The 57197-nt window shown below is 66.9% G+C and carries 51 protein-coding genes (1 of these 51 running past the window's edge); 32 read left to right on the top strand and 19 right to left on the bottom strand.

The window, feature by feature from the left end; all coding sequences use genetic code 11:
• A protein-coding gene (gene smc, locus ARC63_RS11340; RefSeq protein WP_057503337.1) for a chromosome segregation protein SMC crosses the window boundary here: on the top strand, positions 1-2127 show its 3' portion. It extends 1377 nt beyond the left edge of the window; 2127 of the gene's 3504 nt are visible here — the last part of the coding sequence; its start codon lies off the left edge, out of view; the stop codon is at positions 2125-2127.
• 46 nt (positions 2128-2173) lie between these two features.
• Entirely contained in the window at positions 2174-2911 is a 738-nt protein-coding gene (gene zipA, locus ARC63_RS11335; RefSeq protein WP_010480476.1) for a cell division protein ZipA, read from the top strand.
• A gap of 95 nt (positions 2912-3006) precedes the next feature.
• On the opposite strand, the gene ARC63_RS11330 is transcribed toward zipA, so the two are convergent.
• Complete coding sequence (locus ARC63_RS11330; protein ID WP_057503336.1) at positions 3007-4137, bottom strand: pyridoxal phosphate-dependent aminotransferase; 1131 nt, start codon at positions 4135-4137, stop codon at positions 3007-3009.
• Between the two features lie 236 nt (positions 4138-4373).
• Between ARC63_RS11330 and ligA the strand changes: the two genes are divergently transcribed.
• The 7 genes from ligA (at position 4374) to ARC63_RS11295 (ending at position 15947) form a co-directional block, all read left to right on the top strand.
• Positions 4374-6839, top strand: a complete 2466-nt coding sequence (ligA, locus tag ARC63_RS11325) for an NAD-dependent DNA ligase LigA (RefSeq protein ID WP_043398485.1) — start codon at positions 4374-4376, stop codon at positions 6837-6839.
• A 50-nt stretch (positions 6840-6889) separates the two neighbouring features.
• Positions 6890-7375 (top strand): GNAT family N-acetyltransferase, encoded by a 486-nt coding sequence (locus ARC63_RS11320; RefSeq protein WP_057503335.1) that lies wholly within the window; start codon positions 6890-6892, stop codon positions 7373-7375.
• 17 nt (positions 7376-7392) lie between these two features.
• The gene (gene epmA / locus ARC63_RS11315; RefSeq protein WP_231298631.1) at positions 7393-8328 is read left to right on the top strand and encodes an EF-P lysine aminoacylase EpmA; all 936 of its coding nucleotides are present in this window, start codon (positions 7393-7395) and stop codon (positions 8326-8328) included.
• A 142-nt stretch (positions 8329-8470) separates the two neighbouring features.
• Positions 8471-9199, top strand: a complete 729-nt coding sequence (locus ARC63_RS11310; RefSeq protein ID WP_010480486.1) for a DUF3011 domain-containing protein — start codon at positions 8471-8473, stop codon at positions 9197-9199.
• A 47-nt stretch (positions 9200-9246) separates the two neighbouring features.
• Complete coding sequence (mtnA, locus tag ARC63_RS11305) at positions 9247-10311, top strand: S-methyl-5-thioribose-1-phosphate isomerase (protein WP_010480489.1); 1065 nt, start codon at positions 9247-9249, stop codon at positions 10309-10311.
• Between the two features lie 261 nt (positions 10312-10572).
• The gene (gene gyrA, locus ARC63_RS11300) at positions 10573-13287 is read left to right on the top strand and encodes a DNA gyrase subunit A (protein WP_057503333.1); all 2715 of its coding nucleotides are present in this window, start codon (positions 10573-10575) and stop codon (positions 13285-13287) included.
• A gap of 131 nt (positions 13288-13418) precedes the next feature.
• Positions 13419-15947 (top strand): membrane-bound PQQ-dependent dehydrogenase, glucose/quinate/shikimate family, encoded by a 2529-nt coding sequence (locus tag ARC63_RS11295; protein WP_057503332.1) that lies wholly within the window; start codon positions 13419-13421, stop codon positions 15945-15947.
• A gap of 44 nt (positions 15948-15991) precedes the next feature.
• Here the strand turns inward: ARC63_RS11295 and ARC63_RS11290 are convergent, their stop codons facing one another.
• On the bottom strand, positions 15992-16981 hold the full coding sequence (locus ARC63_RS11290) for a zinc-dependent alcohol dehydrogenase family protein (RefSeq protein ID WP_057503331.1): 990 nt from the start codon (positions 16979-16981) through the stop codon (positions 15992-15994).
• 118 nt (positions 16982-17099) lie between these two features.
• Here ARC63_RS11290 and ARC63_RS11285 point away from each other — a divergent pair, with 118 nt between their 5' ends.
• The 4 genes from ARC63_RS11285 (at position 17100) to ARC63_RS11270 (ending at position 20339) form a co-directional block, all read left to right on the top strand.
• On the top strand, positions 17100-18005 hold the full coding sequence (locus ARC63_RS11285; RefSeq protein ID WP_057503330.1) for a LysR family transcriptional regulator: 906 nt from the start codon (positions 17100-17102) through the stop codon (positions 18003-18005).
• 51 nt (positions 18006-18056) lie between these two features.
• Positions 18057-18557, top strand: a complete 501-nt coding sequence (locus ARC63_RS11280) for a DUF4952 domain-containing protein (RefSeq protein ID WP_049455460.1) — start codon at positions 18057-18059, stop codon at positions 18555-18557.
• Positions 18558-18621: 64 nt separating this feature from the next.
• Positions 18622-20052 (top strand): serine hydrolase domain-containing protein, encoded by a 1431-nt coding sequence (locus ARC63_RS11275; RefSeq protein ID WP_057503329.1) that lies wholly within the window; start codon positions 18622-18624, stop codon positions 20050-20052.
• 62 nt (positions 20053-20114) lie between these two features.
• Positions 20115-20339, top strand: a complete 225-nt coding sequence (locus tag ARC63_RS11270) for a hypothetical protein (RefSeq protein WP_138984362.1) — start codon at positions 20115-20117, stop codon at positions 20337-20339.
• Between the two features lie 12 nt (positions 20340-20351).
• Here ARC63_RS11270 and ARC63_RS11265 read toward each other — a convergent pair whose 3' ends face one another.
• A complete protein-coding gene (locus ARC63_RS11265) occupies positions 20352-20744 on the bottom strand; it encodes a DUF3037 domain-containing protein (RefSeq protein WP_019337307.1) in 393 nt (130 codons plus the stop codon).
• Positions 20722-21498, bottom strand: coding sequence for a HipA family kinase (locus ARC63_RS11260; RefSeq protein ID WP_043398508.1), 777 nt, complete (start codon positions 21496-21498; stop codon positions 20722-20724). The genes ARC63_RS11265 and ARC63_RS11260 overlap by 23 nt, the downstream gene beginning before the upstream one ends.
• A 238-nt stretch (positions 21499-21736) precedes the next feature.
• On the opposite strand from ARC63_RS11260, the gene ARC63_RS11255 reads away from it, so the two are divergent.
• The 3 genes from ARC63_RS11255 (at position 21737) to ARC63_RS11245 (ending at position 25237) form a co-directional block, all read left to right on the top strand.
• A complete protein-coding gene (locus ARC63_RS11255; RefSeq protein ID WP_010480503.1) occupies positions 21737-22066 on the top strand; it encodes a hypothetical protein in 330 nt (109 codons plus the stop codon).
• Positions 22067-22233: 167 nt separating this feature from the next.
• Positions 22234-24696 carry a S9 family peptidase gene (locus ARC63_RS11250; RefSeq protein ID WP_057503327.1) on the top strand — a complete coding sequence of 821 codons (2463 nt, stop codon included), beginning with the start codon at positions 22234-22236 and terminating at the stop codon, positions 24694-24696.
• A gap of 220 nt (positions 24697-24916) precedes the next feature.
• On the top strand, positions 24917-25237 hold the full coding sequence (locus ARC63_RS11245; RefSeq protein ID WP_029379698.1) for a hypothetical protein: 321 nt from the start codon (positions 24917-24919) through the stop codon (positions 25235-25237).
• 10 nt (positions 25238-25247) lie between these two features.
• Here ARC63_RS11245 and ARC63_RS11240 read toward each other — a convergent pair whose 3' ends face one another.
• Positions 25248-26231 carry a hypothetical protein gene (locus ARC63_RS11240; RefSeq protein ID WP_010480506.1) on the bottom strand — a complete coding sequence of 328 codons (984 nt, stop codon included), beginning with the start codon at positions 26229-26231 and terminating at the stop codon, positions 25248-25250.
• Positions 26232-26369: 138 nt separating this feature from the next.
• Here ARC63_RS11240 and ARC63_RS11235 point away from each other — a divergent pair, with 138 nt between their 5' ends.
• Both ARC63_RS11235 and ARC63_RS11230 read left to right on the top strand, forming a co-directional pair.
• Complete coding sequence (locus ARC63_RS11235; protein ID WP_049482504.1) at positions 26370-27335, top strand: DUF2268 domain-containing putative Zn-dependent protease; 966 nt, start codon at positions 26370-26372, stop codon at positions 27333-27335.
• Positions 27336-27384: 49 nt separating this feature from the next.
• Complete coding sequence (locus ARC63_RS11230; protein WP_049455456.1) at positions 27385-28173, top strand: SGNH/GDSL hydrolase family protein; 789 nt, start codon at positions 27385-27387, stop codon at positions 28171-28173.
• On the opposite strand, the gene ARC63_RS11225 is transcribed toward ARC63_RS11230, so the two are convergent.
• Positions 28148-29032, bottom strand: a complete 885-nt coding sequence (locus ARC63_RS11225; protein WP_057503326.1) for a LysR family transcriptional regulator — start codon at positions 29030-29032, stop codon at positions 28148-28150. The genes ARC63_RS11230 and ARC63_RS11225 overlap by 26 nt on opposite strands.
• 105 nt (positions 29033-29137) lie before the next feature.
• On the opposite strand from ARC63_RS11225, the gene ARC63_RS11220 reads away from it, so the two are divergent.
• Entirely contained in the window at positions 29138-30271 is a 1134-nt protein-coding gene (locus ARC63_RS11220) for an agmatine deiminase family protein (protein ID WP_057503325.1), read from the top strand.
• Between the two features lie 6 nt (positions 30272-30277).
• Here the strand turns inward: ARC63_RS11220 and ARC63_RS11215 are convergent, their stop codons facing one another.
• Complete coding sequence (locus tag ARC63_RS11215) at positions 30278-30823, bottom strand: thioesterase family protein (protein ID WP_057503324.1); 546 nt, start codon at positions 30821-30823, stop codon at positions 30278-30280.
• A 69-nt stretch (positions 30824-30892) separates the two neighbouring features.
• Between ARC63_RS11215 and ARC63_RS11210 the strand changes: the two genes are divergently transcribed.
• The 6 genes from ARC63_RS11210 (at position 30893) to ARC63_RS11180 (ending at position 35139) form a co-directional block, all read left to right on the top strand.
• On the top strand, positions 30893-31468 hold the full coding sequence (locus ARC63_RS11210) for a TetR/AcrR family transcriptional regulator (RefSeq protein ID WP_043398545.1): 576 nt from the start codon (positions 30893-30895) through the stop codon (positions 31466-31468).
• Between the two features lie 52 nt (positions 31469-31520).
• Positions 31521-32060 (top strand): nuclear transport factor 2 family protein, encoded by a 540-nt coding sequence (locus tag ARC63_RS11205; RefSeq protein ID WP_231298630.1) that lies wholly within the window; start codon positions 31521-31523, stop codon positions 32058-32060.
• The gene (locus tag ARC63_RS11200; protein ID WP_057503352.1) at positions 32057-32836 is read left to right on the top strand and encodes a hypothetical protein; all 780 of its coding nucleotides are present in this window, start codon (positions 32057-32059) and stop codon (positions 32834-32836) included. Before ARC63_RS11205 ends, ARC63_RS11200 begins: the two co-directional genes overlap by 4 nt.
• A gap of 52 nt (positions 32837-32888) precedes the next feature.
• Positions 32889-33734, top strand: coding sequence for a hypothetical protein (locus ARC63_RS11195; RefSeq protein ID WP_057503323.1), 846 nt, complete (start codon positions 32889-32891; stop codon positions 33732-33734).
• 351 nt (positions 33735-34085) lie between these two features.
• The gene (locus ARC63_RS11185; protein ID WP_057503322.1) at positions 34086-34607 is read left to right on the top strand and encodes a hypothetical protein; all 522 of its coding nucleotides are present in this window, start codon (positions 34086-34088) and stop codon (positions 34605-34607) included.
• Between the two features lie 13 nt (positions 34608-34620).
• Complete coding sequence (locus ARC63_RS11180) at positions 34621-35139, top strand: hypothetical protein (RefSeq protein ID WP_057503321.1); 519 nt, start codon at positions 34621-34623, stop codon at positions 35137-35139.
• A gap of 46 nt (positions 35140-35185) precedes the next feature.
• On the opposite strand, the gene ARC63_RS11175 is transcribed toward ARC63_RS11180, so the two are convergent.
• The 6 genes from ARC63_RS11175 to hutI all read right to left on the bottom strand — a co-directional run bounded on the left by ARC63_RS11175 (position 35186) and on the right by hutI (position 44374).
• On the bottom strand, positions 35186-37297 hold the full coding sequence (locus ARC63_RS11175; RefSeq protein ID WP_057503320.1) for a TonB-dependent receptor family protein: 2112 nt from the start codon (positions 37295-37297) through the stop codon (positions 35186-35188).
• 198 nt (positions 37298-37495) lie between these two features.
• Positions 37496-38932 carry a serine hydrolase domain-containing protein gene (locus ARC63_RS11170; protein ID WP_057503319.1) on the bottom strand — a complete coding sequence of 479 codons (1437 nt, stop codon included), beginning with the start codon at positions 38930-38932 and terminating at the stop codon, positions 37496-37498.
• Positions 38933-39097: 165 nt separating this feature from the next.
• Positions 39098-40765 carry a urocanate hydratase gene (gene hutU / locus ARC63_RS11165; RefSeq protein WP_057503318.1) on the bottom strand — a complete coding sequence of 556 codons (1668 nt, stop codon included), beginning with the start codon at positions 40763-40765 and terminating at the stop codon, positions 39098-39100.
• Complete coding sequence (gene hutG / locus ARC63_RS11160) at positions 40762-41616, bottom strand: N-formylglutamate deformylase (protein WP_057503317.1); 855 nt, start codon at positions 41614-41616, stop codon at positions 40762-40764. Before hutG ends, hutU begins: the two co-directional genes overlap by 4 nt.
• On the bottom strand, positions 41613-43154 hold the full coding sequence (hutH, locus tag ARC63_RS11155) for a histidine ammonia-lyase (protein ID WP_057503316.1): 1542 nt from the start codon (positions 43152-43154) through the stop codon (positions 41613-41615). Before hutH ends, hutG begins: the two co-directional genes overlap by 4 nt.
• Entirely contained in the window at positions 43151-44374 is a 1224-nt protein-coding gene (gene hutI / locus ARC63_RS11150; protein WP_057503351.1) for an imidazolonepropionase, read from the bottom strand. The genes hutH and hutI overlap by 4 nt, the downstream gene beginning before the upstream one ends.
• Before the next feature lie 67 nt (positions 44375-44441).
• On the opposite strand from hutI, the gene ARC63_RS11145 reads away from it, so the two are divergent.
• Both ARC63_RS11145 and hutC read left to right on the top strand, forming a co-directional pair.
• A complete protein-coding gene (locus ARC63_RS11145) occupies positions 44442-45812 on the top strand; it encodes a formimidoylglutamate deiminase (RefSeq protein WP_057503315.1) in 1371 nt (456 codons plus the stop codon).
• Between the two features lie 27 nt (positions 45813-45839).
• Positions 45840-46568, top strand: a complete 729-nt coding sequence (hutC, locus tag ARC63_RS11140) for a histidine utilization transcriptional repressor HutC (protein WP_049412977.1) — start codon at positions 45840-45842, stop codon at positions 46566-46568.
• Between the two features lie 101 nt (positions 46569-46669).
• On the opposite strand, the gene ARC63_RS11135 is transcribed toward hutC, so the two are convergent.
• From ARC63_RS11135 to ARC63_RS11125, 3 genes are all read right to left on the bottom strand, one after another.
• A complete protein-coding gene (locus tag ARC63_RS11135) occupies positions 46670-47680 on the bottom strand; it encodes a restriction endonuclease (RefSeq protein ID WP_057503314.1) in 1011 nt (336 codons plus the stop codon).
• Between the two features lie 236 nt (positions 47681-47916).
• Entirely contained in the window at positions 47917-48408 is a 492-nt protein-coding gene (locus tag ARC63_RS11130) for a phasin family protein (protein WP_057503313.1), read from the bottom strand.
• Between the two features lie 81 nt (positions 48409-48489).
• Complete coding sequence (locus tag ARC63_RS11125; RefSeq protein ID WP_005417302.1) at positions 48490-48765, bottom strand: polyhydroxyalkanoic acid system family protein; 276 nt, start codon at positions 48763-48765, stop codon at positions 48490-48492.
• A gap of 125 nt (positions 48766-48890) precedes the next feature.
• Here ARC63_RS11125 and ARC63_RS11120 point away from each other — a divergent pair, with 125 nt between their 5' ends.
• The 4 genes from ARC63_RS11120 to aroA all read left to right on the top strand — a co-directional run bounded on the left by ARC63_RS11120 (position 48891) and on the right by aroA (position 53676).
• Complete coding sequence (locus ARC63_RS11120) at positions 48891-49697, top strand: FHA domain-containing protein (protein WP_010480552.1); 807 nt, start codon at positions 48891-48893, stop codon at positions 49695-49697.
• 252 nt (positions 49698-49949) lie between these two features.
• Complete coding sequence (gene serC / locus ARC63_RS11115; protein WP_057503312.1) at positions 49950-51035, top strand: 3-phosphoserine/phosphohydroxythreonine transaminase; 1086 nt, start codon at positions 49950-49952, stop codon at positions 51033-51035.
• Positions 51036-51086: 51 nt separating this feature from the next.
• Complete coding sequence (gene pheA / locus ARC63_RS11110) at positions 51087-52292, top strand: prephenate dehydratase (RefSeq protein ID WP_057503311.1); 1206 nt, start codon at positions 51087-51089, stop codon at positions 52290-52292.
• Between the two features lie 76 nt (positions 52293-52368).
• On the top strand, positions 52369-53676 hold the full coding sequence (gene aroA / locus ARC63_RS11105) for a 3-phosphoshikimate 1-carboxyvinyltransferase (RefSeq protein ID WP_053443256.1): 1308 nt from the start codon (positions 52369-52371) through the stop codon (positions 53674-53676).
• 174 nt (positions 53677-53850) lie between these two features.
• Here the strand turns inward: aroA and ARC63_RS11100 are convergent, their stop codons facing one another.
• Entirely contained in the window at positions 53851-54423 is a 573-nt protein-coding gene (locus ARC63_RS11100) for an energy transducer TonB (protein ID WP_057503310.1), read from the bottom strand.
• A gap of 119 nt (positions 54424-54542) precedes the next feature.
• Positions 54543-55181: an energy transducer TonB gene (locus tag ARC63_RS11095; protein ID WP_049455436.1), complete on the bottom strand. Its 639-nt coding sequence runs from the start codon at positions 55179-55181 to the stop codon at positions 54543-54545.
• Between the two features lie 113 nt (positions 55182-55294).
• Here ARC63_RS11095 and serS point away from each other — a divergent pair, with 113 nt between their 5' ends.
• Positions 55295-56575, top strand: coding sequence for a serine--tRNA ligase (gene serS / locus ARC63_RS11090; RefSeq protein WP_049436699.1), 1281 nt, complete (start codon positions 55295-55297; stop codon positions 56573-56575).
• A gap of 177 nt (positions 56576-56752) precedes the next feature.
• On the opposite strand, the gene ARC63_RS11085 is transcribed toward serS, so the two are convergent.
• Complete coding sequence (locus ARC63_RS11085) at positions 56753-57103, bottom strand: SH3 domain-containing protein (RefSeq protein WP_019337278.1); 351 nt, start codon at positions 57101-57103, stop codon at positions 56753-56755.
• Positions 57104-57197: the final 94 nt, after the last annotated feature.

The raw sequence follows: 57197 nt of genomic DNA, 5'->3' as shown, positions 1-57197 counted from the left end.
GAGCTGCGCAAGCAGGGCGTGGCGGCCGTGCAGGAACAGCAGCGGAATGGCCAGAACGAACTGGCCGAACTGCGCAAGCAGGCCAACGGCCTGCGTGGCCGCCTGGCCTCGCTGGAAACCCTGCAGCAGGCCGCGCTGGGCCAGGAGCAGGGCGCGGCCGTGGCCTGGCTGAAGGCGCGTGGGCTGGATTCGGCGGCGCGTGTCGGCGAACGCCTGGATGTCGATGCCGGTTGGGAAAACGCGGTGGAAAGCGCGCTGGGCCAGTTGATCGAAGGCGTGCTGGTCGATGACCCGGCCAGCCTGGTCGACGCGCTGGGCGAACTGGGCGAGGGCCACATTGCACTGGTCGCCAACGATGGCGCGGACCTGAAGGTCGCGCCGACCTCGCTGGCTGCACGCGTGCGTGGCCCGGCAGCGATCCGGCGCCTGCTGGCGCACCTGCACGGTGCCAGGGATCTGGCCGAAGCCAAGGCGCTGCAGGCCAGCCTTCCGGAAGGCGATTCGATCATCACCCAAAGTGGCGAGCGCCTGGGTCAGGGCTGGCTGCGCGTATCGCGTTCCGGTGCGGCCCAGCAGGGCGCGCTGCTGCGCGAACGTGAGATCAACGAACTGCGTGAGCAGATCGAGCAGCTGCAGGACCGCGAGGCCGAGCTGGAGGAACAGCTGGCAGGCTTCCGTGAGCAGTTGCAGGCCGCCGAACAGCAGCGCGAAGACGCGCAGCGTGCGCTGTACCAGGCCCATCGCGCGGTCTCTGAACTGGCCGGCCAGCTGCAGGGCCAGCAGGGCAAGGTGGAGGCCGCGCGCACGCGCATCGACCGCATCGAAGGTGAGCTGAAGCAGCTGCAGGACACGCTGGAAGCCAACAACGAGCAGGCGCGTGAGGCGCGCTCGCGGTTGGAGAACGCGGTCAGCAGCATGGGCGACCTGGAATCGACCCGGCAGCGGCTGGAGGGCGAGCGCCGCCAGCTGACCGAGGCCCGCGACCTGGCCCGCGACGCTGCACGTGCGGTGCGCGAGCGGTCGCACTCGCTGGCCCTGACCCTGGAATCGCAGCGGGCACAGCTGGCCTCGTTGAGCCAGGCGTTGGAGCGCATGGGTACCCAGCGCGGGCAGTTGGATTCGCGCTTGGGCGAACTGCATTCGCAGCTGGATGAAGGTGATTCGCCGGTCGAAGCGCTGCAGGCCGAACATCAGAATGCACTGGAAGAGCGCGTGCGCGCCGATCGCGTGCTGACCGAGGCGCGCACGTTGCTGGACGGCATCGATGCCGAACTGCGCAACTACGAACAGACCCGCCACCAGCGCGACGAACAGGCGCTGGCCCAGCGCGAACGCATTTCGCAGCGCAAGCTGGACCAGCAGGCGCTGGTGCTCAGCGCGGAGACCCTGCAGGGGGCGGTGGAGAAGGCCGGTTTCGTACTGCAGGACGTGCTCAATGCGCTGCCCGAGGATGCCCGCCTGGGCGACTGGGAGCAGGCCGTGCACCAGATCGATGGCCGCATGCGCCGGCTGGAGCCGGTCAATCTGGCTGCCATCCACGAGTACGGTGAGGCGTCGCAGCGCTCGGACTACCTGGATTCGCAGCACACCGACCTGACCACGGCGCTGGAAACCCTGGAAGATGCGATCCGCAAGATCGACCGCGAGACCCGTGGCCGCTTCAAGGACACCTTCGACCGCGTCAACGCCGGCGTGCAGGCGCTGTACCCGCGCCTGTTCGGCGGTGGCCACGCCTACCTGGAGCTGACCGGTGAAGACCTGCTCGACACCGGTGTGACCATCATGGCGCGCCCGCCGGGCAAGCGCGTGTCCAGCATCTCGCTGCTGTCCGGCGGCGAAAAGGCGATGACTGCGGTGGCGCTGGTGTTCGCCATCTTCCAGCTGAATCCAGCACCGTTCTGCCTGCTGGACGAGGTGGATGCGCCGCTGGACGAAGCCAACGTCGGCCGCCTGGCCAACATGGTCAAGGAAATGAGCGAGAAGGTGCAGTTCCTGTTCGTCAGCCACAACAAGGCGACGATGGAGGCCGCGCACCAGCTGTCGGGCGTGACCATGCGCGAGCCGGGCGTCAGCCGCCTGGTCAGCGTGGACTTGGAAGAAGCCGCGCGATTGGCGGGCGCGGCCTGACGTGCCATCCTAGTTACCTGAATGAACTAGCCGGAGAACCTATCGAATGTCCGACACGGCACTGTTGCGCATCGGCATCCTGGCCGCCGGCCTGCTGTTGATCGCCGCGATCTTCCTGTTTGGCCGTCCGAAGAAGAAGCCCCAGGGCCGCCGCGTGGAAAGCGCGGAACCGAACAGCGGCGAGCGCCGCGAGCCGGTGCTGGGCGAAGACGGCGTCACCGTGGCCGATGGCCGCGTCGAACCGGGCATGGGCACGGAAGGTGAGCAGGCCGAACTCGGCCTGGGCGAAACCGATCCGGGCGCCAGCGACCTCGGCAAGCGCGCCACCCAGGACTTCGACAAGATCGTCTCGCTGTTCGTGGCCGCTCGGGCCGGCGAACAGCTGCGTGGCGAAGACATCGTGGTGGCGGCCGAAAAGACCGGCCTGGTGTTCGGCCACATGAACGTGTTCCACCGCCTGGTGGAAGGCCACCCCGAGCGCGGCCCGATCTTCTCGATGGCCAGCATCATGAAGCCGGGCAGCTTCGACATGGCCAACATCCGTGCCATGGAGACCCCGGCCATCGCCTTCTTCCTGACCCTGCCGGCGCCGCTGACCGCGCTGGATGCCTGGGAGAAAATGCTGCCGACCGTGCAGCGCATGGCCGAGCTGCTGGATGGCGTTGTGCTGGATGACAGCCGCAACGCCCTGGGGCGCCAGCGCATCGCGCACATCCGTGACGAGCTGCGCGCCTATGACCGTCAGCACCAGGCTCCGCCGTTGACCAAGACCCCGCGCTGGTAAGCGGCATGGCGTGCCGACCAACGGTCGGCACCCACAACAGTAGATCCGCGCCAAGCGTGGATGGGGCGAACCAAGGTTCGCCCCCACCAACAGGGTCAGGCCGGTACGCCGGCCACCTTCGCGAACGCATTGCGGAACGCGGCCATCTCCTCTTCGGTGCCGACGGTCACGCGCACGCGCTGTGGCCAGATCGGCCAGCTTCGCCCGATCACCACGCCGTTGTCGGCCATTGCCTTGGCGAACGCGCTGCCATCGCGCTGGACGTCGACCACGAAGCAGTTCGCTTCCGAGCGCACGCAGCTGAAACCACGCTTGCCCAACCACGCGATGGTGGCCTGCCGCACCTTGGCATTCTGCAGGCGGCGCTGAGGAATCAACTGCGGATCGCGCAGGCTGGCCAGTGCAGCGGCCAGTGCCGGCACGGGCAGCGGGTTGTCGCCCAGGCTGGCCAGTTCGCGCAGGCGGTCGGGATGCGCGGCCGCCACGCCCAGTCGCAGGCCGGCCATGCCATAAAGCTTGGAGAACGTGCGCAACACGATCAGGTCGTCGCGCTGCGCCACCTGCGCGATCAGGCTCGGCTGCTCGCTGTACTGCAGGTAAGCCTCGTCCAGCAGCACGCGGGTGGAGGCGGGCTTGTGGGCCAGCAGCCAGGCAAGCTCATCCGGTGGGCTGATCGAGCCGGTCGGGTTGTTCGGGTTGCACACATACAGCAGTCCGGTCGGGCGTGCATGCGCGGCGGCAACCATTGCACGCAGGTCATGTGCGCCGTCGTCGCGCAGCGGCACTTTCTGCACGTGGGCACCGTGTGCGGCGGCGACCTCGCCCAGCGTCTCGAAGGTCGGGTCGGCGACTACCAGTCCCGCCAGCGGGCCGGTCCATAGCACGGCGGCACGGTTCAGTGGTTCGCTGGAACCCGGATATAACCGCACGTGATCAGCCGGAATGCGTGCCTGTTCGATGAAGGCGTCGCGCACCTGTCCGGCCAGTGCGAAACGGTAGCGGCCGCAACCGGCGATGCTGTCGCGTGCCGCCTGCTGGGCTGCGGGCGAGGGGCCGTAGGGGCATTCGTTGAAATTCAGCAGCACCGCACCTTCGGCGGGGGCGAGGGCGGCGGCGGCGGCTGTCGCGGGTTGGGCATGGCCGAGCTGCGGCAGCCCGCTGCCGGCGACGGCGAGGCCAGCACCGGCCAGTTGCAGGAAGCGTCGACGGGAAGCGGGCAGGGGCACGGGCAGGATTCCGAAGGGCAGACCGTCGCACGCTAGCGCCGGTGAGGGTGGGCGGCAAGCTGCATTTGCAGCGTCGAGCCGTGCTCGACTACAGACGTGCCAACCAAGGTTGGCACCTGCCAGAGCGGAGGGGGGGGCAGTCGAGCATGGCTCGACGCTACAAAAGCGGGGCCGTTACCGGGCCTGACGGCCGGGCGCGGTAGAATTCCCGGCCATCCCAGAACCACCGGATCCCGATGAGCCCCAGCCCAGCCGAACGCGCCGAAGACCTCCGCCGGCAGATCGCCCAGGCCAACCGCGCCTACCACGAGCTGGACGCGCCGGAGATCCCTGACGTCGACTACGACCGGATGGTGCGCGAGCTGGAAGCGCTGGAGCGCGAGCACCCGGAACTGGCCCGTGCCGACAGCCCGACCCAGCAGGTCGGTGCGCGGCCCTCCGGCCGTTTCCCGGAGGTGCGCCACGCGGTACCGATGTTGTCGCTGTCCAATGCCTTCAGCGATGAAGAAGTGGCCGATTTCGTGCGCCGCATCGATGAGCGCCTGGGTCGTCGCAGCCTGCGGTTCTCGGCCGAGCCGAAGATGGACGGCCTGGCGATCAGCCTGCGCTACGAAGAGGGTCATTTCGTGCTCGGCGCGACCCGTGGCGATGGCAGTACCGGCGAGGACGTGACCGCCAACCTGCGCGAGATCGGTGACATTCCCAAGCGCCTGCACGGCAAGGACTGGCCGGATGTGCTGGAGGTACGCGGCGAGGTCTACATGGCGCGCGCCGATTTCGAGGCCTACAACGAACGTGCACGCCAGCACGGTGGCAAGGTGCTGGCCAATCCGCGCAACGCCGCGGCCGGCTCGCTGCGCCAGCTCGATCCGAAGATCAGTGCGCAGCGCAGGCTGAGTTTCTTCGCCTACGGCACCGGCGAAGTGCAGGGCGGCGAACTGCCGGACACCCATTCGGGCACCCTGGCCCAGCTCGGTACCTGGGGCTTCCCGGTCAGTGAGCTGTGCAAGGTGGTGGACGGCACCGACGGCCTGCTCGGCTACTACCGCGACATCGGTGAGCGCCGTGATGGCCTGCCGTTCGATATCGATGGCGTGGTCTACAAGCTCGATGACCGTGCGGGTCAGCAGGCGATGGGCTTCGTCTCTCGCGCGCCACGCTGGGCCATCGCGCACAAATTCCCGGCGCAGGAACAGAGCACCACGGTGGAGGCGATCGAGATCCAGATCGGCCGCACCGGTGCGGCCACACCGGTCGCGCGCCTGGCGCCGGTGGCCGTGGCCGGCGTGATCGTGTCCAACGCCACGCTGCACAACGCCGACCAGATTGCACGCCTGGATGTGCGCGTCGGCGACAGCGTGATCGTGCGGCGTGCTGGCGATGTCATTCCCGAAGTGGTCAGCGTCATCCTCGACCGCCGCCCGCAGGGCACGGCGCCGTGGCAGATGCCGACGCGCTGCCCGGTCTGTGGCTCGGAGATCGTGCGTGAGGAGGGGGCAGCGGCGTGGCGTTGTTCGGGCGAACTGTCCTGCCCGGCGCAGCGCAAGGAAGCCATCGCCCATTTCGCCTCGCGCCGCGCGATGGACATCGATGGCCTGGGTGACAAGTACATCGAAACCCTGGTCGACGCCGGCATCGTCAAGAGCGTGGCCGACCTGTACCGCCTCAGCCGTGACCAGCTGCTGCACCTGAAACTGGTACTGGACGCCGAGGATCCGTCAGCACTGGCCGCTGCGCTGAAGCTGCACCTGCCCGCCGAGGGCAGTGGTGCGGTGCTCAATGCGGTGCTGAAGCTGGACGGCAACGATCCGGGCTGGCGTGCGCGGGCGCTGGTGCAGCCGGCCAGCTTCGAATGGAACACGAAGAAGATCGCCACCAAGTGGGCCGACAACCTGATCGCGGCGATCGACGCCAGTCGTGATGCCACGCTGGAGCGCCTGCTGTTCGCGCTCGGCATCGAGCATGTGGGCGAAAGCACGGCCAAGGCGCTGGCGCAGTGGTTCGGTGACCTGGAGCTGATCCGCCATCTGCCGTGGCCGTTGTTCAAGCGTGTGCCGGACATCGGTGGCGAAGTGGCGCGCTCGCTCGGCCATTTCTTCGAGCAGCAGGGCAACCAGCAGGCCATCGATGACCTGTTGCAGGTTGGCCAGGTGCGCATCAGCGATGTGCACGCGCCCAGTGCCAAGCTGCGCGAGGGCCTGGATCTGGCGCAGCTGCTGGTCGAGTCGGAGATCCCCGGCATTACCCGCCTGCGCGCGGAAAAGCTGGTGGCTGCGCTGCCTGGCGCGCAGGCGGTGCTCGACGCCGAGCATGGCCAGTTCGTCAACGCCGGCCTACCGGACGACACTGCGCGCGGTCTAGCGGAGTGGCTGGACGCCGAAGGCCATGGCGCGATGCTGTTGGCCGCCGAGAAGGCGATGCAGCAGATCCTGGCCAAGGCGCCGGCGCTGGCCGAGATCGTTGCGGGCCCGCTGGACGGGCAGACCGTGGTACTGACCGGCACCCTGGCGCAGCTCACCCGCGATGCCGCCAAGGAGCGCCTGGAGGCGCTGGGCGCCAAGGTCTCCGGCAGCGTCTCGAAGAAGACCAGCTTTGTGGTGGCCGGTACCGAGGCAGGCTCCAAGCTGGACAAGGCACAGTCGCTGGGCGTGCCGGTGTGGGACGAAGACCGCCTGCTGGCCTATCTTGCCGAACACGAATGATGACCCCGCCGGGTGCCCCTGCGCCCGGCATGAAAGACAAAGGAACACCGATGCAGACCGCCCCGCTGGATTTCCGCCTGGCCACCCGAGCTGACGAGGGGCAGTTGATCGCGCTGATGCGCGAGTTCTACGCCGAAGACAGGATCGACTTCGATGACGCGCGCGTGCGTCGCGGTGTGGATGCGCTGCTGGCTGACCCGCGCAATGGCGAAGTACTGCTGTGGCTGGACGAGGCGGGCGAGGTGGTCGGCTACGCAGTGATCGCGATGGGCTTCAGCCTGGAGCAGGGCGGCCACTTCATGCTGCTGGACGAGCTGTACCTGAGCCATCGCGCGCGCGGTCGTGGCCGCGGCAAGCAGGCGCTGGCCATCTGCGAACAGCGCGCACGGGGTCGTGGCGTCAGTCGCCTGCGCCTGGAAGTGAACCACCACAACGAACTGGCCCGGCGCCTGTACCTGGCCAGCGGCTACATCGATGACACCCGCGATCTGCTGACTCTGCCGCTGGACCACCCGCGCCCGGAGGGCATCCTGTGAGCGAGGCCCTGCTGCGCATGCTGCAGCAGCGCGCCGCGCTCAATGCGCTGGTGCGCCGCTTCTTCGCCGAGCGCGATGTGCTGGAGGTCGAGACGCCGATCCTGTCGGTGGCCGGCAACACCGAGCCGAACATCGACAGCTTCCATACCGATTTCACCGGCCATGTCGATGCCGGCGGACGCCGCCGCTGGCTGCGCACCTCGCCGGAGTATCCGCTCAAGCGCCTGCTGGCGGCGGGCGTGGGTGACTGCTACGAACTGGGCCGGGTGTTCCGCAATGGCGAGGCGGGCGGCCGCCACAATCCGGAATTCACCATGCTGGAGTGGTACCGGGTCGGTTGGGACCACCATCGCCTGGTGCAGGAAACCGCCGAGCTGGTTGGCCAGGCGCTGGCCCTGGTCGGGCGCAGTGCGACGCTGCGTGTGCTCAGCTACCGCGAGCTGTTCCAGCAGTACGTGGGCGTGGATCCGTTCGATGCCGATGAGGCTGCGCTGCGTGCCGCGCTGGGCGAGGTGCACATCGACCTGGTCGGGCTGACCCGCGATGACTGGCTGGATCTGCTGATGACCCATCATATCCAGCCGCACTTCGATGACACAGTGATGACCGTGGTCCATGACTGGCCCGCCAGCCAAGCCGCACTGGCACGCATCCGTGCCGGCGCGCCGCCGCTGGCGGAGCGTTTCGAGCTGTACCTGGGGGCAGTGGAACTGGCCAACGGCTATCACGAACTGAACGACGCCCACGAGCAGCGTGCGCGTTTCCAGCGCGACCTGCAGCGCCGCCATGAGCGCGGCCAGGTGCAGCCGGCGCTGGACGAAGCATTGCTGGCCGCATTGCCCTCGATGCCTGCCTGCGCCGGCGTGGCGGTGGGTGTTGATCGGTTGCTGATGGCGATGAACCGCACGCCGCATATCGCCGATGTGCTGGCCTACGACTTTGCCCACGCGTGAGCGCGGTGCGCACGTTCCTGAACATCGAAGACTGAACGGAATTCCGCGTTTCTGCGCTTGCTTCGGTAAGCAGGATGATGCTCTTATCACGGCAGATGCCGGACACTGGCACGCAGTTCATCCATTCCTGCTGGGGAAGGCTTTGGTCAAGTGGTTTGCGGTTGTCGCTGCACCGGTGTACTCCATCGCGCTCTGGGGTGCCTGGCTGCCGTCATCGGCGTCGGCCCAGCAGGCGGGCTATGACGGCGAAGTGGTGACCTGCGAATCGCGCGACATGGGCTGGGTGCATTGCGATATCGACGTCAGCAATGGCATCGACCTTGTGCGCCAGCTGTCCAGCAACAGCTGCATCCGAGGCAGCGAGTGGGGCACCGACCGCAGTGGCGTGTGGGTCACCCTGGGCTGCCGGGCCGAGTTCCGTGCGCGTCGAGCGCAAGGTGCAGCGCCTGCGGCAACGGAAGGCAAGCGCCTGGTCCGCCGTGTGGTGCGCTGCGAATCCAATGGCCGCCCGCAGAGTTGCCCGGTGCGCCTGGACGGGGCGCCGGTGCGCCTGCTGCGCCAGCTCTCGGTGCTGCCGTGCCGCGAAGGGCAGGGCTGGGGCTACAAGCGCAATGAAGTCTGGACCAGCCGTGGTTGCCAGGGCGATTTCGAAGTGGCGGACGAGGACGGCCGTTTTGTCGACGTGCCGCGCCGCCTGACCTGCGAGTCGAAGTCGAAGAAGCGCCGCTTCTGTGGCGCGAGCATTTCGGTCGGCGCCGTCGTCACCGAACAGTTGTCCAGCACCCCGTGCGAGGAAGGCAACACCTGGGGCTGGAACCGCAACGGGATCTGGGTGGACGGCGGCTGCCGCGCCGAATTCTCGGTGAATTGAGCCGGGGCAGGCTCCAACCGCGCGGGGCGTGGCCCTACAATGGGGCCATGAACACTGCCTCCGACATCGACTACGCCCGTTACGACCACATCCGCCCGATCCTCTGGACCGGCGATGCCCTGCAACTGCTGGACCAGCGCAAGCTGCCGTTCGTGGTCGAGCACGTGGTCTGCCATGACAGTGACGAGGTTGCCGCCGCCATCCACGCGCTGACCGTGCGTGGCGCGCCGGCCATCGGCATTGCTGCGGCCTGGGGCGTGGTGCTGGCCGCACGTGACGTGCAGGCCGCTGATGGCGCGCATGCGCTGCAGCAGCTGGAGCCGGCGCTGCAGCGCTTGAACGCGTCGCGCCCGACCGCTGTCAACCTGGCCTGGGCGCTGGCGCGCATGCGCCGCTGCCTGAACGCCGCTGGCGCCGACTGGAAGGCCGCGCTGGAAGCGGAGGCGCAGGCCATCGCCGAGGAAGACCTGGCGGCCAACCGCCACATGGGCGCGCTGGGCGCCGGCCTGATCGAGGCCGGCAGCGGCGTGCTGACCCATTGCAACACCGGCTCGCTGGCCACCGCCGGCTTCGGTACCGCGTTGGGCGTGATCCGTGCCGGCATGGCCCAGCACCGCATTGCCCGCGTGTTCGCCGGCGAGACCCGGCCGTGGCTGCAGGGCGCGCGCCTGACGGTGTGGGAGCTGCAGCAGGATGGCATCGACGCCACCCTGATTGCCGATTCGGCCGCCTCGCACCTGATGAAGACCGGTGCTGTGCAGTGGGTGATCGTGGGTGCGGACCGCATCTGCGCCAATGGCGATACCGCCAACAAGATCGGTACCTACCAGCTGGCCATTGCCGCGCGCCACCACGGCGTGAAGTTCATGGTCGTGGCGCCGTCCTCGACGGTGGACATGGAAACTGTGGACGGCAGCCAGATCGAGATCGAGCAGCGCGATCCGGGCGAGCTGTACGGCGTGGGCGGTACCCGCACCGTGGCCGAGGGCATCGCCGCCTGGAACCCGGTGTTCGACGTCACTCCGGGCGAGCTGATCGATGCCATCGTGACCGAGCGCGGGGTGATCCTGAACCCGACCGCCGACAACATGCGCGCCGCCTTCGGCGGCTGAGGCGGGCAGGGTCGCGGATGTCTGGAGAGCCGAGCCCACGCTCGGCTCAGCCAGCGAATCCGCCGCAGCCGAGCATGGGCTCGGCGCTACAGGGGCGGTATGGGGCCCTAAGTTCCTGATTTGTGCCGGTAAAATCCCCGTAAAGGGAGGCGGAAAACGGCCTGTTGTGGTAGTATCCACAGGTTGAATCGAGGTTCCGGCACGACCCCCTCCCGCAGAGGGCTGCGCCGGACTGGACCGCTACCAGACAACGGAACCCGAATGGCAGAAACCGCCAAGGAAATCATCCAGGTCAACCTGGAAGACGAGATGCGCAAGAGCTACCTCGATTACGCCATGAGCGTGATCGTGGGCCGCGCGCTCCCGGATGCGCGCGACGGCCTCAAGCCGGTGCATCGCCGCGTGCTGTTCGCGATGAATGAACTGAACGCGCACAGCAACAAGCCCTACTTCAAGTCGGCGCGTATCGTCGGTGACGTCATCGGTAAGTACCATCCGCATGGCGATCAGTCGGTGTACGACACGCTGGTGCGCCTGGCACAGCCGTTCTCGCTGCGCTACATGCTGGTCGATGGCCAGGGTAACTTCGGCTCCATCGATGGCGACTCCGCCGCAGCGATGCGATACACCGAAGCGCGCATGTCGCGCCTCGCGCATGAGCTGATGGCCGACATCGACAAGGAAACCGTCGATTTCCAGCCCAACTACGACGAAAAGGAACTCGAGCCGACGGTCATGCCGACCCGGTTCCCGAACCTGCTGGTCAATGGTTCGGCCGGTATCGCGGTGGGTATGGCGACCAACATCCCGCCGCACAATCTGAGCGAATCGATCAACGCCTGCATCGCGCTGATCGACAACCCGGAAATCGACGTCGACGGCCTGATGGAATACATTCCTGGCCCGGATTTCCCGACCGCCGGCATCATCAATGGCACCGCCGGCATAGTCGCCGGCTACCGCACCGGCCGTGGCCGCGTGCGCATCCGTGCCAAGGCCGATATCGAAGTGGCCGACAACGGCCGCGAATCGATCATCGTCACCGAGATTCCTTACCAGGTGAACAAGGCGCGTCTGATCGAGAAGATCGCCGAGCTGGTCAAGGAAAAGAAGATCGAAGGCATCAGCGAGCTGCGCGATGAGTCCGACAAGGACGGCATGCGCATCTACATCGAGATCAAGCGCGGTGAATCTGCCGAGGTTGTGCTGAACAACCTGTACCAGCAGACGCAGATGGAATCGGTGTTCGGCATCAACATGGTGGCGCTGGTCGATGGCCGCCCGCAGTTGATGAACCTCAAGCAGATGCTGGAGGCGTTCGTCCGCCACCGTCGCGAAGTGGTCACCCGCCGCACCGTGTTCGAGCTGCGCAAGGCGCGTGCCCGTGCCCACGTGCTGGAAGGCCTGACCGTCGCGCTGGCCAACATCGACGAGATGATCGAACTGATCAAGACCTCGCCGAACCCGAACGAAGCACGCGAGCGCATGCTGGCGCGCGTGTGGGAGCCGGGCCTGGTCGGTGCGATGCTGGGCGCCGCCGGTGCCGAAGCCTCGCGTCCGGAAGACCTGCCCAAGGGCGTGGGCCTGATCGAGGGCGGCTACCAGCTGACCGAGATCCAGGCCACCCAGATCCTGGAAATGCGCCTGCACCGCCTGACCGGGCTGGAGCAGGACCGCCTGACCGACGAGTACAAGCAGCTGCTGGAAGTGATCGCCGGGCTGATCCACATCCTGGAAGACCCCGACCGCCTGCTGCAGGTGATCCGCGAAGAGCTGGTCAGCGTCAAGGCCGAGTTCGGCGACGAGCGTCGTACCGAGATCCGCCACAGCGAAGAAGACCTGGACATCCTCGACCTGATCGCGCCGGAAGACGTGGTGGTCACCGTGTCGCACGCCGGTTACGTGAAGCGCCAGCCGGTGAGCGTGTACCGCGCGCAGCGCCGTGGCGGCCGTGGCCGCAGTGCGGCGGCGACCAAGGAAGAGGATTTCATCGAACAGCTGTGGCTGGTCAACACGCATGACACGCTGCTGACCTTCACCAGTTCGGGCAAGGTGTTCTGGCTGCCGGTCTACCAGCTGCCCGAAGCCGGTTCCAACGCTCGTGGCCGTCCGATCATCAACTGGATCCCGCTGGAACCCGGCGAGCGCGTGCAGGCCGTGCTGCCGGTACGCGAGTACGCGGATGGCCAGTTTGTGTTCTTCGCCACGAAGAACGGTACGGTCAAGAAGACCCCGCTGGGCGAGTTCGCCTTCCGTCTGGCCCGCGGCAAGATCGCGATCAACCTCGACGAGGGCGACGCGCTGGTTGGCGTCGGCCTGACCGACGGCGAGCGCGACATCCTGCTGTTCGCCTCCAACGGCAAGACCGTGCGCTTCGGCGAGGACAAGGTCCGCTCGATGGGCCGTACCGCGACCGGCGTGCGTGGCATCAAGATGCCGGCCGGCGAGGAAGTGGTCAGCCTGATCGTGGCCGAAAGTGCCGGTGGCATCGAGGACGAGAACGAGGACGACAACGGTGTCGAAGAAGCCGCCGCCAATGGCGATGCGGTGATCGACGGCGATGACGACGCCAGCGTGCAGTACATCCTCACCGCCACCGAGAACGGCTATGGCAAGCGCACCCCGCTGCCGGACTACCCGCGCAAGGGCCGTGGTACGCAGGGCGTGATCGGCATCCAGACCACCGAGCGCAACGGCAAGCTGGTCGCCGCGGTGCTGATGGGCTCCAGCGACGAAGTCCTGCTGATCTCCGATGGCGGCACCCTGGTGCGTACGCGTGGCTCGGAAATCAGCCGCGTCGGCCGCAACACCCAGGGCGTCACCCTGATCCGCCTGTCCAAGGACGAGAAGCTGCAGGCGGTGGAGCGCATGGATGCCTCCATCGAAGAGGACGAGGACGAGGTGGCGGCTGCCGCCCCGGCCACGACCGACGGCGCCCCGGCTGCGGCCAGCAGCGAGGACGCCGCGCAGGAGTGATCCTGCCGCGAGCCTGAAGTACCCGACGACGCCGGCCCTGTGCCGGCGTCGTCGTATCCGGACGCCACACATACGCGCGCGCTTCACGCCGGCGGTGGGATAAGGGCGCATGCTGCCCCCGGAGATCGACGATGTCCGTCACGCCGCCGTCCGATCCTGCTCCTGTCCGAACCCCGCGCCATCCGCTGGTGACCGTGCTGTCGCTGTTGCTGGTCGTGCTCGGCCTGGTCATCGGCGGGCTCGGCGCATGGCTGCTCAGCCTTGGCGGCTCGGCGTACTACGCCATCGCCGGGCTCGGCCTGCTGGCCAGCGGCCTCCTGCTGTTCGGCAACCGTCGCAGCGGCGCGCTGCTGTACGCGCTGGTGTTCATCGGCACACTGCTGTGGACCTGGTGGGAGTCAGGTAGCGACTACTGGCGTTGGGTGCCGCGCCAGGGCCTCGTTACGGCCCTGGGCATCGTGGTGGCGCTGCTGGCACCGACCCTGCGCGAACCGGTGTCAAAGCGCCTGTCGCGCAGCGTGGCGGGCGTGCTGATGCTGGTGTTCGTAGCTGCCTTCGGCCTGGCCTTTGCGCCGCATGGTGAAGTGGACGGGCACCTGCCGTTCCCGGAAGGCGCGGTCAGCGCCGGACTGGAACCTACGCGCGATACCACGGGCCTGCAGCCGGCTGACCAGCCCGCCGAGGGCGACTGGCCGGCGTGGGGCCGCAGCAATGCGGCCACCCGCTATTCGCCGCTGCAGCAGATCACCCCGGCCAATGTGGCCACGCTGCAGCCGGCCTGGCAGTTCCGTACCGGCGATATGCCGAAGAAGCGCTGGGGCGCGGAAACCACGCCGCTGAAGATTGGCGATCGCCTGTACCTGTGCACCGCACGCAACCGCCTGATCGCGCTTGATGCTGCCAGCGGCAAGGAACTGTGGCGTTTCGATCCAAAGGTGAAGGATGCTTCGATTCCCTATACCGCTGCCTGTCGCGGTGTGAGCTATTACGAGCAGCCCAGCACGCCGACCGTTGCTGATGCGGCATTGGCCGATGTCGCCGCTGATCTGGCGCTGCCGGAACCGCCGCCCAGCATCACCCGCAGTGTTGCACCGGGCAGTCGTCCGGCATGCTGGGCGCGCATCATCGAAGGCACGCTGGACGGTCGCATCATCGCGGTGGACGCGGACAGCGGCCGTCCCTGCGCGAATTTCGGTAACAACGGCCAGGTCGACATCACCCTGGGCATGGGCGAGGTGCCACCGGGTTACGTGTCGATCAACTCGCCGCCGGCCATCGTGCGCGGCGTGATCGTGACCGGTCATCAGGTGCTCGACGGACAGCGCCGCGATGCTCCCTCGGGCGTGATCCAGGCCTACGATGCCATCACCGGCAAGCTGCGCTGGGCATGGGACATGGGCCAGCCCGAGCGCAGCGGCTTGCCGCCGCGCGAGCAGACCTATACGCGCGGCACACCCAACATGTGGACCACCGCCACCGGTGATGAAGCACTGGGGCTGGTCTACCTGCCGCTGGGCAATTCTGCGGGAGACTATTGGAGTGGCTCGCGCACGGAGAGCCAGAACCGCTATGCAACCTCGCTGGTGGCGATCGACGTGGCCACCGGCAAGCCGGTCTGGCATTTCCAGGCGGTGCGCAAGGATGTGTGGGACTACGACCTGGGTTCGCAGGCCAGCCTGATCGACTACCCGACGGCGGCGGGCAAGGTGCCGGCGATCCTGTTGCCGACCAAGCAGGGCGACCTATATATCCTCGATCGCCGCAACGGCCAGCTGCTTACCGCCGCCGAAGAGCGCAAGGTGCCGGTCGGCGGCGTCGAACCCGAGCAGCGTTCACCCACCCAGCTGTTTTCGCTGTACCACACGCTGCGCCGCGAACATGACCTGACCGAGCGCGACATGTGGGGCATCACCCCGATCGACCAGCTGGTCTGCCGCATCCAGTTCCGCAAGGCGTACTACGAAGGCTTCTACACGCCGCCGAGCAGCGAGCGCCATTCCATCGAGTACCCTGGCTACAACGGCGGCTCGGACTGGGGCAGCGTGTCCATCGATACGCGCCGCGGCGTGATCGTGGCCAACTACAACGACATGCCCAACTACAACCGGCTGGTGCCACGCGCCGAGGCCGACCGGCTGGGCTGGCTGCCACGCGAGAAGATCCGGTTCGACAAGGGCGGTGCAGAAGGCGCGGGCGACCCACAGGTGGGCACGCCGTATGGCATCCAGGTCAACGCTGGTTGGCGGCTGCCGTTCACCGGCCTGCTGTGCAAGCAGCCGCCCTATGGCGGTATCCGTGCCATCGACCTGCGTACCGGCAAGCTGCTGTGGGACCGTCCATTCGGCAGTGCGCGCGGCAACGGACCGTTCGGCATCCGTTCCGGCCTGCCGATCGAGATCGGCACGCCGAACAATGGTGGTTCGGTGATCACCGCCAGCGGCCTGATCTTCATCGCCGCTGCCACCGATGACCTGCTGCGTGCCATTGACCTGAAGACCGGCAAGGAACTGTGGCATGCCAAGCTGCCCGCGGGCGGCCAGGCCAATCCGATGGTGTACGAGCAGGGCGGGCGCCAGTACGTAGTGATCATGGCCGGCGGCCACCATTTCATGGAAACCCCGAACGGCGATTATGTGATGGCGTTTGCGTTGCCCAGGTAACCGCAATGGGGGGCGATGATCCACCCCCATTGCATGACGCTGGATCACACCGTCACCACCACCTTGCCGATCTGCTCGTTCGATTCCAGGTAACGGTGTGCCTCCTGGATCTGCGCAAACGGGAACACCTTGGCAATCTTTGGCGCCAGCGTGCCCTTGTCCAGGCCATCGACGATGAACGCCTTGGCGCGGGCCAGTGCGGCATCGTCAGAAACGATTTCCGAGTACAGATAGCCCTTCAGCGTCAGCGACTTGCCCAGCACGTTGAACAGCGGGAACGGCGTGGGTTCGCTGCTCAGCGCGCCGTACTCCAGCAGGATGCCGCCACGGGCCATCGCTTCGGTGAGCGGCACGAACTGCGGGCCACCGATCGGATCGAACACCACACGGGCACCGGCACCGCCGGTGATGCGCGCCACTTCGGTCACCAGATCCTGCTCCTGGGTGGCGATGACGTGGGCGGCACCGGCATCGAGCAGGGCCTGGCGCTTGCCCGGGCCACGGGTGACCGCGATCGGCGTGGCGCCTACTGCATTGGCGATCTGGATGGCGGCCAGGCCGACGCTGCTGCTGGCGGCGGTGATGATGACGAAATCCCCGGCGGCCAGATGAGCCTGTTCCAGCAGCGCGCCCCAGGCGGTGACGTACTGCATCCACACCGCGGCCGCCGTTTCAAAGTCCAACGCCTGTGGGTGCTTGACCACCAGTCGTGCCGGCACGTTGGCCAGCTCGCCATAGGTGCCCCAGCGCGCGATGTCCAGTGGCGGTATCACGCTGACCGCATCGCCAGCAGTGAAGCCGCTCACCGCACTGCCGACCGCTTCGATCACGCCAGCGGCCTCATAGCCCAGCCGGCTGGGGAACTGCGCTTCCTGCAGATAGGCGCCGTTGCGGAACATCACCTCGGCGCGGTTCAGGCCGATTGCCTTCACCCGGATCTGGACTTCGTCAGGGGCGGGGGCGGGAACGTCGATATCGTCGATGCGCAGCACATCGGCACTGCCATATTCGTGGATGCGGACAATCTGGCTCATGGGGGCTCCGAGAAAGGGCCGACGAGGGCGCCGGCGAAAGGGTCACGGCTACTGTGCGCGTAGTCTGCATCCAGAATAAGGGGTAATCTGGTGTTTCATTGAAGAACAATTGTTTGCAATGGACCTGATCGCTCCCCTGCGGACCTTCGCCAAGGTGGCCGAGGTCGGCTCCTTCGCCGCCGCTGCCGAGGCACTGGACCTGTCGCCGCAGCTCGTCGGCAAGCATATCCAGGCGCTGGAGCAGCACCTGGGCATGCGCCTGCTCAACCGCACCACGCGCAAGCAGAGCCTGACCGACTTCGGCCAGGCCTACCTGGCGCGGGCGCGGGTGATCCTGGAGGAAGTGGAGGGCGCCGAGCAATTGGCGGAAGTGGCGCGTGGACGGCCGATGGGGCGCCTGCGCATCAGCGCGCCGGTCACCTTCGGCGTGCACGCACTCGGCCCGGCGGTGGTGGCTTACATGCAGCAGTATCCGGATGTGCAGGTCGATCTGAATCTGTCCAACAGCCTGGTGGACATCGTCGAGGACGGCTACGACCTGGTGTTCCGTACCGGTGACCTGGCCGACAGCGGGCTGGTGGCGCGACGGCTGGGGCCGTATCCGCTCGTCCTATGTGCCTCGCCGGACTACCTGGCTTCGCGCCCGGCCATCACCCATCCCAATGACCTGAGCCGCCACGAGTGCCTGGGCTTCGCGCATTCGATCATCCGCACACGCTGGAGTTTCCGCGATGCCGATGGCAGCGTGCTGACCGTGCCGGTGTCCAGTCGCTTCATGGTCAACCAGGCCGAGCCGCTGCTGACAGCGGCCGTGGGTGGGCTGGGATTGATCCTGCAGCCCTACGAAATGCTTGCCGCTGCGCTGGCGCGTGGTGAACTGGTGGAAGTGCTGCCGGACCATGTGCCGGTATCGACGTGGATCAACCTGGTGTATCCGCGCGACCGCCAGCTGACGCCCAAGCTGCGCAGCTTCCTGGACTTCTGCGTGGCGCGTTTCACAGAGCAGACGATGGCAAGGCGATAGCATGGCATCGATCAGCATTCCTGTGCTCCCATGCGAAGGACTCGCCCCGTGATGTCTCTCCCGTTGCCGCAGCATGCCGCCCGCGTCCTGCTGCTGGCGTCATTTTCCAGCGCCAGCGTGCTTGCGCAGCAGACGCCTGCGCAGGCGTTGGCCGAGTGGGAGGTGCAAGGGCGCGCGGATGGCCTGGCGCGACCTGATACTGAATGCCAGGATTTCCTGCAGGCAATGGGCCGGAAGCCTCCGGAACTGCAGTATGTAAGCTGCAGCCAGGATGACGTGTCCTACATCAAGCCGATGGAGGCCCACTATCGTGTTTCAGGCGCGCAAGCGGCGCAGGTCGAAGCCTATCTGCACACGGCATTCGGCCTGCCTGCATTGCGCTACGTCTGTTGTGGCTGGAGCAACGGCGCACCCTACTACTGGCGCGAAGGTCCGGATGCGGTGAGGTATCAGATCGGCATGGGGGTGGAATCGCTGCCGTACGAACGGGGCCAATGGCATAGCATCGAGGCATTCAACGTCACTGTCGAGGTGGTGCGGCAGCGTCCCTAGCGTGGATGCAGCGGGCCGATCCATCGTCTAGGATGCGCCCAGGGATACCCGCAAAGGAATTGCCATGAGGGCTGTTGGACGCCTGTTTCTCTGCAATGCGCTGGCCTGTTTGGTCCTGGTGACCGCCTCGGCATTTCCGGCAGTTGGCGCAGCATCTTCCGAGCGCGAACATCCACGCGCGCGGGATGCCATCGATGACTGGCTTGCCGCCTTCAATGCGGGCAGCCTCGAGGGGTTGCAGGCATTCGCCGACAGATATGCCAAGCAGGAGGGCAGCACGCCCAAGGACTATCTCGAGTTCCGCGAGAGCACGGGCCCGCTGGGCGTTCTGGAAACACTCGAGCGCGCGCCCAGCCAGGCGAAGGTGCTGGTGATGGGCCAGCTGAGCGAACGTGCGATGTGGGTGACGGCGGTCATGGACCCGGCCAACCCGTCGCACGTGAAGCAGTTCCAGATCGAGGGCACTGAAACGCCAGACAAATACAAGCCGGCACGGGTTGCATTGCCTGCGCTGATGGCTGATGCCGCGGCAAGGCTGGAGGCGCTGCGGGCGCAGGACGCGCTGTCGGGTGCATTGCAGGTGGCGCAGAATGGCAAGGTGCTGCTGGACTGGCGCGGTGGCGATGCCGATCGCACCGCTGGCATTCCAGTGGACGTGGATACACAGTTCCGCCTTGCGTCCTCCAACAAGATGTTCACCGCAGTGGCCGTCCTGCAGCTGGTGCAGGACGGCAAGCTCAGTCTCGATGACACGATCGGCAGTCGCCTGCCGGACTATCCGAACAAGGCCGTTGCCAACAGCGTAACCGTTCGCCAGCTGCTGTCACATACCAGTGGCCTGGGCGACTTCTTCGGCGACGATTTCGAACAGTATTCCGCGTCGTTGAAGACGCTGGATGACTACGTGCGGCGCTTTGCCAAGGATGCGCCGCAATTCACGCCAGGCAGCCAGGACAGCTACTCGAACTATGGCTTCATCGTGCTTGGGCGGATCATCGAGGCCGTCTCCGGGCAGTCGTACTACGCCTATGTGGAGCAACACATCCTGCGCCCGGCGGGCATGATGGGCACCGGCTTCGAACCGGAAACAGTGAACGTCCCGCAGCGTGCCGTCGCCTACACGAAGAAGGACGGGCAATGGGTCCGTGAAACGAAGTCGCTGCCCTGGCGCGGCATGTCAGCCGGTGGTGGCTACAGCGCGGTGGGCGACATGGTGAAGTTCGCCGAGGCATTGCGCAGTGGAAAGCTGGTCTCACCTGCATTGCTGCAGCAGGCCACCACGGCGCAGAACCACAAAGGCTGGTATGGATTCGGCTTCGTGGTGCAGGGCAAGGGCAGGGAGCACCAGTACGGCCACGAAGGCGGTGCGCCCGGATCGAACAGTGCCATCGTGGTGATGCCCGCACAGGGGTATGTGATCGTTGGCCTGGCCAATGTCGATCCGGATGCGATCAGCAACGTGGTCAACTACATCGCGCGAAGAGTGCCGTTGTAGCCCCGAGCGACTGTGCTGCAGCGATGTTGACGCTGGGGCAGTTGGCGGACCAGAATCGGTCCATGAGCCGATTCCTTCCCGTGGTGTGTCTGGTCGCCAGCATGGTGCTCCTGCTGCGCGGGGTGCACGTGATACTCAGGGGTGTCCCGGCGATGGCCAGCGAAGGTACCAGTGCTGCGTATGCACAAGGCTACCTGCATGGGCAGGCAGCAGCCGGGTGGGTGTTGATTTCCGCTGCGGTAGCCTGTGCACTCATTGCCTGGTACCGGGCGCGCGCCAGGAAGTGAGAGACGGGCGCATCAGCGCGGCACCCGCACCATCTTCGTCATCAAGTGTTCCACCACGCCCGCCGGGTCCGCAGTGCGGCCCACATGCGTGCTCGACATCTGCACGACCGAACTGCGCTTGGCGGTAAGGAAATGGAAGCGCGCTCGCGCGGGCAGCTGCGCGATGGGGCCGGCGCTGGCGTCGCCGCGGCAGATGGCCACGATCGCATCCAGCCACGGCTGCAGCGCCTCCTGGTCCAGCGCCGGCGCGAAGGCGCGCAGGCGCGCAGGATCGATCTCGATGGCCGCCTCCAGATGACGCGCGCCAGGACAGGAGACGATCACCCCGACGTTGATGAATTCCTCGCGTTCCACCCGCGGTACCACGCGGATGACCGCATAGTCATACGTGTGCAGCGTGGGCACGGATGGCCTCCTGCACGAACACCGCACGCACTTTCAGGCGATGCTTGAGATAGTCGATGTAGCCTTGGCGATAGGCCTGCGGACTGTCGAATGCCGGCTCGTTGACCAGCCAGCTGTCCGGCACCAGGCCGACGATGCGCTCGATCTCGGCATCGGTCAGGCGCGCGGCCAGTTCGGCATCCACCTCGGCGATGCGGCTGGCGAACGACAGCAGCACGTGGTCGCGGATCAGCACGAACGGCTTTTCGCAGGCATCGCCGGCGTTGGCCCAGTCGTGATGGAAGTACATGGCCGCACCGTGATCGATCAGGTACAGCTTTCGATGCCACACCATCAGGTTCGGATTGCGCGTGGTGCGATCGACATTGCTGGTGAGCGCATCGAACCAGACGATGCGCGAGGCCAGATCGGCATCCACCGGCATCGCCGCCGGGTCGTAGTTGATCGCACCGGGCAGGTAGTCCAGGCCCAGGTTCAGGCCCTCGCTGGCACGGATCAGCTCCTGGATTTCCGGGTCCGGTTCGGTGCGGGCGAACTCGCGGTCCAGCTCCACGAACAGGATTTCCGGAATCGGCAGGCCCAGCGTGCGCGCCATTTCGCCGGCGATCAGCTCGGCGATCAGCGCCTTCGGGCCCTGGCCTGCGCCACGGAACTTCAGCACGGCCATGCCGTCGTCGTCGGTCTCGACCACGGCCGGCAGGGAGCCACCTTCCCGCAAGGGAGTGATGTAGCGGAGGGCATGTACGGTGCGCATGGGCGCATTCTAGCGTGGTGCAGGTGCAACCCCCTGATCGGCGAGGACCGAGTTCGGCCTTCACCTGTCCCTTCCGCCTGCGATGGCAGCATCGTGCTCCAGGAACCCTTGGGTTCATGGGCGTACTGGCACTCTCGATGCAGAGGCTTCAGGCCGGGCACCTGCTCGGCTGCCAGCGACGCGCACTGCGAAGCGGAAACCTCATCCACGATGTCCTACAGGCTACGGAGGTGCACCGATGAGCGACGAATTCACTCCCATGCTGCCGCCCTTGGACGACGCCAAGGTCGAGGAAATGATCGGCAAGGTCGTACTGGTAGGTGTGACCCGCTATGGCGGCGACGGCCAGGTAAAGGGGCTGGAGCAGTATGCCGGCACGGTGCTGCGCATCAGCGCCGACGAGGGCGTGGTGCTGGCCGACGAGAATGATGGCCACGAGCGCTACCTGCCGCCGATGCTGGACCAGTACCAGCCAGCCGAGCCCGGGGAGTACCGCATGCACACCAGCGGCATGATCGTGGTCGACCCCGACTACCTGGCCACCTGGGACCTGCACGCGCAGCAGTAGTGCCAAGCCATGCCTGGCAGGTGCCGGCAGTTCCCCGGCACCTCCCGGAGCTGCACTTTGCCCCATCCGGCCACTAGCCCTTCCGGCCCATTCACGACAACCCCTGCGGTGCTAGATTCGGGTCCATGCCCGATTCCGGGTACCCATTCACACTCCAGGGGATAAGGATGCTGATCCGTCGAACCTCTCTGGCGGCGGCCGTTGCCGTCGCCACCGTCGGCCTGCTGGCCGCTGGCCCGGCGCTTGCCGACTACGCCAAGCCGCCGGAACACCTGCTCAAGGTGCTGAAGGCACCGCCGCCGCCGGCGCCGAACGTGGCCCCGGGCGGCCAGCGCCTGCTGCTGACCACCGCGCAGACCTACCCGTCAATCAGCCGCGTCGCCCAGCCTTACCTGAAGCTGGCCGGCGTGCGCCTGGAGCCGAAGAATCGCAGCCGCCATGACACCCCCGGTGGCTACGGCATTCCGGCCTGCGTGGCCGACTTCACCCTGGTCGATATCGGCAGCGGCAAGGAGACCAAGGTCAACCTGCCGCAGGGCTGCGCCACCGGCGCGCTGTGGTCGGCCGATGGCAGCCACTTCGCCTTCCAGAATGCGGTCGATACCAGCGTGCAGCTGTGGGTGGGCGATGCGGCCACCGGCCAGGTGAAGCAGGTGCCGAACGTGCAGCTGAACCCGATCTTCGGCTACACCGTGCAGTGGCTGGGCGGCAGCCAGAATCTGCTGGTGAAGCTGGTCCCGGCCAATCAGGGCCCGGCGCCGTCCAATGGCGGCGTGCCGACCGGTCCGGACGCGCAGGAGTCGCTGGGCAGCAGCGGCGAAAGCAGCACCTACGAAGCCCGCGACACGCTGACCAGCGTCCATGACGAGAAGCTGTTCGCCTATTACGGTACTTCGCAGCTGGCCGTGGTCGATACCGTCGCCAACCGCGTGCGCCCGGTCGGGCAACCGGCGCTGTTCAATGAAGTCAGCGCCGCGCCCGATGGCGTGCACGTGCTGACCGAATCGATCAAGGCACCGTATTCGCATGCGGTGACCTACCAGCGCTTCGCCAACGACGTGGCCGTGCTGGACATCGCCAGCGGCAAGTCCACGCCGATCGCCAGCCTGCCGTTGGCCGACCGCGTGCCGGTGCACGGCGTACCGGAAGGTCCGCGCGGTTTCGACTGGCGTGCCACCGATCCGGCCACCCTGGTCTATGCCGAAGCGCTGGACAAGGGCGACTGGAAGGTCAACGTGCCGCATCGCGATCGCGTGCTGATGCTGAAGGCGCCGTTCAACGGCAAGCCGACCGAAATCACCCGCACTACGCAGCGCTTTGAAGGTTTTGCGTGGTCCGCCGATCCGTCCGTGGCGTTCCAGTTCGAGAACGACGAGAACCGCCACTGGATGCAGACCCGCATCGTCGATGTGGACCAGCCGAAGAAGGAAGGCCGCCTGCTGTGGGACATGTCCAGCGATGAGCTGTACGGCAACCCCGGCAACCTGGTCTTCACCCGCCTGCCGAATGGCGCGCAGGTCGTGCGCCGTGAGGGCAACCATGTGTTCCTCAGCGGCCGTGGCGCGTCGCCGCAGGGCGACCGTCCGTTCCTGGACCGCCTGGACCTGGGCACGCTGAAGAGCGAGCGCTTGTTCCGCAGCAGTGCCGATGCCTACGAACAGTTCCTCGGTTTCAGCAACACGCCGGGGCGCTACCTGACCTGGCACCAGTCGGTGATCGATCCGCCGAATGCCTTCATTCGGCAGCAGGGTGAGGCGGTGGCCGACGCGAAGGCCGGCGAGGCGCAGTTCGCGTCCACCACGACCGCGCTGACCAAGCTGGTCGACCCGACCCCGGAAGTGCGCCAGATCAAGAAGCAGCTGGTGACCTACAAGCGCGCCGACGGCGTGGACCTGTCGTTCACCCTGTACACGCCGCCGGGCTACAAGGAGGGCCAGCGCGTGCCGGCGATCCTGTATGCGTACCCGGCCGACTTCGCCAACGCCGCGCAGGCCGGCCAGGTGTCCGGTTCGCAGCAGACCTTCACCCGCCTGCAGCCGTACCGCCTGATGCTGCTGGCCGGCTACGCGATCATCGACAACGCCTCGTTCCCGATCGTGGGTGACCCGAAGAACGCCTACGACACCTACCTGGAGCAGCTGGAAGCCGACGCCAAGGCGGCGGTGGACAAGGCCGTGGACATGGGCGTGGTCGACCGCAACCGCATCGGCGTGACCGGTCACAGCCATGGCGGCCTGATGACCGCCAACCTGATTGCGCACACCAAGCTGTTCAAGGCCGGTGTGGCGACCAGCGGTTCGTACAACAAGACCTTCACCCCGTTCGGCTTCCAGAACGAACGCCGCTCGGTCTGGCAGGCGCAGGACGTGTACCTGAAGGCGTCGCCGTTCTTCTACGCCGACAAGATCAAGCTGCCGCTGCTGCTGGTCCACGGTGAGGACGACGCCAACCCGGGCACCGAGCCGTTCCAGTCGCGCAAGCTGTACCAGGCGATCCGTGGCAACGGTGGTACCACCCGCCTGGTGATGCTGCCGAACGAGCCGCACTGGTACACCGCGCTGGAATCGAACGAACAGCTGGTGGCGGAAATGCTGAACTGGTTCGACACCTACGTGAAGAACGCCAAATAGAGTCGAGCTTGCTCGACCGCTTTGCAGAAGGCCGCCTTCGGGCGGCCTTCCTGCATCCTGCTGTAGAGCCGAGCCCACGCTCGGCTATCCGTTGGCCTGTAAACAGTTGCAGGTGCTATGCAATCAACTGTGGAGACTCGGTAACGACGTGTTACCGGCACATTCGCACGCCGCGCAAATGGTCTAGGCTGAACCTGATAGCTCGTTCCAGGTCGGTGCAATGAAAGCCATCCTTCTTGCTGCAACGTTGTCCTTGGTCCTGGTCTCAACTGCAGGTGCGCAGCCATTGCCCACCGAATTGGCGCAGCTGGGGATCATCGCCGGCATGCCTTACGCCAAGGCCAAGCGCCTGCTGGATGCCGCAGGCTGGCGGGCAAAACCTGCGCAGGGCGCGCCGGAATCGCTGGACGGCTTTCCGGAAGTCGGATGCCAGAAGGATGGAAAGCAATGTGCGACGACCTTCGAAAAGGACGGTCAACAGATCGCGGTGCGGCTGGGCACTACCCTGGCAGGGCAGCCGTTCGTGCAGAGCGCTGACTGAGTACCCGCCCTCACGCCAGCGGTAGGCGGTCCTGCGCGCGCGACAGCCGGTCATGCAGGTCGCGCACATGTTCTGCCTTGGCATGCACCCGGGTGGTATCGCCGAAACTGCGTAGATAAGCGCAGGCCGCGAAGCCGGCGCTCTTCTTTTCGTACTCCGCAATCCAGGCCAGACGGTCCGGGTTGTTGGCCTGTTCGGCGGACCACGCGGCCACCGGCGGGCGGATGCGATAACGCAGGCCGACGCGCCACGGCTTCGGTGTCAGCCGCGCACGGAAGCAATGCTGCAGTCGGCACATGCGCGCGTACAAGGTGTCGGTGCCCAGTGCCTTGAAGAACGCCTGCAGCTGCTCGTCCTCGGGCGAGAAGGTGGCATGCATCGCCAGCACGCGCAGTCCCGCAGGCGTGCGGTAAGCGCGCAGATGCCAGTCGGGGTGTTGTTCGCTGAAGACTTCCACGCGCCGCAGCGCAAGCCCTTCGGCACCCCCGGCGGCGGCCAGACGCTGCCTCCGGCGCAACAGCAATGCGGCATTGACCAGAACTACCGCCGCCACGCCCAGCACCAGCCCCACCAGCCAGTGCCACAGCAGCGTGCCAGTGACGGCGCCGGCAAGCAGCACGACCGCCGCAACAATGGCCGGCATCACGCAGCCGGCTGGCGGCTGCGCATGGTCGATGTCGGCGAACAGCACGTCGGGGCTGTTGAGGCACAGTGCGCCATAGCTGTTGCGGGTGATGATGACGTCGCCGTCGCGCTGCACGATCTGCTCGCGGATCGGCACGCCCTCCACGCCGTAGTTGCTGCGCACTTCGCGGCGCGGCAGCGCCTGCCCGGCGAGGATGGCATTGAGGGCTTCGTTGGCGCGGCGGTCGGCGTGCACCTGCGCCTCTGCTGGGCCTTCGTCGGACCAGCCGAAGCGGCGCACCACCACCGGCCGGCCACGGAAGCGGGCCTGCAGGCGGGCTTCAGCCCAGTACGCGGGAACGATCATCATCGCGGGGTGCTCCATCTTCCGTGGCAGGTGCCGAATCGAGTCTGGCACAGCGCCGGAGTGCCCGCATCTGCTTGCTGCGGCGGCCGGGCCGGGGTGATAGATTGCGCGCTTCGCCTGCACTCCACCAAGGACGGAGCGATGTCCATGATCCTGCGCGGCCTGTTGGCCCTGGCCTGTGCCGGGGCAGTTGGCATGGCCACGGCGGCGGTACCGGCCGGGCCTCAGATTGTCACTGACGATGTCAGTCGCTTCTACGCGCTGTACGACAACGCAGGTGGCAAACCCAGCGTTGCGCAGTTGCGTGGATACATGGCCGAGGGTTCGGCGGGCCTGGCCGAACTGGCGAAGGCGCGCCGGGTCACCCCCGAGCGCATTGCCGAGTCCATCGCCAACCAGCCGGAACTGTATGCGCAGGGACGAAGCTGCCTGGCCGAACTGCCAGCGGTGAAACAACGCCTGACGCAGGTGTTTTCCAACCTGCAGGCGATCTACCCGCAGGCTGCGTTTCCGCCGGTGACCATCGCGGTGGGCCGTGGCCGTCCGGTCGGGCTGACCTCGAAAAGCGGGGTGATCATCGGCCTGGAAGCGCTGTGCGCAGCCGATTTCATGAATCCCAATGTGCAGGACCGCTTCGTGCACGTGATTGCGCACGAGTACGTGCACATCCAGCAGACGGGCCTGACCGACTTCGAGCCGGGCGACCCGCATGCGACGGTGCTGCGTGTTTCGCTGGGGGAGGGCATCGCCGAGTTCATCGCCGAACTGATTTCCGGCAACGTCGGCAACGGGCGCCACGCGGCCTGGACCCGTGGCCGGGAAGTGCATATCGAAAGCGCGTTCGCGCTGGATCTGGACAGCACCGATCTGTCGCCGTGGCTGTACAACTACAAGCCGGGCTCGCAGGAGCCTTACGACCTCGGGTACTGGGTGGGCTACCGCATCGCCAAGGCCTATTACCTGCAGGCCAAGGACAAGCGTGATGCGGTGCGTGCGCTGATCCAGCAGGACAACCCGAAGGCGATCCTCGCTGCCAGCGGCTGGACGCCGGGCATGTGGATGCCGGCGAAAGTCACGGGTGTGGCGGCGCGTACGGCTGCACGCTGAGCACAGGGCGGGGCGTTAGACTGCGGAAGATGATTTCAGGAGTACTCGCATGCGTGGATCTGTTGAGCTTGCCGCTGCCACCGTCGTGACGCTGGGCCTCGCGTTGGCTTTTCCGCTGGGCGCTGCGGAAGCCGTCGCAGTCAATCCGCTGCTGCAGACGCCGATCGACCAGCTGCGCCCCGACGAAGTTCGTTTCATGCAGCAGCGCCTGGCCGATTGGCCGCAGCTGCAACGCTATCGTGACGCGAACGCGCGACTGCCTGCGGCAGTGCCGGGCCAGCCACGCGTAGTGTTCTTCGGTGACTCCATCACCGAGGGCTGGGGCAGGGAAGGCAATGCCGGTTTCTTCCCCGGCAAGGGCTGGCTCAACCGCGGCATCAGTGGCCAGACCACGGCGCAGATGCTGGTGCGTTTCCCGCAGGACGTGCTGGCACTGAAGCCACAGGTGGTGGTGATCCTGGCCGGCACCAACGACATCGCCGGCAACACCGGCCCGTCCACGCAGGCGATGATCGAAGACAACCTGCACGCGATGATGGAGCTGGCCCGTGCACATGGCATCGCCGTGGTGCTGGCCTCCGTGCTGCCGGTGAGCGAGTACCCGTGGATGCCGGGCATCACGCCTGCGCCGAAGGTGCGCGCATTGAATACGGCGTTGAAGCGCTATGCCGAGGCGAAGCAGCTGGTCTATCTGGACTACTACACGCCGATGGCCAATGCGGCTGGTGGCCTCGATCCGCAGCTGGCCGAGGACGGCGTGCATCCCACCGCGAAGGGCTATGCGGTGATGGCGCCGTTGGCCGAAGCGGCGGTCAAGCGCGCGCTGCAGCAGAAGTAGCTCCCGCGGGCAGACTCGCCAGCAACCACTCGCAGAAACTGATCACCAGCGGATCGGCCGCGCTGTCCTCATGCACCAGCCAGCTCCAGCGCGGACCACGCACGCGTGCCTCATCCAGCGGCTGCAGCAGGCCCTGCTCGCAGGCGCGTGACGCCAGCAGCTCGCTGACCAGCGCGATGCCCAGCCCTTGGCATGCGGCATCCAGCAGCTGCCCGGGCTCGGAGAAATTCATGCCCTCGCGGCGCTGGCCGACATCGGCGCCGCCCTGCACCTGCCATTGGCTCCAATCCATCTCGCGCTCGCCATGCAGGGTCAGTCGTTCGTGCACCGGTGTGGCGAGCAGGGCCGGATGGCAGGCCGGATAGAGCCGGTCCTGCAGCAGCACGCGGTGCTGGCACTGCGCCTGTGAGTCGAGGTCATCGCGTACCGCCACGTCCAGCGTCTGCGTGGTCATGTCCGGCGCGTCCTCGCTGGTCAGCAGCCACAGGTCGGCACCGGGATACAGGCGATGGAACCCGGCCAGGCGTGGCACCAGCCAATGGCGCGCAAAGGCCGGGCTGGTGTTGACGATCAGTTGATTCGGCTTGCGGTACTGATCGAGCCGGCGGATGCCACTGGCCAGCTGCCGCAGCAGGGACTGGGTGGTTTCCAGCAGGTCGATGCCGGCGTCGGTGAGGGTGACGCTGCGGCCCTGCCGGAAGAACAACGGCTGCTGCAGCGAGGCTTCCAGGCCCCGGATCTGCTGGCTGATGGCCGACTGGGTCAGATGCAGTTCCTCGGCGGCCCTGTGGAAACTACCCAGGCGGGCGGCGGCCTCGAAACCACGCAACGCGTTCAGCGGTGGCCAATGCTTGAGCATTTCAGGTAAGTAAAACTGTTCAATTGATGGCTGAATCTATCGTTTGTTCTTATGGATAGGCAAGCGCAGCATAGCTTCCATCCCACACCGGCCCTGGAGCCCGTCATGAGCAGCCGTCGTCACTTCCTCACCCAGCTGGCGGGCGCCGCCGGTCTTGGCGGCCTGGCCGCCCTCGGTCTGGCGGGGCTGCCGGCTCGCGTATCCGCAGCGGAGCCAGCTGCGGGCCCCTGGCGCATGCCGGACGAGCACGGGCCGCAGGAACGTGTCTTTCTGGCCTTCGCCGCGCAACCGCGGGTGTGGGGCGCGCAGGCCGATGCGGTGAACACCGCCGTGGCACGGCTGGCCCGCACCATCGCCCGCCACCAGCCGGTCAGCGTGCTGTGCCGCCCGGACCAGCTGAAGCAGGCGCAGGACCGCTGCGGCCGCGACAACATCGAGTTCCTCGAGGTGCCGCTGGATGACATATGGGTGCGCGATTACGGCGGTTGCTTCGTCACCAATGACCGGGGCGGGCTGGGGCTGGTCGACTTCAACTTCAACGGTTGGGGAGGCAAGCAGAGCGCACGCAACGATGGCGCGGTGGCGCCCTGGCTGGCACAGGTGACCGGCGCGACGCTGCTGGAAAGCGATCTGGTGGGCGAGGGCGGTGGCATCGAAGTCGATGGCCATGGCACCGCCATCCTCACCGAAAGCTGCTGGGTGAACCGCAACCGTAATCCGGACTGGTCGCGCGCGGAGATCGAGGCCGAGCTGAAGCATCACCTGGGCCTGCGCAAGGTGATCTGGCTGCCCGGCATCGCCGGCGAGGACATCACCGACGCGCATGTGGATTTCTATGCGCGCTTCGTGCGCCCGGGTGTAGTGATTGCCAACCTGGACAATGATCCGGAGTCCTACGACTACGACCTGACCCGCGAACATCTACAGATCCTGCGCGAGGCCACCGATGCCGATGGCCGTCGCCTGCAGGTGCATACGCTGCCGCCGCCGCTGGACGGGCGCGACAACGTGCATACCCGCGACAACGACGATCTGGCGACGGGCTATATCAACTACCTGCCGATCAACGGCGCGGTGGTCGCGCCGCAGTTCGGTGACGACGCAGCCGATGGCTACTGCCGTGAACTGCTGGAGGACATGTATCCCGGCCGCGTGATCGAACAGGTGGATATCGATGCGATCGCCGGCGGCGGAGGTGGCATCCATTGCGTGACCAAGAACATGCCGAAGGTAGGGTGACGTGCCTCAGGCATCGTCCAGCTTCAACGCGGCATCGGCCGCCAGCAACGCCTCGGCGGCTGCACTGAGCGACGGCGACGGTGGGGCGACCACGCCGATCGCTTCCATCATCTTCGGCATGCTCAGGAACTGGCGCGCTCGACGGTCGTAGATGCCGGTGACCAGCAGCGCACGGGTGGCGATCTTCTGCTCGGGCCCGATCAGCACGCGCTGTTCCATGATGCCGCGCGAGCCGACCCAGCCCACCAGGCGCGTTTCCAGGGTGAAGCGCTGGAACGGCTTGAGTTCGCGGCGGAACTGGATGGTGCCGGCGCCGACAATCGGCGCCCACTTCTCGCGCAGTGCCACCCGGCCCAAGCCCATGCGCAGGATCAGGTCCAGCCGGCCCAGATCGAAGATGTTCCAGTAGCGGCCGTTGGTCATGTGCAGGTTGCTGTCCAGGTCGTTGGGCAGCACACGGAACTGCAGGCGCGAGACCCCGAACGGGGCCTCCAGCTTCGGCCGGAACAGGCTGCAAAGCAGCAGATGGAGCAGGCGGAACCAGAGATTCATGGCTATGACGACTGTTATAGAACGGCCGGTACGCTAATCTATGACGACTGTCTTAGCAAGGCGATCGCCGTGAGCCCACGACCCTCTGATGCCCCGCAACGGGTGATTGATGCCGCAGCACAGATGCTGGCGCGGGTAGGCCTCAATGCCACCAGCATTCGTGAGGTGACCAAGCTGGCCGAGGCGCCGCTGGGCTCCACCTACCACCATTTTCCCGGCGGCAAGCAGGAGCTGCTGGCGCGTGCCACCCACATGGCTGGCGACAAGGTGGAAGCGCTGCTGGTGGAGCTGCTGAAGGGCGGGGCCGTGCAGGGCCTGCAGCAGTTCCTGGCAATGTGGCGCGAGCGCCTGCTGCGCTCCGGGTTCCGGGCGGGCTGCCCGGTACTGGCCGCTGCCGTGGAGGAGCCGGTGGAGGCAGTGCCGAGCCAGCCCCGTGCAGCAGCTGCTGAAGTGTTCGCACGTTGGCAGGCCCATCTGGCCGCAGCGTTCATCGCCGACGGCCACGATCCGGTCGCCGCGGGTGGGCTGGCCAATCTGGTGATTGCCAGTGTGGAAGGTGCGGTGGCGATGTGCCGCGCACTGCAGGACATCGCCCCGTTCGACCAGGTGGCCGCGCAGTTGCTGAAGGCCGCCGCGCCTCCTTGATACGGCTGAACGGTCGCGGGAGACTCGGCGCAGGCCCTGACTGGACGCCGCCGTGGACGAATCGCACTGCCGCCATCTGATCGAGCACTACCTGCAGGCCTACAACCGCTTCGACATCGACGCCATGCTGGCGGTGCTGGCGCATAACGTGCGTTTCGAGAACCACAGCGGTGGCCAGCTGACGATGGTCACCGAAGGCATCGATGCCTTTGGCGAACTGGCACGGCAATCGGCGCCGTTGTTCCGCGAGCGCGAGCAGCGGTTGCTGGAGCTGATCTTCAAGGATGGCGTGGTGCTGGCCAGCATCGACTGGCGTGGCGTGTTCGCGCAGGACATTCCGATGGTCCCGGCGCGGGTACGGAACTGGCACTGCAGGGACACAGCGAGTTCGCTTTTGAGGACGGTCGCATCGTGCGGATCGTCGACCGCAGTTGATGATCAATGGCCTCGGCCCGTCGCCTGGACAGAGGCCCCGGCCGCGGTAGAATCCGCGCAACACTACCCGCGCGTGCCCGGCAAGGATGTCCGCATGCTGTATCAGGTTCTTGAGCTTCCACGCTCCACGATCCGCGGCACCCGGTGGTGCCGATGAAACGCACCCGTTTCTTTGCGCGGAGCCCGCTGAAGTTGCCGGTGAACCGCGCCGGTGAGCTTGTGCGCGCACGGCAACACCTGCGGGAACGCGGCTGGCCACGCCTGCAGATGGCACTGATCGTGGCCCTGACCGGTGCGGCCGGTTTCCTTGCCTCGCACCTGCTGCGTCTGGCCGGTATCGACGCGATGCTGCTTCGCTACCCGATGGCCGTATTGCTGGCCTATGGCGTGTTCCTGCTGCTGATGTGGATCTGGATCCGCTGGCGCTGGGACAACGTGCTGGATGGCCTGTCGCCGGATGTGGGCAGTGGCAGCCCTTCACCTCGCGGAAGTACCGTGGAATCACCGTGGGGCGGCGTCGGTGGCCGTTCTGGAGGTGGCGGCGCGTCAGCTTCGTGGAATGAGTCGGCGCAGGCCGGCGGCGGCGATGCCGGTGAGCTGCCGTTGACCGGCCTGGCCGAAGACGAAGCGGGCCTGCCGTTGCTGGCGATCCTCGGCATCGTCGCGCTGGTGGCGTCCGTCCTGCTGGCGAGCGTGTGGGTGGTGTGGTCGGCACCGGTGCTGATGGCCGAATTGCTGGTGGACGCGGCCATTGCCAGTGGCCTGTACCTGCGCATGCAGGGCATGCACGAGCAGGGGTGGCGGCGGGTATGCGTGACGCACACGATCTGGCCGCTGCTCGGCCTGCTGCTGTTCTTCGTGGTGCTGGGTTGGCTCGCGCAGGAAGTCGCGCCAGATGCGACCCATCTGCTGCAGGTCATTCAAGCGCTGTAGCGTCACGTCCCCGGCCGATATCCCAACCTGCTTCATTTCTTCCAGGAACTTCATGCGACAGCGCATTGCACGGAAACGCGTCCTGGCCACAACGGTCGTTCTATCGATGGTTGCAGTCGTAGCGCTGATCGCCAGCGTGCGCCCGCAATGGCGGCAGGCAGTCGGCCCGCCTCCGATCAATCTGGGAACGGCACGGATGCAGGCCGAAGTGATGGCAGAGCTCATCGACCTGCGACCGACACCACCAGGGAAGCCGCCGGAACCACCGATTCCAATCAAGGGAATCTTCTCCCCGATGCTGACCGGTAAGAGTGGATCCGCGACCGCGGCAGTGCCGCTGGAAGATGTCGCGCCAGCACACTTCGAGCCGCGCGGCTGGGAGCCCGACATGCCATTTGTCGTGATGGAATGGACTGCGCCTACCTGTGGCGAAGGAGACCCCGCCCCTGTCTGCCAGGTTCGTCACAGCGTCGTGGAATGGCGTGATGATGACAGTGCGGCGTCCATTCAGCTGCAGCAGCATCTGGAGTCGATGCTGCAGGTTGCGAACCGCCGGGCTGTACGCGTACCCGACCTTGCGTTTGAGCTTGCGCATGTGCGAGCGCAACGGATGACGTGGGACGAGCTTCAGCAACGGCGTGCGCGTGGCATCGAGGGATGCACGGGTGGCCCGGGCAATCCCGATCTGGGCGTTGTCTATCTGCAGCGTCCTGTGTTCAGCCAGGAGGGGAACTGGGCAATGGCATCGGTCGCCTCGGATCTGTGCAGTGGAGGAACGGCGATGCGCGTCCTCTACCTTCTGCACCGCAGGAAGAGCGGATGGGAGCGTATTCGAGTGGAACCTGTCCGCCATATGAGCGTTGGACACGGCCTGTGGCCCGCGTTGGCGGAGTCGTGATGACAGATACTCGTTCAAGCCAGACCGTGACTGCCAACAACGGATCACCTGGCGACGCATTGCATCGCTGGCGGCGGCGCTGTCGGCTTTGGCTCTCATGGCCGGGATCTGCAGCCTGCGCCCGAGGTGGCAGCAGGAGATCGGTCGGCTACCGATCAACCTGGGAACAGCGCAGATGCAGGCGGAGGCGATGGCGCTGGCGATCCGGCAGAGCGCCCCCCATTCCCCCCTCCACCCCCGCCAGTGCCGCAGCCAACGCCAGTTCTGCCATCGTCGCTGAGCGAGGTGCCCAGCGCACCGCAGACACCGTTCACGCGCGTTGATCAATGGCGCCCGCAGGAACAGCCGCAGTTGACCGACCCGGTGGGGGAGGACATCTACGTGATGGAGCAGACCTTGCCCTATTGCTGGCCGGGCAGCAGTGCCTCCATCTGCCAGGAGGTGGACGATCTGGTCCTGCCGCTGGACGATTGGTGGCCGCCGGACATCCATGCGCTGCGGTTGCAGCTGCAGGCGGACCTGGTTCCCGCCAATCGCCGGTCCACGCCAGTGCCTGCGGCCGCATTGGCCGGTGCGCAGCGGATGGGCGGCGCGGGGCTTCGAGCGCTGCGGGAGCAGGGGTACGGGGCAACGGTGCATGGGCCGACTCGGACATACGACCACGTCGCCTATCTGACCCGGCCTGTTTTCAGCGTCGATGGGCAGTGGGCTATGATTGCGGTCGCCCGGGATTCGTGTTCCGACGATTTCGTCTACCGGGAGCTTGTCGTGCTGCATCGGGAACAAGGACGCTGGATGGCCGACCGCTCGGAACGGGGTCTGGGCGGCGTATGGGACGGCCGCATACTGCGGCCCTGGACGTACAACCACTGACGAGGAAGAGCGCATGGATGTCGCTGCACGCAGGAACAGGACGTTGTTTCGTTGGATCATGGTGACGCTGCTGGCGGTACTGATGCCGTTTGCAGCACTGGCGCAGCCCGCAGCCGGGCAGGCCGATGGCGCCGAAGCCGCCACTGCCGCGGAAGAGGCCCAATGCCGCGCCTGCAGCTATGAGCGTATCGGGCCCAAGGTCGATATTGGACTGGTTGCACTGGTATCGCTGCTGGTGGTGGGTCTGCTGATCGCAGCGTCCCGGGAATGGGGCACCACGTCGCAGCGCTGGACCTGCCGCACGCTGGCTCTGTTGCTGGTGGGCATCGGCCTGGCGTTGTTGTGGTGGGCTGGCAGCGTCGTCTACCTGGGCTACAACCCGTGGCAGGACATGGCCGCCCCCGTCGATGGCTCGCTCACCTCGACACTGCTCACTACCTCACCGAAGTGGCTGGCGGCGCTGGTGTTGATTGGTTTCGCGCCTTCCATCTGGAAGCGCAGCGAACGCCTGCCGGCCTGGCGTATCGGCTGACCCTGGAACGACGGCGCCGGGTCAGACCCGGCGCCGCCTGCGGCCATCAGTCAAAGCGCCAGCGCACGCCCGCATAGACGCCACGGCCTTCGCCTGGCGTCGAGCGCGCGACATCCTTGCCGGCGTCGTCGTAGCCCGGCGTGACCGTGGCGGCGTAGTGGCGGTTGCCGATGTTGCGCATCTCCGCCCAGGCCTGCCAGCGACCACCGGGTGCCTCGTAGCCGATGCGGCTGCCGAAGATCACGTGGCTGTCGGCCCAGTAGCTGTTGGCGTAGTCCACCGCGATGCGCGAGGCGTATTCGCTGTTCAGCGCGGCGTACAGGCCGGAGGCATGATCGAAGCGCAGCTCGGCCTGGTAGCTGTGGCGCGGCAGGCCCGGCAGGCGGTTGCTGCCGAAGCGCGCATCGTGGCGGTAACCGAAATCACTGAAGGTGTACGCTTGGCGCAACGACAGGCGCCCCGGCGCGGCCTGCCACAGTGTGCTGTCCAATCCGGCTTCGATGCCACGGTGCACGGTGGGGCTGGCGTTGTTCTCTGCGATGAACAGGTTCGGTACCGGCTGCAGCTCCACGCTCAACAATTCATGGTTCACGTGGGCGTAGTAGCCGGTCAGTTCCCAGCGACCCAGCGCCGCGTCACCGCGCGCGCCCAGTTCCAGCGTGGTGGCGGTCTGGTTCTGCATCGGCACCGGCGCGCGCTGGCGGCCGGTAGACGGGCCATTGCCCGGCCCGAAGTACTGGTTCGAGCCCCAGATCATCGACCACGGGTGCGGCGCCTCCACCGAACGGCTGAGGTTGCCGAACCACTGCGTCTGCGCGCTGTGCTGCCAGGTGAAGCCCAGTCGCGGCGCGTAGTCCCAGTCGTGGTCGCGCAGGCGGCCGCCGCTGCTCGGCCAGGTCACCTGCACGTCGCGGCGGGTGCTGATCAGTGCCAGCCCGGTCTGCATGCGCAGGCGGTCGTTGAAGGCGAGGGTATTGCCGACGTGCAGCGTGCTGTCGGTGCCGTGGTGGCGGAAGTCACGCGTGCGCGTGCCGGCAGCGTAGCCGTTGCTGGCAAAGCGCAGTGACTCGCGCACATCGGCGTCCAGATCGTGGGTGGCGCGCAGGCCGACCGTGGTCTCGCTGTCCAGGCCGAACAGCCGGTGGCGATGGCGGTAGTCCAGCGTGGCGTTGAGGTTGGCGTAGTCCAGCTGCTGCCGGTACAGGCTCTCGTTCAAGTCCATCGGGTACGTGTGGTAGACCAGCCCGGCCTGCAGCGAAGAATCCTCGTCGATCTGCAGCGTGGTGACATTGGCCACCCAGGTACTGCCCGGCTGCGGGCGGCGCGCATCGATGGCCAGGTTGGCCGCGTTTGCCGCATGCGGATCGTTGCGGATCTGATCGCGGGTCAGGCGACCGGGTGTTTCGTGATTGGTTTCGCGGTAGCGCACGAAGAACCGTGTCTGCAGGTCGGGCGTGATCTGCCAGCCGATGTTCGCCATTGCCCCCTTGCCATCACCGCGGGCATGGCGCTGATAGCCATCGAACTCGGTATCGGTGTAGGCCAGGAAGTAATCGACATCACCGCTGACGCCACCCCAGCTGAGGCCACGCTTCTGGTAGCCACGGCTGCCCGCTTCGTAGTGCAGCTGCACGCCCGCCGAATCGCGACCGCTGCGGCTGACGTAGTCGATGGCACCGCCCAGCGCCAGCGCGCCGCGCTCGAAGCCGTTGGCGCCGCGCAGGACTTCGACGCGCGACAGCCACAGCGGTTCCAGCAGCTCGTAGGGCGTGCCACCCGGGCCGGTCAGCGGCAGCCCGTCGATCGACACGGCGATGCCCGAAGCATGCGCGCCCGGGCCCCGGTTGATGCCCGAGCCACGGATCGAGATCTTGGTGCCCTCGTTGCCCGGCGACTGCGCGCTGATGCCGGGCTGGTAGGCCAGCACATCGGCGCTGCTGGACAGCCGGCTGCCGGCCTTGGCCACGTCGATGACGTTGCCGGCGCCGGGTACGCGCTTCAGCGCCTCGCGCGCCTGCGCGCTGGCATCGGCAGCAGCGGTGACCTGCACGGCATCCAGCGTGGTGGCCTGCGGGGCCGCGGCGGCAGTGGAGGAAAGGCCGAGGGAAACGGCCAGGAACAGCAGTGATCGGGTGGGGCGGTACGACGAGAGCGACATGCGGAAATGCTGTAAACCACGAAAGTGGCGCGCAAGTTAACAGGTCGGCGCCGTCACGTCACCCGTCGCTCGCGTATGGCCGCCCGCAACATCCATGTAGAGCCGAGCCCATGCTCGGCTATCGCGCGCAGCGCGCGTGGGTCTCCTGCGATCGCAACGAAAGAGCAGCCAAGCATGGGCTCGGCTCTACAGCAGGGTTTAGGGCGAGGGCTTCGCCAGCGCCTTGGCCTTCGCATACAGCCGATCAGCCGCTTCCCTTTCGCCCAATGCCGCATGGCACTCGGCCAGGCTGTCCCACGCGTTGGCCGAATCCGGATACAGCTCGGTGTTGAGCATGAACACCTTCAACGCTCTGCGTGCACCAAGGCTCTCGCGAATGGCATAGCCATCGGCATTGATCGCGCGCTCCAGTTCGCCGGTGGGAACGCCATTACTGTCGCGCAGCCAGCTACGCATCAGCGGCTTCGCATCGGCGCTGTCATCCAGCGCATAGCCGATCAACCGCTCGGACAGCACAGCGTGCGGAAACTCCTGCGGCGCGGCCACCGCCATCGCGCTCTCCACCAGCGTGCTCGACCAGGCATTGCGCGCGCTGCCGTTGGTCAGATACACGAACACCCAGTAACCGCTGGCCAGCGTGCCCTTGTAGGCCAGCCGCGCACGTACACGGGTGCCGCCATCGTGACCGACCTGGGTGTAGCCGTCGCTGCGGGTGGTGTCCCAGCCGGTGGAGAAGAAATTGCTGCCGCCACCGCTCAGTTTCTGCGGCTGCCAGAGCTTTTCCAGGGTCGCCGTGCGCAGCAGCTTGCCGGTCGCCAGCGCCTGCAGGAAACGGTTCATGTCGCCCACGGTGGTCTGCAGATCGGCATGGCCCCAGCCGTAGTCCGGCCAGGGATCCTCATTGGCCGGCTGCAAGGTGCCGTCCTTGCCGATGTAGGCCACCGCCGCACGCTGCGCCGGCACGCTGGCCACGCCCCAGGAGGTGCTGGCCATCTTTAGCGGCTGCAGGATGCGTTCGCGTGCGATGGCCGGGTAGGGCCTGCGGTAGTGCGCTTCCAGCAACGCCGTCAGCACCAGGTAGTTGGCCTGGGTGTACTGCACGCGGCTGCCGGTGGCGAACTGCATCGACTCGGCCGCGGCGACCTTCAGCGCTGCCGCAAGGCTGGGTGCAACGCCGCTGTAGCCCTTGCTCACCCAGCGGTTGTCGACACGGTCGTAGTACTCGGCGATGCCGGAGCTGTGGTTGAGGAAGTCGCGCACCGGGATCGTCTTCCATGCGGCCGGCAGGTCCGGCACATAGCGGCTGGCCGGCGCATCCAGATCCATCTTGCCCTGGTCGACCAACTGCATCACCAGCGTGCTGGTCAGCAGCTTGGCCATCGACTGCGCAGTGAAAATGGAATCGATGGTGGCCGGTGCGTGGGTGGCCGGATCACGCTCGCCGCTGGCGCCCTGGTACAGCACCTGGCCGTTGTGGGCGACCAGTACGGCCTGGCCGGCGATGCCGTAGCGTTCGCGGTTGGTCTGCAGTTGGGTATCCAGCTGGGACGAGAGGTTGTCGGGAGCACTGCGCGCCGAAACGGGCAGGGTGGCCATCAGGAAGCAGGAAAGTGCAACGGCAAGAGCGCGATGCATCGCAGTGGTCCGTCAGCGGTGATGGCGCATCTTGGCATGTAGAGCCGAGCCCATGCTCGGCAGCCTTCCGGTCAGGCGTCGTGACCCTGGAAGCACTGAGCCGAGCATGGCTCGGCTCTACAGGTGCCTTGCGGTAGTGCCGGCCAGTGGCCGGCACCCCTGCGATCAGCCGAGAATCCCCGGCAGATCCAGCCCCTTCTCCTTCGCGCAGTCGATCGCGATCTCATAACCCGCATCGGCATGGCGCATCACGCCGGTCGCCGGGTCGTTCCACAACACGCGGCCAATCCGCTTGGCCGCTGCCTCGGTGCCGTCGCACACGATCACCATGCCGGCGTGCTGCGAGAAGCCCATGCCGACGCCGCCACCGTGGTGCAGCGACACCCAGGTCGCGCCGCTGGCGGTGTTGAGCAGAGCGTTCAGCAGCGGCCAGTCGGACACTGCGTCGGAGCCGTCGGCCATCGCCTCGGTCTCGCGGTTCGGCGAGGCCACACTGCCGCTGTCCAGGTGATCACGGCCGATCACCACCGGCGCCTTCAGTTCACCGTTGGCGACCATCTCGTTGAACGCCAGGCCGAGTCGATCACGATCACCCAGACCGACCCAGCAGATGCGCGCCGGCAGGCCCTGGAACTTGATCTTTTCGGCGGCCATGTCCAGCCAGCGGTGCAGGTGCGGGTTGTCCGGAATCAGCTCCTTCACCTTGGCATCGGTCTTGGCGATGTCTTCCGGGTCGCCGCTCAGCGCCGCCCAACGGAAGGGACCGATGCCACGGCAGAACAGCGGGCGGATGTAGGCCGGCACGAAACCGGGGAAGTCGAACGCGTTTTCTACGCCTTCTTCCAGCGCCATCTGCCGCAGGTTGTTGCCGTAATCCACGGTGGGCACGCCCAGTGCGTGGAAGCCGAGCATGGCGCGGATGTGGTTAGCCATCGAAGCACGCGCTGCCTTTTCCACTTCCTTCGGTGCAGAGACACGTTTCTCGTCCCATTGCTCGACGGTCCAGCCCTGCGGCAGGTAGCCATTCACCGGGTCGTGCGCGGAGGTCTGGTCGGTCAGCAGGTCCGGCTTGATGCCGCGTTCCAGCAGTTCGGCCAGCACGTCAGCCACGTTGCCGAGCAGGCCCACCGACTTCGGGGTGCCGGCCTTGCACGATTCCTCGATCAGGCGCAGTGCTTCGTCCAGATTGTCGGTCCAGGTATCCAGGTAACCGGTGCGCAGGCGCATGTCGATGCTGCTCTTGCGGCATTCGACCGCCAGACAGGAGGCGCCGGCCATCACTGCGGCCAGCGGCTGTGCACCGCCCATGCCGCCGAGGCCGCCGGTGAACAGCCACTTGCCGGTCAGGTCACCACCGAAATGCTGGCGGCCCATTTCCACGAAGGTCTCGTAGGTGCCCTGCACGATGCCCTGCGCACCGATGTAGATCCAGCTGCCGGCAGTCATCTGGCCATACATGGCCAAGCCCTTCTTATCCAGCTCGTTGAAGTGGTCCCAATTGGCCCAGCGCGGCACCAGGTTGGAGTTGGCGATCAGCACGCGTGGCGCATCGGCATGGGTGCGGAACACGCCTACGGGCTTGCCCGACTGCACCAGCAGGGTCTGGTCATCGTCCAGGCGCTTGAGCGTTTCGACGATGGCATCGAAGCTCTCCCAGTCACGCGCGGCGCGGCCGATGCCGCCGTACACCACCAGTTCCTGCGGCCGCTCGGCCACATCCGGGTGCAGGTTGTTCATCAGCATGCGCAGCGGCGCTTCGGTCAGCCAGCTCTTGGCATTGAGCGTAGTGCCGGTCGGCGCGGCGATGATGCGGGACGGGTCGTTGCGGGTCATGCGGCGCTCCGGTTCGTAGCGAATTCAAGGCAGGCGTTGAGCACCTGCGCCAGGGTATGGCGCAGCGGTGCGGCGTGGTCGGGGTCGAGCGGGGTGGGCCAGCTGTGTTCGTCCACCTGGTCCGGCAGGGGTTCGTGCATGTAGCCACGGCAGGCCAGCTCCATCTGCAGGCTGTGCACGCCGCCGGCGATGTTGCTGTAGTGGCGGGTGATCCAGCCGCCCTTGAAGCGGCCGTTGCGCACCTGGCTCATGCCACTGATCTTCAGCAGGTTTTCCACAACATCGCTCAAGGCGTTGTCGCAGGACGTGTCGGGTGCGCCGGACGGCCCGGCGGTACCGAGGTTGAACTGCGGCAGCTCGCCATCGAACAGGTGCGGAATATGCGAGCGGATCGAATGCGCGTCGTACACCACCACCGTACCGTGCTGCGCGCGCAGGCGGGTGATCTGTGCGGCCAGCGCATCGTGGTAGGGCAGGAAATACGTGTCGCGGCGCCGCGCGATCTCGGCGTCATCCGGCTCGCGCCCCGCGTGGTACAGCGGCTGGTTGTCGAAGGTGGTCAGCGGGCACAGGCCGGTGGTGTTCTGGCCCGGGTACAGCGACACGCCGCTGGGATCGCGGTTGAGGTCGATCACCGAACGCGAGATTGCCGAGCGCACCGTGGTCGCGCCCATGCCGCGCACGAAGTCGTACAGCTCATGCACCCACCAGTCGGCATCGCGGCGTGCCAGCCACGGCGAGTGGTAGTCGCCGATCAGGTCGTGCGGCAGCTCGCTGCCGGTATGCGGGAAGCTGACGATGAGGGGGGCGTCGCCCTCGTGCACGGTCAGCCATTCGGGATGGGTCGTCATGCCTGCGGTTCCACGTTTGGCAGAAGCTCGGCCAGGCCCTGCACCAGCGCGCCGCTGCGCACCAGATTCGTGGCGGTCACCATGTCCGGATGGAAGTAGCGGTCTTCTTCCAGCGTCGGCACCTGCGCACGCAGGGTGGCGCGCACGGTTTCCAGCGCGGCGCTGGAACGCAGCGGGGCATGGAAATCACAGCCCTGCGCGGCGGCCAGCAGCTCGATGCCGATCACGTTGGCGGCGTTCTCGGCCATCTGCATCAGGCGGCGCGCACCGTGCGCGGCCATCGACACATGGTCTTCCTGGTTGGCCGAGGTCGGGATCGAATCAACACTGGCCGGGTAGGCACGCTGCTTGTTTTCCGAAACCAGCGCCGCAGCGGTCACCTGCGGAATCATGAAGCCGGAATTCAGGCCCGGGCGTGGGGTCAGGAACGCCGGCAGGCCGGACAGCGCCGGGTCCACCAGCATCGCCAGGCGGCGCTCGCTGATCGAGCCGATCTCGCACACCGCCATCGCCAGCATGTCGGCAGCGAAGGCCACCGGTTCGGCATGGAAGTTGCCACCGGACAGCGCTTCGCCGGTATCGGTGAACACCAGCGGATTGTCGGACACGCCGTTGGCTTCAATTTCCAGTGTGGTTGCGGCCTGGCGCAGGATGTCCAGCGCCGCGCCCATCACCTGCGGCTGGCAGCGCAGGCAGTACGGATCCTGCACGCGCACGTCGTTGTCACGGTGTGATTCGCGGATGTCCGAGCCCTGCATCAGGGTGCGCAGCGTGGCCGCTGTGGCGATCTGCCCGCGCTGGCCACGGATGGCATGGATGCGCGGATCGAACGGGGTGTCCGAGCCCTTGGCCGCTTCCACCGACAACGCGCCGGTGACAAGTGCCGCCTGGAACACGGTTTCGATCTCGAACAGGCCGGCCAGCGCGTAGGCGGTGGAGAACTGGGTGCCGTTGAGCAGCGCCAGGCCTTCCTTCGCGCCCAGTTCGATCGGCTGCAGGCCGGCACGCGCCAGTGCGTCGGTTGCGGGCAGGCGTTCGTCACCAATGAACGCCTCGCCGACACCCAGCATCACGCTGGCCAGATGCGAGAGCGGCGCGAGGTCGCCCGAGGCGCCGACCGAACCCTGCGCCGGTACCACCGGCAGCACGCCCCTGACCAGCATCGCTTCGAGCAGCAGCAGGGTTTCCTCGCGCACGCCGGAAGCGCCCTGCGCGAGGCTGACCAGCTTCAGCGCCATCATCAGCCGCACCACGCTGGCCGGCATCGGTTCGCCCACGCCAGCAGCGTGCGAGAGCACGATGTTCCGCTGCAGGGTGGCCAGGTCCTCGCGCTCGATGCGCACGCTGGCCAGCTTGCCGAAGCCGGTGTTGATGCCATACACCGGCGCACCCTTGGCGACGATGGCGGCGACTGCAGCAGCACTGGCGCGCACTACCGGCAGCGCGGCCGGATCCAGTGCCAGCGGCGCGCCGCGATAGATCTGCCGCCACTGGGCGAGAGTGACATGGCCGGGGCGAAGAACCAGGGTGTTGCTCATGTGTTGCTCCAGGAGGCAGGCAGGTCGGGCTGCCCGCGCACCACGCGCGCGTGCAGCGGGTTGAATCCAATGCGATAGACCAGGTCGGCGGGGGCGTCGATGTCCCAGATCGCCAGGTCGCAGTCCATGCCGACGGCCAGGCGACCGATACGCTCGCCATGGCCCAGTGCGCGCGCCGCTTCACGGGTGAAGCCGGCGATGCATTCGTCCACGGTCAGGCGGAACAGGGTGGCGCCCATGTTCATCGCCAGCAGCGGGCTGGTCAGCGGCGAGGTGCCGGGGTTGCTGTCGGTGGCCAGCGCCAGCGGCACGCCGGCCGCGCGCAATGCAGCGATCGGCGGCAGGGTGGTATCGCGGGTGAAATAGAACGCGCCCGGCAGCAGCACAGCGACAGTGCCGGCCGCCGCCATCGCGGCGATGCCGGCGTCATCCAGATGTTCGATATGGTCGGCCGACAGTGCGCCGAAGCTGGCGGCCAGTTCGGCGCCATGCTGGTTGCTCAGCTGCTCGGCGTGGATCTTCACCGCCAGCCCGTTGGCGCGCGCCGCTTCGAAGACCTGCCGCGCCTGCGCCGGCGAGAAGGCGATGTTCTCGCAGAACACGTCCACCGCCTCGGCCAGGCCTTCGGCGGCGATGGCCGGAATCATCACGTTGCACACCTCATCGGTGTACTCCTGTGCTTCGCGGCCTGGCGGAATTGCGTGCGCGCCGAGGAAGGTGGTCACCACGTTGACCCGGCATTCCTCACCCAATGCACGCGCCACCTGCAGCTGCTTGCGTTCGTCGGGCAGGGTCAGGCCGTAGCCGGACTTGATCTCAAGGGTGGTCACGCCCTCGGCGCGCATTGCCAGCAGGCGCGGCCGGCTTTCGCGGGCCAGCTGTTCCGGTGTGGCGGCACGGGTGGCGCGCACGGTGGAGACGATGCCGCCGCCGGCACGGGCGATGTCGGCATAGCTGACGCCCTGCAGGCGCTGCTCGAATTCGTTGGCGCGGTTGCCGGCGTAGACCAGGTGGGTGTGGCAGTCGATCAGGCCCGGCGATATCCAGCGGCCCTCGCCGTCAATGCGGGTGGTCGGCTGCAGGTGGGCGTCGCTGCCGGCCGGGCCGACATGGACGATGCGGCCGTCGGCGCAGGCCAGCACGCCATCGCGGATGACACCCAGCCCCTCGCCATCAAGGGTGATCAGGTGGACGTTGGACCAGAGGGTTTCGACGTGCATGGCATCCACAACGCGGCTGTGCTTATATGTCTATACAATATAGGCGTCCATTTCGGGTTGTCCAGCCATGTCCGATTCGCGTTCCCCGCACTGTTTCCATGCCGCCCACGCCCTGCTGGCCGAGGGCTGGGCCCGTGATGTCCGCCTGCAGGTTCAGGACGGCCGCATCACCGCGATCAGCACGGGGCAGGGCGCGCAGGACGGTGACACCCGCGTCGGCATCCTGGTGCCGGGCCTGCCCAACCTGCACAGCCACGCCTTCCAGCGCGGCATGGCCGGCCTGACCGAGATCGGCGGCGGTGACGGTGACAGCTTCTGGAGCTGGCGCGAACTGATGTACCGCTTCCTGGCCCATCTGCGCCCGGACGCTGTGCAGGCCATCGCCGCCCACGCCTACATGGAAATGCTGGAAAGCGGCTTCACCCGCGTCGGCGAATTCCACTACCTGCACCACGATGCCGACGGCCGCGCCTATGCCAACCGCGCCGAGATGAGTGCCCGGATCGCGGCGGCGGCCGATCAGACCGGCATCGGCCTGACCCTGCTGCCGGTGTTCTATGCGCATGCCGATTTCGGCGGGGCAGCGCCGAATCCCGCTCAGCGTCGCCTGATCCACGATGTGGACGGCTTCGCGCAGTTGCTGGATGCCGCCAAGCCGGCATTGGCCGCGCTGCCCGATGCGGTGCTCGGCATCGCACCGCACAGCCTGCGCGCTGTCACGGGCGAGGAACTGGGTGCGTTGTTGCCGCTCACCGATGGCCCGGTGCACATCCATATCGCCGAGCAGATGCGTGAAGTCGAGGCCTGCCTGGCGTGGAGCGGCCAGCGCCCGGTGCAGTGGCTGTACGACCACGCACCGGTCGATGCGCGTTGGTGCCTGGTGCACGCCACCCACATCACCGACGACGAGCGTGCCGCCATCGTGGCCAGCCAGGCCGTGGCCGGCCTGTGCCCGATCACCGAAGCCAACCTGGGCGACGGTCTGTTCCCGATGCAGGCGTTCGCGCGCGAGGGTGGCCGTTTCGGTGTCGGCTCCGATTCCAACGTGCTGATCGATGCCGCCGAAGAACTGCGCCTGCTCGAATACGGCCAACGCCTGACCCTGCGTGGGCGCAATGTGCTGGCCCCGGACGCCACCCGCAGCACCGGCCGCTTCCTGTTCGAAGGCGCACTGCACGGTGGGTCGCAGGCGCTGGGCGTGGCCGCTGGCCTGCAGGTCGGTGCCAGTGCCGATCTGGTCGAACTGGACGCCGCGCACCCGGCGCTGCAGGCGCGACAGGATGACGCATGGCTTGACAGCTGGGTGTTCGCCGCACGTAATGGCGCGCTGCGATCGGTCTGGCGCCATGGCCGCCAATGCGTGGCCGAGGGCCGCCACCTCCAGCGCGAGGCGATCACCACCGCCTTCGCCGCCGCCCTGAAGGGCGTGCTGGGCTGATCGCCTCCGCCACCGGGACCCCATTACGTGAAGGCCAGCAAGTCCGCCACGCTCAACCAGCGTATCCGCAGCGATCTGGAAAGCCGCATCCTCAGCGGAGAATGGGCGCCGGGCTTCCGCATTCCATACGAACACGAGCTGATGGAGCAGTACGGCTGCTCGCGGATGACGGTGAACAAGGTGCTGACCGCGCTGGCCGAGAGCGGCATGATCGAACGTCGCCGTCGTGCGGGTTCGTTCGTGGCGCGGCAACCCCCGCACCTGGAGCAGGTGGCGTTGGAAATTCCGGACATTGCGATGGAGGTCGGTTCGCGCGGGCATCAGTACGGCTACCGGCTGCTGCAGCGCGAGCTGCGTCTGGCTGAAGTGGGCAATGCCGGCGAAGTGGAACTGGCCGGCAGCGAAATGCTGTTGGCGATGCGTTGCCTGCACCTGGCCGATGGCCGCCCGCTGGCGCTGGAGCATCGCCTGATCAGCCCCGTCGGCGTGCCCGAGGTGCTGGAGGTCGATTTCAGCACTACCGCGCCGGGCAGCTGGCTGCTGCAGAACGTGTCGTGGACCCGCGCCCAGCACCGCATCAGTGCCTGGGGCGCGGATGCTGTCACCGCCAAGCTGCTCGATGTGAAGCCCGGTACCGCCTGTCTGGTGATCGAGCGCCTGACCTGGCGCGGTGAGCAGCCGATCACCCGCGTGCGCCAGGTGTTCCTCGGCGATGCCTGGGACCTGGTTGCGCGCTTCGCGCCTGGGGCGCGCTAGAGGCGTATCCACGCATGGCGTGGATCTACTGAATCCCGGTTGGGATTATCCGACGCGTGTGAATCCCTGGTAGATCCACGCCATGCGTGGATGCTGCCCCATCAATACGTGGCGCATTGGCGCCAGCGCACCGGCTCATCCACACCGGGGCGGGCATTGAGCTGGATGCGCACGTTGCGCAGGGCGGGGTAGTGCAGCACTTCCTCGCAGACCTGCGGCCACACCGCGTCCAGCTCGCCGGTGCGGTTGATCGCCAGCGTCTGCCGGGTCAACCAGACACCGCTGGCGATGCCGGGCTTGCCGGCCAAGGCACGGGACAGATCGGCCTGGAAGCGCTCCAGCGTAGCGGCATCCGGGTTGGGGTTGCTGCGCGCATCGGTTGAGGGCGCGGCCGGTGCAGGCGTAGCGGCCGGCGGCATGGTGGCGGGGTCCGGCGCCGGTTCGGGCGCCGCTTCAACCGCAGGCGCAACCGGCGCGGGGGCGACCGCCACCTCGGCAACGGGCGGGGCGTCCTGCACGTGCAGCCCTTGCAGGCTCAATCCCACCAGCAGGCCCAGCGTGACCGCGCCGAGCGCGGCAATGGCGATCCGGCGCAGGGCTTCATGGCGGGCGCTGGCGCGCACACGGGTTTCGATTTCCGCCGGTAGATAGGGTTGCAGCAGCGGCCACAGGCGCGGGCCGTCCAGCACCTCGACCGCCTGCTTCTCGGCGGCGTTGCGGCCGTCGCGTTCGATCCGGCCTTCGGTCAGCAGCACGCCGCCCTTGGCGCCGGCCAGGCGCGCGGCCGCACCCAGTTCGTTCACTGCAGCGGTGCCGATGCGGTAGGCCAGGCCGTGCTTGCACGACACCAGCCAGCTGTTGGGGCCGTCACTGAGCAGGAAATCGCTGCTGGGCTCACGGGATTCCTCGCCTGGGTCATCCAGTTCGCGCAGGCCGCGCTGCTCGCGCAGCATGCGCTTGACCAGTACCGAGAATTCGCGCCAGTGCATGCCAGCCAGGGCCTGCAGGCCGAGTTGCATCTCCTTCTGCCGCCGTTTGATCCACCACAGATAGACAACGGCCAGGGAACAGGTAAACAGGGCCGACAGCAGGGCCAGGATCCAAGGGAGCATGCAGGAGGTGCGCGGAAGGGGCGAATGCGAAGGCGACAGTGTAAAGGTCGCGCCGTGCCGCTGAGTCAGGATGTTCCTGACAGGAAGCGTGATGGAACGCGCAGTTCGGAATACCGCAGGCACGAAAAACCCGCCAATCCTGAAGCCGTGAGGGGAGGGAACAAACGGCAGCCGAAGCGATTGGCGGGTTGCTCGCGATTGTCAATCAAAATTTATTGCATTGCAACAATGGCCGGTCAGGGCACGCTGCCTGGCGACTGATGGCTGCCCGGTGCAGGTGCATCAGTGCCCGAGGCGTCGCGGTTCTCCAGCTTGACCAGGCGCGCCTGCAGGGCATCGATGCGCGCCTCCAGCGCAGTCACCTCGTCGGCGGTGGGTACGTGCAGGCGCTTGAGTACGCCCTGCACCTGATCGTCGAACGCCTTTTCAACCTTGTTCCAGGTGCCGGAGGCCTTCTCGCGGGCCTCGTCCAGCGAGGTTTCAACGTTGTCGCGCCAGCCCGGGCCCTGTTCGCCGTTGCGTTCACGGCGGCGGGCTTCCCAGGCTTCGCCTTCCTTCACCAGGCCGTCGAAGAAGCGGCTGCCTTCGGCCTGTGCACGGCCAAGAGCGCCCAGGCCGGCCAGCCAGACCTGCTGCGCCGAGTCACTCAGCTTGCGCGAGAAGCGCTCGGCCTGGTCACCGAACGAGGCGTCGTCGTTGCGGCGGTCATCGTTTTCGTACTGGTTCATCGCACTTCCCGTGGGAGTTGGGCCTGCCCCCGAGAGTAGCGCGCGTTGGCGTTGCACGGCCGTGATGGCCGCCGCCGGGGTTCAGCCCAGCTTTTCCTTCAGCACGCGCTGGATCTCGCCTTCGACCATGCCCTTCATCGCCGACAGCAGGAAGCCCAGCTTGGCGGTCACGCGCACGGCGCCCGGCTGCAGTTCGATCGCACCGTCCACGCCGCTGCCGGAGAAATTCAGTACGTCGGCAGTCCAGGACGACTTCAGGCCGAAGCGCTCGGACAACTTGGCGGCAACCTGTTCGATCGCGGCGCGCGCCTGTGCGTCGGGCAGGGCGTGGGCGTGGCGGACATCGATGGTGGACATGCAGGCTCCTGGCGCAGGGCGGGGATGATCAATGAGGGCGAGCATTGTGCGCATCGCGGGCCTCCGCGCCAAGCACTCATCGTGGGTTCTTCTTCGTTGGCGGCCAACCTGCTAGGCTGCGCCGCGTGCAGAACCTGCTTGTCCACTTCAGTCAACAACAACAGCCCGACCAGCCGCTGCGGCCCGGGGTGCAACGCATCGTGCGCCAGGCCAACGGCAGTGTGCGGCTCGGCGACGCCGGCCATGGTGCCCTGCTGCTGGCGCAGTTCTGCGTGGATGATCGCGGCCTCTGGCTGCAGGTCGGCAACGGTATCCGCGGCATTCATGTGAACGGTCGCCCGGTGCGGCGCATGGCGCTGCTGCGTGCCGGCGATGCGGTGTATGTGGACGGCGTGGAAATGGTCCTGCAGGGCGAGGTCGAGAGCCTGCTGCAGGCGCCTGCGCCGAAGAACGACGACGGCTCCGATGAGCAGCAGCGCCTGCTGCGCGGTGTCGGTGGCCTGCACCATGGCCGCAGCTTCACGCTGTCGCGGTCCCGCCTGATCGGCCGCGGCGGCGACGCTGACATCGAGATCAATGAACCGGCCTTCGCCGAACAGCACGCCCGCGTGGAAGTGCACGGCGAGCGCGTGCTGCTGCGTGACCTGGGCAGTGCCGACGGCACCCGGGTCAACGGTGTGGCCGTGCGCCACTGCTGGCTGCAGGCGGGCGACCAGGTAGTGTTCGATGGCCAGCACCGGTTCGTGCTGGAAGTGCCGCATGACCCGCGCCGGCGCCCGCTGCCGGATGAAGACGAGTCCAGCCAGGACGCCGAGCAGGCGCCGGTGCTGCCGGCCGTGCCGCGCAAGGTCCGGCGCTGGCCGTGGCTGCTGGTCAGTGCGCTGCTGCTGGCCGCGCTGCTCAGCCTGCTGCTCTGGTTCGGCGCGCGCTGATCTGAATCCGCCGGGCATGGCCCGACGCTACCCACCCGGCGTGTGCCCACCCGCTTCCCGTAGGTGCCGACCTTGGTCGGCACGCTCCTTCGGCGGGAATGACGCCTGACGGCGTACGCCGACCAAGGTCGGCGACTACCGGCGCCATGCGGGTGGCCAATGGATTCCAATGAAACCAAATTTCCCTTGCGCCACAAGGCCGCAAGGCTGGTGCACTGCGGCATACTAGGGGTCTTGCCCCACAGGTGTGACATGACGCGCGCGTTCAACTTCAGTGCCGGCCCTGCAACCTTGCCGGAATCGGTCCTGCGCCAGGCGCAGGCGGAAATGCTGGACTGGCACGGTACCGGTGCCTCGATCGTGGAAATGAGCCATCGCGGTGCGGAATTCATGTCCGTGGCCGCCGAGGCCGAGGCTGACCTGCGTCGCCTGCTCGATATCCCCGAAGACTATGCGGTGCTGTTCCTGTCCGGTGGTGCCACCACCCAGCAGGCGCTGATCCCGCTCAACTTCGCTGCCCCGGGGCAGCGTGCCGATTACGTGGTCAGTGGCCACTGGGGCAAGACCGCGGTCAAGCAGGCCGGTGTCTACGTCGACGTCAACATCGCCGCCAGCAGCGAGGCCAACGGCTACCGCGAACTGCCGGCGCGTGCCGACTGGCAGCTGTCGCCCGATGCCGCCTACGTGCACATCACCGCCAACGAGACCATCCACGGCGTCGAGTTCCGTGATGTGCCCGACACCGGCAACGTTCCGCTGATCGTGGACATCAGCTCGTCCATCGCCAGCGAACCGCTGGATGTGCGCCGTTATGGCGTGATCTACGCCGGCGCGCAGAAAAACCTGGGCCCGGTCGGCATCGCGGTGATGATCATCCGCCGCGACCTGCTCGAGCGCAGTGGCCAGCCACGTGCGGACATCTTCGATTACCGCTCGCACGTCGCCCGTGATTCGATGCTCAACACGCCGCCCACCTGGAACTGGTACCTGGCCGGCCTGGTGTTCAAGTGGATGCTGGCAGAAGGTGGGGTGGCCGAGTTCGCCAAGCGCAACGCCGCCAAGGCCGCGCTGGTGTACGGCGCCATCGACGGCTCCGGCGGCTTCTACCGCAATGAGGTCGCACATGCGGCCCGTTCGCGGATGAACATCCCGTTCTTCCTGCCCGATGCCGAGCTCGATGCCCGCTTCGTCGCCGAAGCCAAGGCCGCCGGCCTGCTGGCGCTGAAGGGACACAAGGTGGTCGGGGGCATCCGTGCCTCGCTGTACAACGCCATGCCGCTGGCCGGGGCCGAGGCGCTGGTCGCCTTCATGGCTGATTTCCAGCAGCGTCACGGTTGAGCAATGAACGGCGCGCACCGTCGGGTGCGTGCCCCGCAACAAGGAATTCCGATGGCAAGCAGCAAATCCAGCAAGAAGGCGCCGAAGAAGGCCGAACCGGCCAAGGACAGCGCCTCCACCAAGGCCAAGGGCAAGAGCACGTCCAAGGCCGCGTCGAATCCGGCGCCTACCCTGGCGCCGCTGGCGCTGGCCGATGTGCGCTCGAAGATCGACCAGATCGACCGTGACATCCAGAACCTGATCGCTGAGCGCGCGCGCTTCGCCCATCAGGTCGGCAAGGCCAAGGGCAAGCTCGCCGCCGCCGTCGACTACTACCGCCCCGAGCGCGAAGCGCAGGTGCTGCGCATGGTGGTGGACCGTAACGAAGGTCCGCTCAGCGATGAACTGCTGGTGCACGTCTACCGCGAGATCATGTCGGCCTGCCTGGCCCAGCAGGAGCCGCTGAAGATCGGCTACCTCGGCCCGGAAGGCACCTTCAGCCAGCAGGCGGTGCTCAAGCACTTCGGCCGCTCCGCGCTGGGCCTGCCGATGGCCAGCATCGAGGAGGTGTTTCAGGAAGTGGAAGCGGGCAACGCCGATTTCGGCGTGGTGCCGGTGGAGAATTCGGGGCAGGGCACCATCCAGATCACTCTGGACATGTTCCTGACCTCCAACCTGAAGATCTGTGGCGAAGTGGAACTGCGCGTGCAGCAGTACCTGATGTCGCGCAGCGGCCGCATCGAGGACATCGAGCGCATCTACGCGCACCCGCAGTCGTTCATGCAGACCTCGGCGTGGCTGCGCGCGAACCTGCCGAAGGCCGAAAAGATTCCGGTATCCAGCAACGCCGAAGGTGCGCGTCGTGCGCGCAACGCCGACGACGCGGCGGCCATCGGCGGCGAGAGCGCCGGCCATGTGTACGGCCTGAAGAAGGTGGTCACCAAACCGATCCAGAACGATGCCGACAACACCACCCGTTTCCTGGTGGTGGGCCGCAACATTTTCCCGACCTCCGGCCACGACCGCACCTCGGTGCTGGTGTTCATCCATGACAAGCCCGGTGCGCTGTTCGACGTGCTCAGCCCGTTCGCCCGCCACGGCATCAGCATGAACCGCATCGAGTCGCGGCCGTCGCACCACGGCAAGTGGGAGTACGGCTTCTTCATCGACCTGGCCGGCCACATCGACGACGCGCCGATGCAGGCTGCGCTGGCCGAACTGGAAGCGCACTCGGCGCAGATCAAGGTGCTCGGCTCCTACCCGGTGGCCGTGCCCTGAGTGCTGCTGCGGCGGCAACAGCCGCCGCTCCCTGATGCATCGCCGGCGCTGCCGGTGTTTACGGAATGATCGAACGATGAGCAACGCGCAACACTGGATTGCCCGCAAGGGCCAGCCGCTGCAGGGCAGCCTGACCATTCCCGGCGACAAGTCGGTCTCGCACCGCTCGGTGATGTTCGCCGCGCTGGCCGATGGCACCTCGCATATCGAGGGCTTCCTGGAAGGCGAAGACACCCGCGCCACGGCGCGCATCTTCAGCCAGCTCGGCGTGCGCATCGAAACCCCCAGCCCGTCGCAGCGCATCGTGCACGGCGTCGGCATCGACGGCCTGCAGGCACCCAGCGCACCGCTGGACTGCGGCAACGCCGGTACCGGCATGCGCCTGCTGGCCGGCCTGCTGGCAGGCCAGGCATTCGACTGCACGCTGATCGGCGATGAATCGTTGTCGGGCCGCCCGATGCGCCGCGTCACTGGCCCGCTGTCGCAGATGGGCGCGAAGATCGACACCCAGGATGACGGCACGCCGCCGTTGCATGTGCATGGCGGCCAGTCGCTGCATGGCATCGACTTCGCCTCGCCGGTGGCCAGCGCACAGATCAAGTCCGCAGTGCTGCTGGCCGGCCTGTACGCGCAGGGCGAAACCAGCGTGCTGGAACCGCATCCGACCCGTGACTACACCGAGCGCATGCTGTCGGCGTTCGGCGTGGACATCGAATTTTCACCGGGCAAGGCCCGCCTGCGTGGCGGCCAGCGCCTGCGCGCCACGGACATCGTGGTGCCGGCCGACTTCTCGTCTGCGGCGTTCTACCTGGTGGCCGCCAGCATCATTCCGGGTTCCGAGCTGCGCCTGAAGCAGGTCGGCCTGAACCCGCGCCGCACTGGCCTGCTGCACGCGCTGCGCCTGATGGGGGCGGACATCACCGAAGAGAATCCGGCCGAGCAGGGCGGTGAGCCGGTGGCGGACCTGGTGGTGCGCTATGCGCCGCTCAAGGGCGCGCGCATTCCGGAAGCGTTGGTGCCGGACATGATCGACGAGTTCCCGGCGCTGTTCGTGGCCGCCGCCGCCGCAGAAGGCCAGACCGTGGTGAGCGGTGCGGCCGAGCTGCGGGTGAAGGAATCCGACCGCCTTGCTGCGATGGCCACCGGCCTGCGCGCGCTGGGCATGCAGGTGGACGAAACCGAAGACGGCGCCACCCTGCATGGTGGCGTTCGCCTGGGCAGCGGCACCATCGAAAGCCACGGTGACCATCGCATCGCCATGGCGTTCGCCATCGCCGGCCAGATCAGTGACGGCGAAGTGCGCATCAACGACATCGCCAATGTCGCCACGTCCTTCCCGGATTTCGATGGCCTGGCGCGCAGCGCCGGGTTCAACCTGGCCTGATCGTCACAGCAACCTCCGGGCCACGCCCGGCGGATCGCATTGCAAGGTAGAAGCCAACCTCGGTTGGCGCGCTCACCTCATCCGGTAGGTGCCAACCTCGGTTGGCACGCTTTTCCGCATAAAAGGACGGAGGCCGAAGCCTCCGTCTAAACATCACGAACCCCTCGTCCGCGATCAACGCTGCTCGGTACGGAAATCCACCGGGACCCGCACCACGCTGGCGACGGCACGGCCCTCGTGCATCGCCGGCTGGAACTTCCAGTTCTGCACGGTGTTCAGTACCGCGCGATCCAGATCACGACTGCGCTCGCCGCTGCGCGAAACGATCGCAGCATCAGCGACATTGCCGTGGGCATCTACACTCAGGCTGGCGATCACGCTGCCCTGCACGCCACTACGCAGCGCAGCGGCGGGGTAGGTGGGCATGCGGTTGCTGGCCAGCGGGCGGGCCTCACGATTGCGCACTACCGGCGCGGCCTTCCGCGAAGCAGTAGCCGGGGCTGCCTGGCGCGCGGCAGGGGCGGCTGCATCCGTCACCGCGGCCTGCTCGGGGGCTGGCAACATGCGCTCACCGACCGGCGCCGGGGCCACATCTTCCTGGTTGGAATGACGCAGCCAGAGCAGGGCGGCAGCAAACATCGCCACGATCAGCGCGATCCACATCCAGGGTGACGTGGGTTTGTGCTGCAGGCTGGAATCCTCCTGCAGCTGCGGCGAATGAAGGTCTTCGTGGGTGGTGGCAGTCATCGCTAACTCCTTCCGTCAATGGACGACGTGGGAAGTGTTGCGCGAGCCACGGACGAGAAGTGTCAGCGTTGCGTCAACGCCACCGGCAGGGTTCAGTTTGCCTGCCGGGAAGCGTTCAGTTACTGGGTCTTGAAGTCGAACGGCACTTCAATGCTGCCGGGGACGGCCTGGCCGTTGCTCTGCGCGGGGGTGAAACGCCAACGGCGTACGGCGTCGGTGGCGGCACGGTCGAGGTCGCGTGAACCGCTGCGCTGGATCACCGTGGCGTTGTTGGGATAGCCGGTGGCGTCTACATCCACGCGTACCACCACGGTGCCGGTTTCGCCGGCGCGCAGGGCGGCAGCCGGGTAGGCGGGGGGCGGCGACTGGCCGGCAATCGGCATCGGCTGGCTGTTGCCGGTGGCCGCCGGCGCAGGGCCCGGTGCGGCCGGGGCTGCTTCAGCGATCGGGGCGGGCGGTGGCGGGGCGGTTTCGACCAGCTTCGGCGCTTCTTCCTCGACCGGGGCCGGCTTGGCATCGGGCATGTCGCTGGAACCGGCCGCAGCGGCCAACGGCTCCGGCAGGGGCTCGATCTGGGCGGTTTCCTGCGGCGTCTGGGCGGCAGGATCGGCGCGGAAGAACTCCTTGTCGCGACCGGTCAGCCAGACCAGCACGAACAGCAGTACGCCCACGCCGAAGGCGATGCCGGCGATCTTCAGGGCGTTGCGCGGGATATGCACAGTGAACGACTTGGCGGACGACGAGCGGGGTGCAGACATGGACCGGACCAGTACGGAATGGCTCGATTCTGCCACGGCGGGAATGAACCGGGCGGCAGAAATCCGTATAACAAGCGATAATCCCATCCCTGATACCCACCACGACACCTGCCATGCTTGATCCAGCCCTGCTCCGCCACCAGCCCGCCGACCTCGCCGAACGCCTGCGCACCAGCCGCGGCTTCGAGCTCGACGTGTCTGCCCTGGAGTCCCTGGAGGCCGATCGCAAGCGCATCCAGGTGCGGACCCAGGAGCTGCAGAGCCTGCGCAACAGCCGTTCCAAGGCCATCGGCCAGGCCAAGGCCAAGGGCGAGGACGTTTCGGCCATCATGGCCGAGGTTGCCGCCTTCGCCGACGAGCTGAAGGCCTCGGAAGTGGCGTTGGACGAGCTGCGTGAGAAGATCGAAGCGATCTCGATGGGCATTCCGAACCTGCCGGCCGATGACGTGCCGGCCGGTGCCGACGAGAACGACAACGTCGAGCAGGCGCGCTGGGGTACCCCGCGCCAGTTCGACTTCAAGGTGCTCGACCACGTCGAGCTTGGTGCCCGCAACGGCTGGCTGGACGGCGAGACCGCGGCCAAGTTGTCTGGCTCGCGCTTCACCGTACTGCGCGGCCCGATCGCGCGCCTGCACCGTGCGCTGGCCCAGTTCATGGTCGACCTGCACACCGGTGAGCACGGCTATGAGGAAACCAACGTGCCGCTGCTGGTCAACGCCGATTCGCTGCGTGGCACCAGCCAGCTGCCGAAGTTCGAGGACGACCTGTTCAAGACCGCCGTGGGCGACTCCACGCGGTACCTGATCCCGACCTCGGAAGTGCCGCTGACCAACATCGTGCGCGACGAAATCGTCGAGGCCGAGCGCCTGCCGCTGCGTATGACCGCCCACTCGATGTGCTTCCGTGCCGAGGCCGGCAGCGGCGGCCGCGACGTGCGTGGCATGATCCGCCAGCACCAGTTCGAGAAGGTCGAACTGGTCTCGATCAGCCGCCCGGAAGACAGCGACGCCGAGCACCAGCGCATGACCCGTTGTGCCGAAGTAGTGCTGGAAAAGCTGGGCCTGCCGTATCGCAAGGTCCTGTTGTGCACCGGCGACATGGGCTTCTCGGCCATCAAGACCTACGACCTGGAAGTCTGGCTGCCGTCGCAGGAGACCTACCGCGAGATCTCCTCGTGCTCGAACTGTGGTGACTTCCAGGCCCGCCGCATGCAGGCGCGCTGGCGCAACCCGGCCACCGGCAAGCCGGAACTGGCGCACACCCTGAACGGCTCGGGCGTGGCGGTCGGCCGCGCGATGATCGCGGTGATGGAGAACTACCAGAACGCCGACGGCAGCATCACCGTGCCGGAAGCGCTGCGCCCGTACATGGGTGGGCTGGAAACCATCGCCTGATTCTCTGATCGGGTGGGTGCCATGCATGCATGGCACCGCTGTGGCTCTGGTGGGTGCCATGCTTGCATGGCACCGAATCCACGCATGGCGTGGATCTACTGGAGGATGTTGCACGCGCCCGGCATGAATTCACCGATGCCTCAGTAGATCCACGCCATGCGTGGATGAACCCCGCGATTACCGCATGGCCCGCAGCTTCTCCAGCGGCACCCATCCCGGTTCGCCGGTCTCCGGCACGCACCACGCCCAACCATTGAGCGTGCGCTGCCCACGCAGCACCTGCCCGGGATCCACATCCAGCTCCCGTGCGCAGTAATCCTCGGTGGCAAACGCGTCACCCTGCGCAGTGCGACCGATCACGGGCGCCGGCACGAAACCGGGCTGCTGCCCTTCGGCTTCGCACAGGAACCAGTCGTCCCAGCCCTCCGGGCCTTCATAGCGTTCGCCCACCACCAGCGCCTGGCCACGGCGCAGGGTGATCGGGTGCGGAAATTCGCTGCGGTGTGCAGTGGTCACGATGTAGTTCATGGCCCCAGCCTAACGTTCTGGTGAGCGCCGCGCATGGCACCGAATCCACGCACACGTGCAGTAGATCCACACCGTGCGTGGATTCGGTGCCATG

Origin of the sequence: Stenotrophomonas geniculata ATCC 19374 = JCM 13324, from assembly GCF_001431625.1 — a bacterium.
Lineage (GTDB): Bacteria > Pseudomonadota > Gammaproteobacteria > Xanthomonadales > Xanthomonadaceae > Stenotrophomonas > Stenotrophomonas geniculata.
Note: the sequence above shows the minus strand (reverse complement) of the source record. Positions and strands in the feature narration are given on the sequence as shown.

What these genes read in the sequence shown, in the direction of transcription:
- hutI (WP_057503351.1), bottom strand. Translation starts at nt 44,374, where the DNA reads ATGCACGTCGAAACCCTCTGGTCCAACGTCCACCTGATCACCCTTGAT.
- ARC63_RS11320 (WP_057503335.1), top strand. Translation starts at nt 6,890, where the DNA reads ATGCAGACCGCCCCGCTGGATTTCCGCCTGGCCACCCGAGCTGACGAG.
- ARC63_RS11225 (WP_057503326.1), bottom strand. Translation starts at nt 29,032, where the DNA reads ATGCTCAAGCATTGGCCACCGCTGAACGCGTTGCGTGGTTTCGAGGCC.
- ARC63_RS11235 (WP_049482504.1), top strand. Translation starts at nt 26,370, where the DNA reads ATGTCCATGATCCTGCGCGGCCTGTTGGCCCTGGCCTGTGCCGGGGCA.
- ARC63_RS11200 (WP_057503352.1), top strand. Translation starts at nt 32,057, where the DNA reads ATGAAACGCACCCGTTTCTTTGCGCGGAGCCCGCTGAAGTTGCCGGTG.
- serC (WP_057503312.1), top strand. Translation starts at nt 49,950, where the DNA reads ATGACGCGCGCGTTCAACTTCAGTGCCGGCCCTGCAACCTTGCCGGAA.
- ARC63_RS11280 (WP_049455460.1), top strand. Translation starts at nt 18,057, where the DNA reads ATGTCTCTCCCGTTGCCGCAGCATGCCGCCCGCGTCCTGCTGCTGGCG.
- pheA (WP_057503311.1), top strand. Translation starts at nt 51,087, where the DNA reads ATGGCAAGCAGCAAATCCAGCAAGAAGGCGCCGAAGAAGGCCGAACCG.
- zipA (WP_010480476.1), top strand. Translation starts at nt 2,174, where the DNA reads ATGTCCGACACGGCACTGTTGCGCATCGGCATCCTGGCCGCCGGCCTG.
- mtnA (WP_010480489.1), top strand. Translation starts at nt 9,247, where the DNA reads ATGAACACTGCCTCCGACATCGACTACGCCCGTTACGACCACATCCGC.
- ARC63_RS11125 (WP_005417302.1), bottom strand. Translation starts at nt 48,765, where the DNA reads ATGTCCACCATCGATGTCCGCCACGCCCACGCCCTGCCCGACGCACAG.
- ARC63_RS11250 (WP_057503327.1), top strand. Translation starts at nt 22,234, where the DNA reads ATGCTGATCCGTCGAACCTCTCTGGCGGCGGCCGTTGCCGTCGCCACC.
- ARC63_RS11270 (WP_138984362.1), top strand. Translation starts at nt 20,115, where the DNA reads ATGAGCCGATTCCTTCCCGTGGTGTGTCTGGTCGCCAGCATGGTGCTC.
- ligA (WP_043398485.1), top strand. Translation starts at nt 4,374, where the DNA reads ATGAGCCCCAGCCCAGCCGAACGCGCCGAAGACCTCCGCCGGCAGATC.
- ARC63_RS11260 (WP_043398508.1), bottom strand. Translation starts at nt 21,498, where the DNA reads ATGCGCACCGTACATGCCCTCCGCTACATCACTCCCTTGCGGGAAGGT.
- ARC63_RS11285 (WP_057503330.1), top strand. Translation starts at nt 17,100, where the DNA reads ATGGACCTGATCGCTCCCCTGCGGACCTTCGCCAAGGTGGCCGAGGTC.
- hutG (WP_057503317.1), bottom strand. Translation starts at nt 41,616, where the DNA reads ATGACGACCCATCCCGAATGGCTGACCGTGCACGAGGGCGACGCCCCC.
- ARC63_RS11130 (WP_057503313.1), bottom strand. Translation starts at nt 48,408, where the DNA reads ATGAACCAGTACGAAAACGATGACCGCCGCAACGACGACGCCTCGTTC.
- ARC63_RS11170 (WP_057503319.1), bottom strand. Translation starts at nt 38,932, where the DNA reads ATGCATCGCGCTCTTGCCGTTGCACTTTCCTGCTTCCTGATGGCCACC.
- ARC63_RS11220 (WP_057503325.1), top strand. Translation starts at nt 29,138, where the DNA reads ATGAGCAGCCGTCGTCACTTCCTCACCCAGCTGGCGGGCGCCGCCGGT.
- epmA (WP_231298631.1), top strand. Translation starts at nt 7,393, where the DNA reads ATGCTGCAGCAGCGCGCCGCGCTCAATGCGCTGGTGCGCCGCTTCTTC.
- ARC63_RS11245 (WP_029379698.1), top strand. Translation starts at nt 24,917, where the DNA reads ATGAAAGCCATCCTTCTTGCTGCAACGTTGTCCTTGGTCCTGGTCTCA.
- ARC63_RS11100 (WP_057503310.1), bottom strand. Translation starts at nt 54,423, where the DNA reads ATGACTGCCACCACCCACGAAGACCTTCATTCGCCGCAGCTGCAGGAG.
- ARC63_RS11230 (WP_049455456.1), top strand. Translation starts at nt 27,385, where the DNA reads ATGCGTGGATCTGTTGAGCTTGCCGCTGCCACCGTCGTGACGCTGGGC.
- aroA (WP_053443256.1), top strand. Translation starts at nt 52,369, where the DNA reads ATGAGCAACGCGCAACACTGGATTGCCCGCAAGGGCCAGCCGCTGCAG.
- ARC63_RS11085 (WP_019337278.1), bottom strand. Translation starts at nt 57,103, where the DNA reads ATGAACTACATCGTGACCACTGCACACCGCAGCGAATTTCCGCACCCG.
- serS (WP_049436699.1), top strand. Translation starts at nt 55,295, where the DNA reads ATGCTTGATCCAGCCCTGCTCCGCCACCAGCCCGCCGACCTCGCCGAA.
- ARC63_RS11240 (WP_010480506.1), bottom strand. Translation starts at nt 26,231, where the DNA reads ATGATGATCGTTCCCGCGTACTGGGCTGAAGCCCGCCTGCAGGCCCGC.
- hutU (WP_057503318.1), bottom strand. Translation starts at nt 40,765, where the DNA reads ATGACCCGCAACGACCCGTCCCGCATCATCGCCGCGCCGACCGGCACT.
- hutH (WP_057503316.1), bottom strand. Translation starts at nt 43,154, where the DNA reads ATGAGCAACACCCTGGTTCTTCGCCCCGGCCATGTCACTCTCGCCCAG.
- ARC63_RS11135 (WP_057503314.1), bottom strand. Translation starts at nt 47,680, where the DNA reads ATGCTCCCTTGGATCCTGGCCCTGCTGTCGGCCCTGTTTACCTGTTCC.
- ARC63_RS11275 (WP_057503329.1), top strand. Translation starts at nt 18,622, where the DNA reads ATGAGGGCTGTTGGACGCCTGTTTCTCTGCAATGCGCTGGCCTGTTTG.
- ARC63_RS11215 (WP_057503324.1), bottom strand. Translation starts at nt 30,823, where the DNA reads ATGAATCTCTGGTTCCGCCTGCTCCATCTGCTGCTTTGCAGCCTGTTC.
- ARC63_RS11195 (WP_057503323.1), top strand. Translation starts at nt 32,889, where the DNA reads ATGCGACAGCGCATTGCACGGAAACGCGTCCTGGCCACAACGGTCGTT.
- ARC63_RS11290 (WP_057503331.1), bottom strand. Translation starts at nt 16,981, where the DNA reads ATGAGCCAGATTGTCCGCATCCACGAATATGGCAGTGCCGATGTGCTG.
- ARC63_RS11255 (WP_010480503.1), top strand. Translation starts at nt 21,737, where the DNA reads ATGAGCGACGAATTCACTCCCATGCTGCCGCCCTTGGACGACGCCAAG.
- ARC63_RS11295 (WP_057503332.1), top strand. Translation starts at nt 13,419, where the DNA reads ATGTCCGTCACGCCGCCGTCCGATCCTGCTCCTGTCCGAACCCCGCGC.
- ARC63_RS11145 (WP_057503315.1), top strand. Translation starts at nt 44,442, where the DNA reads ATGTCCGATTCGCGTTCCCCGCACTGTTTCCATGCCGCCCACGCCCTG.
- ARC63_RS11175 (WP_057503320.1), bottom strand. Translation starts at nt 37,297, where the DNA reads ATGTCGCTCTCGTCGTACCGCCCCACCCGATCACTGCTGTTCCTGGCC.
- ARC63_RS11095 (WP_049455436.1), bottom strand. Translation starts at nt 55,181, where the DNA reads ATGTCTGCACCCCGCTCGTCGTCCGCCAAGTCGTTCACTGTGCATATC.
- ARC63_RS11180 (WP_057503321.1), top strand. Translation starts at nt 34,621, where the DNA reads ATGGATGTCGCTGCACGCAGGAACAGGACGTTGTTTCGTTGGATCATG.
- gyrA (WP_057503333.1), top strand. Translation starts at nt 10,573, where the DNA reads ATGGCAGAAACCGCCAAGGAAATCATCCAGGTCAACCTGGAAGACGAG.